At 69.0% G+C, this 55,905-nt stretch carries 55 protein-coding genes and 2 pseudogenes (1 of these 57 cut by a window edge); 22 read left to right on the forward strand and 35 right to left on the reverse strand.

All coding sequences use genetic code 11. The annotated features are described in order from the left end of the window. A protein-coding gene (locus tag ACFUO4_RS39240; protein WP_383494237.1) for a glycosyltransferase crosses the window boundary here: on the forward strand, positions 1-443 show its 3' end. It extends 895 nt beyond the left edge of the window; 443 of the gene's 1,338 nt are visible here — the last part of the coding sequence; the start codon falls outside the window, past its left edge; the stop codon is at positions 441-443. A 41-nt stretch (positions 444-484) separates the two neighbouring features. Here the strand turns inward: ACFUO4_RS39240 and ACFUO4_RS39245 are convergent, their stop codons facing one another. Further along, on the reverse strand, positions 485-1,273 hold the full coding sequence (locus ACFUO4_RS39245; protein WP_383494240.1) for a YqjF family protein: 789 nt from the start codon (positions 1,271-1,273) through the stop codon (positions 485-487). A 3-nt stretch (positions 1,274-1,276) separates the two neighbouring features. After that, the gene (locus tag ACFUO4_RS39250) at positions 1,277-1,978 is read right to left on the reverse strand and encodes an SDR family NAD(P)-dependent oxidoreductase (RefSeq protein WP_383494243.1); all 702 of its coding nucleotides are present in this window, start codon (positions 1,976-1,978) and stop codon (positions 1,277-1,279) included. Between the two features lie 247 nt (positions 1,979-2,225). Between ACFUO4_RS39250 and ACFUO4_RS39255 the strand changes: the two genes are divergently transcribed. Beyond that, entirely contained in the window at positions 2,226-2,693 is a 468-nt protein-coding gene (locus ACFUO4_RS39255; RefSeq protein ID WP_079309307.1) for an SRPBCC family protein, read from the forward strand. A 532-nt stretch (positions 2,694-3,225) separates the two neighbouring features. Beyond that, positions 3,226-3,915, forward strand: coding sequence for a GAF and ANTAR domain-containing protein (locus ACFUO4_RS39260; RefSeq protein WP_079309306.1), 690 nt, complete (start codon positions 3,226-3,228; stop codon positions 3,913-3,915). A 151-nt stretch (positions 3,916-4,066) separates the two neighbouring features. Here the strand turns inward: ACFUO4_RS39260 and ACFUO4_RS39265 are convergent, their stop codons facing one another. The 7 genes from ACFUO4_RS39265 to ACFUO4_RS39295 form a co-directional block, all read right to left on the reverse strand. Further along, the gene (locus ACFUO4_RS39265; protein ID WP_383494248.1) at positions 4,067-5,473 is read right to left on the reverse strand and encodes a protein kinase; all 1,407 of its coding nucleotides are present in this window, start codon (positions 5,471-5,473) and stop codon (positions 4,067-4,069) included. 204 nt (positions 5,474-5,677) lie between these two features. Beyond that, entirely contained in the window at positions 5,678-6,271 is a 594-nt protein-coding gene (locus ACFUO4_RS39270) for an RNA polymerase sigma factor (protein WP_383494250.1), read from the reverse strand. Between the two features lie 181 nt (positions 6,272-6,452). Next, entirely contained in the window at positions 6,453-7,229 is a 777-nt protein-coding gene (locus ACFUO4_RS39275; protein ID WP_383494252.1) for an anti-sigma factor domain-containing protein, read from the reverse strand. Further along, entirely contained in the window at positions 7,216-7,773 is a 558-nt protein-coding gene (locus tag ACFUO4_RS39280; protein WP_383494255.1) for a sigma-70 family RNA polymerase sigma factor, read from the reverse strand. Before ACFUO4_RS39280 ends, ACFUO4_RS39275 begins: the two co-directional genes overlap by 14 nt. Before the next feature lie 47 nt (positions 7,774-7,820). After that, a complete protein-coding gene (locus tag ACFUO4_RS39285; RefSeq protein ID WP_383494258.1) occupies positions 7,821-8,522 on the reverse strand; it encodes a sortase domain-bontaining protein in 702 nt (233 codons plus the stop codon). Positions 8,523-8,600: 78 nt separating this feature from the next. Beyond that, positions 8,601-9,431: a DUF4397 domain-containing protein gene (locus ACFUO4_RS39290; protein ID WP_079309302.1), complete on the reverse strand. Its 831-nt coding sequence runs from the start codon at positions 9,429-9,431 to the stop codon at positions 8,601-8,603. A gap of 280 nt (positions 9,432-9,711) precedes the next feature. Then, on the reverse strand, positions 9,712-10,755 hold the full coding sequence (locus tag ACFUO4_RS39295) for a hypothetical protein (RefSeq protein ID WP_383494262.1): 1,044 nt from the start codon (positions 10,753-10,755) through the stop codon (positions 9,712-9,714). A 1,474-nt stretch (positions 10,756-12,229) separates the two neighbouring features. Here ACFUO4_RS39295 and ACFUO4_RS39300 point away from each other — a divergent pair. Further along, complete coding sequence (locus ACFUO4_RS39300; protein WP_383494265.1) at positions 12,230-12,889, forward strand: SMI1/KNR4 family protein; 660 nt, start codon at positions 12,230-12,232, stop codon at positions 12,887-12,889. A gap of 79 nt (positions 12,890-12,968) precedes the next feature. On the opposite strand, the gene ACFUO4_RS39305 is transcribed toward ACFUO4_RS39300, so the two are convergent. Then, the gene (locus tag ACFUO4_RS39305; protein WP_383494268.1) at positions 12,969-13,694 is read right to left on the reverse strand and encodes a transposase; all 726 of its coding nucleotides are present in this window, start codon (positions 13,692-13,694) and stop codon (positions 12,969-12,971) included. Positions 13,695-13,767: 73 nt separating this feature from the next. Then, complete coding sequence (locus tag ACFUO4_RS39310; RefSeq protein WP_079309298.1) at positions 13,768-14,103, reverse strand: hypothetical protein; 336 nt, start codon at positions 14,101-14,103, stop codon at positions 13,768-13,770. Positions 14,104-14,269: 166 nt separating this feature from the next. Here ACFUO4_RS39310 and ACFUO4_RS39315 point away from each other — a divergent pair. After that, a protein-coding gene (locus ACFUO4_RS39315) for an IS5 family transposase (RefSeq protein WP_079309322.1) occupies positions 14,270-15,066 on the forward strand; the annotation gives its coding sequence in 2 pieces (ribosomal slippage) (positions 14,270-14,567 and positions 14,567-15,066; 798 coding nt in all). Between the two features lie 622 nt (positions 15,067-15,688). Here ACFUO4_RS39315 and ACFUO4_RS39320 read toward each other — a convergent pair. Further along, complete coding sequence (locus ACFUO4_RS39320) at positions 15,689-16,495, reverse strand: alpha/beta fold hydrolase (RefSeq protein WP_179143390.1); 807 nt, start codon at positions 16,493-16,495, stop codon at positions 15,689-15,691. A 160-nt stretch (positions 16,496-16,655) separates the two neighbouring features. On the opposite strand from ACFUO4_RS39320, the gene ACFUO4_RS39325 reads away from it, so the two are divergent. The 4 genes from ACFUO4_RS39325 to ACFUO4_RS39340 all read left to right on the forward strand — a co-directional run bounded on the left by ACFUO4_RS39325 (position 16,656) and on the right by ACFUO4_RS39340 (position 20,294). After that, positions 16,656-17,435 (forward strand): winged helix-turn-helix transcriptional regulator, encoded by a 780-nt coding sequence (locus tag ACFUO4_RS39325; RefSeq protein WP_383494271.1) that lies wholly within the window; start codon positions 16,656-16,658, stop codon positions 17,433-17,435. A gap of 317 nt (positions 17,436-17,752) precedes the next feature. Beyond that, positions 17,753-18,607: a YwqG family protein gene (locus ACFUO4_RS39330; protein WP_383494274.1), complete on the forward strand. Its 855-nt coding sequence runs from the start codon at positions 17,753-17,755 to the stop codon at positions 18,605-18,607. A 683-nt stretch (positions 18,608-19,290) separates the two neighbouring features. Beyond that, on the forward strand, positions 19,291-19,773 hold the full coding sequence (locus ACFUO4_RS39335) for an NADAR family protein (RefSeq protein WP_383494276.1): 483 nt from the start codon (positions 19,291-19,293) through the stop codon (positions 19,771-19,773). Between the two features lie 101 nt (positions 19,774-19,874). Then, on the forward strand, positions 19,875-20,294 hold the full coding sequence (locus ACFUO4_RS39340; protein WP_383494279.1) for a hypothetical protein: 420 nt from the start codon (positions 19,875-19,877) through the stop codon (positions 20,292-20,294). Positions 20,295-20,536: 242 nt separating this feature from the next. Here ACFUO4_RS39340 and ACFUO4_RS39345 read toward each other — a convergent pair whose 3' ends face one another. The 4 genes from ACFUO4_RS39345 to ACFUO4_RS39360 all read right to left on the reverse strand — a co-directional run bounded on the left by ACFUO4_RS39345 (position 20,537) and on the right by ACFUO4_RS39360 (position 23,287). Continuing rightward, entirely contained in the window at positions 20,537-20,773 is a 237-nt protein-coding gene (locus tag ACFUO4_RS39345; RefSeq protein WP_383494282.1) for a hypothetical protein, read from the reverse strand. 143 nt (positions 20,774-20,916) lie between these two features. Beyond that, entirely contained in the window at positions 20,917-21,327 is a 411-nt protein-coding gene (locus ACFUO4_RS39350) for a hypothetical protein (protein ID WP_383494285.1), read from the reverse strand. A gap of 240 nt (positions 21,328-21,567) precedes the next feature. Next, on the reverse strand, positions 21,568-22,137 hold the full coding sequence (locus ACFUO4_RS39355; protein WP_383494288.1) for a hypothetical protein: 570 nt from the start codon (positions 22,135-22,137) through the stop codon (positions 21,568-21,570). Positions 22,138-22,186: 49 nt separating this feature from the next. Continuing rightward, complete coding sequence (locus ACFUO4_RS39360; RefSeq protein WP_383494563.1) at positions 22,187-23,287, reverse strand: AraC family transcriptional regulator; 1,101 nt, start codon at positions 23,285-23,287, stop codon at positions 22,187-22,189. A 13-nt stretch (positions 23,288-23,300) separates the two neighbouring features. Between ACFUO4_RS39360 and ACFUO4_RS39365 the strand changes: the two genes are divergently transcribed. Continuing rightward, entirely contained in the window at positions 23,301-23,693 is a 393-nt protein-coding gene (locus tag ACFUO4_RS39365) for an ester cyclase (RefSeq protein WP_079309288.1), read from the forward strand. Positions 23,694-23,878: 185 nt separating this feature from the next. Here the strand turns inward: ACFUO4_RS39365 and ACFUO4_RS39370 are convergent, their stop codons facing one another. The 7 genes from ACFUO4_RS39370 to ACFUO4_RS39400 form a co-directional block, all read right to left on the reverse strand. After that, on the reverse strand, positions 23,879-24,718 hold the full coding sequence (locus ACFUO4_RS39370; RefSeq protein WP_383494291.1) for a helix-turn-helix transcriptional regulator: 840 nt from the start codon (positions 24,716-24,718) through the stop codon (positions 23,879-23,881). A 391-nt stretch (positions 24,719-25,109) separates the two neighbouring features. Next, on the reverse strand, positions 25,110-26,375 hold the full coding sequence (locus tag ACFUO4_RS39375; protein WP_383494294.1) for an amidohydrolase family protein: 1,266 nt from the start codon (positions 26,373-26,375) through the stop codon (positions 25,110-25,112). A 58-nt stretch (positions 26,376-26,433) separates the two neighbouring features. Further along, entirely contained in the window at positions 26,434-26,559 is a 126-nt protein-coding gene (locus tag ACFUO4_RS39380) for a hypothetical protein (RefSeq protein ID WP_383494297.1), read from the reverse strand. A gap of 131 nt (positions 26,560-26,690) precedes the next feature. Then, the gene (locus tag ACFUO4_RS39385; protein WP_383494300.1) at positions 26,691-28,943 is read right to left on the reverse strand and encodes a xanthine dehydrogenase family protein molybdopterin-binding subunit; all 2,253 of its coding nucleotides are present in this window, start codon (positions 28,941-28,943) and stop codon (positions 26,691-26,693) included. Then, the gene (locus tag ACFUO4_RS39390) at positions 28,940-30,088 is read right to left on the reverse strand and encodes an XdhC family protein (RefSeq protein WP_383494303.1); all 1,149 of its coding nucleotides are present in this window, start codon (positions 30,086-30,088) and stop codon (positions 28,940-28,942) included. Before ACFUO4_RS39390 ends, ACFUO4_RS39385 begins: the two co-directional genes overlap by 4 nt. Positions 30,089-30,139: 51 nt before the next feature. Further along, positions 30,140-31,117: an FAD binding domain-containing protein gene (locus tag ACFUO4_RS39395; protein WP_383494306.1), complete on the reverse strand. Its 978-nt coding sequence runs from the start codon at positions 31,115-31,117 to the stop codon at positions 30,140-30,142. Then, positions 31,117-31,563 carry a (2Fe-2S)-binding protein gene (locus ACFUO4_RS39400; RefSeq protein WP_383494566.1) on the reverse strand — a complete coding sequence of 149 codons (447 nt, stop codon included), beginning with the start codon at positions 31,561-31,563 and terminating at the stop codon, positions 31,117-31,119. Before ACFUO4_RS39400 ends, ACFUO4_RS39395 begins: the two co-directional genes overlap by 1 nt. A gap of 249 nt (positions 31,564-31,812) precedes the next feature. Here ACFUO4_RS39400 and ACFUO4_RS39405 point away from each other — a divergent pair, with 249 nt between their 5' ends. Further along, complete coding sequence (locus tag ACFUO4_RS39405) at positions 31,813-31,974, forward strand: hypothetical protein (protein ID WP_383494309.1); 162 nt, start codon at positions 31,813-31,815, stop codon at positions 31,972-31,974. A 194-nt stretch (positions 31,975-32,168) separates the two neighbouring features. On the opposite strand, the gene ACFUO4_RS39410 is transcribed toward ACFUO4_RS39405, so the two are convergent. Then, positions 32,169-33,086: a LysR family transcriptional regulator gene (locus ACFUO4_RS39410; protein WP_383494312.1), complete on the reverse strand. Its 918-nt coding sequence runs from the start codon at positions 33,084-33,086 to the stop codon at positions 32,169-32,171. 132 nt (positions 33,087-33,218) lie between these two features. Here ACFUO4_RS39410 and ACFUO4_RS39415 point away from each other — a divergent pair, with 132 nt between their 5' ends. From ACFUO4_RS39415 to ACFUO4_RS39430, 4 genes are read left to right on the forward strand one after another with little or no spacing between them, the layout of a single operon-like run. Next, positions 33,219-33,821: a (2Fe-2S)-binding protein gene (locus tag ACFUO4_RS39415; RefSeq protein ID WP_383494315.1), complete on the forward strand. Its 603-nt coding sequence runs from the start codon at positions 33,219-33,221 to the stop codon at positions 33,819-33,821. Further along, on the forward strand, positions 33,818-34,804 hold the full coding sequence (locus ACFUO4_RS39420; RefSeq protein WP_383494318.1) for an FAD binding domain-containing protein: 987 nt from the start codon (positions 33,818-33,820) through the stop codon (positions 34,802-34,804). The genes ACFUO4_RS39415 and ACFUO4_RS39420 overlap by 4 nt, the downstream gene beginning before the upstream one ends. Further along, positions 34,801-36,981: a xanthine dehydrogenase family protein molybdopterin-binding subunit gene (locus ACFUO4_RS39425; protein WP_383494321.1), complete on the forward strand. Its 2,181-nt coding sequence runs from the start codon at positions 34,801-34,803 to the stop codon at positions 36,979-36,981. The genes ACFUO4_RS39420 and ACFUO4_RS39425 overlap by 4 nt, the downstream gene beginning before the upstream one ends. Then, positions 36,978-37,511 carry an XdhC family protein gene (locus ACFUO4_RS39430; RefSeq protein WP_383494324.1) on the forward strand — a complete coding sequence of 178 codons (534 nt, stop codon included), beginning with the start codon at positions 36,978-36,980 and terminating at the stop codon, positions 37,509-37,511. Before ACFUO4_RS39425 ends, ACFUO4_RS39430 begins: the two co-directional genes overlap by 4 nt. Before the next feature lie 391 nt (positions 37,512-37,902). Here ACFUO4_RS39430 and ACFUO4_RS39435 read toward each other — a convergent pair whose 3' ends face one another. After that, the gene (locus ACFUO4_RS39435) at positions 37,903-38,781 is read right to left on the reverse strand and encodes a cyclase family protein (RefSeq protein WP_383494327.1); all 879 of its coding nucleotides are present in this window, start codon (positions 38,779-38,781) and stop codon (positions 37,903-37,905) included. Between the two features lie 665 nt (positions 38,782-39,446). Here ACFUO4_RS39435 and ACFUO4_RS39440 point away from each other — a divergent pair. Continuing rightward, complete coding sequence (locus tag ACFUO4_RS39440; RefSeq protein WP_383494330.1) at positions 39,447-39,782, forward strand: ankyrin repeat domain-containing protein; 336 nt, start codon at positions 39,447-39,449, stop codon at positions 39,780-39,782. Here the strand turns inward: ACFUO4_RS39440 and ACFUO4_RS39445 are convergent. Then, positions 39,754-39,912 (reverse strand): annotated as a pseudogene (locus tag ACFUO4_RS39445) (transposase); the annotation flags it as partial. The gene ACFUO4_RS39440 and the pseudogene ACFUO4_RS39445 overlap by 29 nt on opposite strands. 537 nt (positions 39,913-40,449) lie before the next feature. Between ACFUO4_RS39445 and ACFUO4_RS39450 the strand changes: the two are divergent. Both ACFUO4_RS39450 and ACFUO4_RS39455 read left to right on the forward strand, forming a co-directional pair. After that, the gene (locus tag ACFUO4_RS39450; protein ID WP_383494333.1) at positions 40,450-41,343 is read left to right on the forward strand and encodes a hypothetical protein; all 894 of its coding nucleotides are present in this window, start codon (positions 40,450-40,452) and stop codon (positions 41,341-41,343) included. Positions 41,344-41,640: 297 nt separating this feature from the next. Beyond that, positions 41,641-41,904, forward strand: a complete 264-nt coding sequence (locus ACFUO4_RS39455; protein ID WP_383494336.1) for a transposase — start codon at positions 41,641-41,643, stop codon at positions 41,902-41,904. Here ACFUO4_RS39455 and ACFUO4_RS39460 read toward each other — a convergent pair. The 4 genes from ACFUO4_RS39460 to ACFUO4_RS39475 form a co-directional block, all read right to left on the reverse strand. Beyond that, on the reverse strand, positions 41,888-42,229 hold the full coding sequence (locus ACFUO4_RS39460; RefSeq protein ID WP_383494339.1) for a hypothetical protein: 342 nt from the start codon (positions 42,227-42,229) through the stop codon (positions 41,888-41,890). The two genes, ACFUO4_RS39455 and ACFUO4_RS39460, sit on opposite strands and share 17 nt — an antisense overlap. Before the next feature lie 89 nt (positions 42,230-42,318). Continuing rightward, positions 42,319-42,444 (reverse strand): hypothetical protein, encoded by a 126-nt coding sequence (locus ACFUO4_RS39465; protein WP_383494342.1) that lies wholly within the window; start codon positions 42,442-42,444, stop codon positions 42,319-42,321. 96 nt (positions 42,445-42,540) lie between these two features. Beyond that, a complete protein-coding gene (locus ACFUO4_RS39470) occupies positions 42,541-42,690 on the reverse strand; it encodes a hypothetical protein (RefSeq protein ID WP_383494345.1) in 150 nt (49 codons plus the stop codon). A 226-nt stretch (positions 42,691-42,916) separates the two neighbouring features. Further along, complete coding sequence (locus tag ACFUO4_RS39475) at positions 42,917-43,870, reverse strand: 2-hydroxyacid dehydrogenase (RefSeq protein WP_383494348.1); 954 nt, start codon at positions 43,868-43,870, stop codon at positions 42,917-42,919. A gap of 182 nt (positions 43,871-44,052) precedes the next feature. Here ACFUO4_RS39475 and ACFUO4_RS39480 point away from each other — a divergent pair, with 182 nt between their 5' ends. The 4 genes and pseudogenes from ACFUO4_RS39480 to ACFUO4_RS39495 all read left to right on the forward strand — a co-directional run bounded on the left by ACFUO4_RS39480 (position 44,053) and on the right by ACFUO4_RS39495 (position 46,585). Further along, a complete protein-coding gene (locus ACFUO4_RS39480) occupies positions 44,053-44,817 on the forward strand; it encodes a class I SAM-dependent methyltransferase (protein ID WP_383494351.1) in 765 nt (254 codons plus the stop codon). Positions 44,818-45,005: 188 nt separating this feature from the next. Next, positions 45,006-45,440: a cupin domain-containing protein gene (locus tag ACFUO4_RS39485; RefSeq protein WP_383494354.1), complete on the forward strand. Its 435-nt coding sequence runs from the start codon at positions 45,006-45,008 to the stop codon at positions 45,438-45,440. Positions 45,441-45,639: 199 nt separating this feature from the next. Continuing rightward, a complete protein-coding gene (locus ACFUO4_RS39490) occupies positions 45,640-45,882 on the forward strand; it encodes a hypothetical protein (protein ID WP_383494357.1) in 243 nt (80 codons plus the stop codon). Positions 45,883-46,051: 169 nt separating this feature from the next. Next, positions 46,052-46,585: pseudogene (locus tag ACFUO4_RS39495) on the forward strand (hypothetical protein). Here the strand turns inward: ACFUO4_RS39495 and ACFUO4_RS39500 are convergent. From ACFUO4_RS39500 to ACFUO4_RS39520, 5 genes are all read right to left on the reverse strand, one after another. Further along, positions 46,575-47,933: an NAD(P)/FAD-dependent oxidoreductase gene (locus tag ACFUO4_RS39500; RefSeq protein WP_383494360.1), complete on the reverse strand. Its 1,359-nt coding sequence runs from the start codon at positions 47,931-47,933 to the stop codon at positions 46,575-46,577. The pseudogene ACFUO4_RS39495 and the gene ACFUO4_RS39500 sit on opposite strands and share 11 nt — an antisense overlap. A 165-nt stretch (positions 47,934-48,098) precedes the next feature. Further along, the gene (locus tag ACFUO4_RS39505; protein WP_383494363.1) at positions 48,099-48,932 is read right to left on the reverse strand and encodes a GNAT family N-acetyltransferase; all 834 of its coding nucleotides are present in this window, start codon (positions 48,930-48,932) and stop codon (positions 48,099-48,101) included. Positions 48,933-49,047: 115 nt separating this feature from the next. After that, the gene (locus ACFUO4_RS39510; protein WP_383494366.1) at positions 49,048-51,255 is read right to left on the reverse strand and encodes an FtsX-like permease family protein; all 2,208 of its coding nucleotides are present in this window, start codon (positions 51,253-51,255) and stop codon (positions 49,048-49,050) included. Between the two features lie 580 nt (positions 51,256-51,835). After that, positions 51,836-52,639 carry an SDR family oxidoreductase gene (locus ACFUO4_RS39515; RefSeq protein WP_383494369.1) on the reverse strand — a complete coding sequence of 268 codons (804 nt, stop codon included), beginning with the start codon at positions 52,637-52,639 and terminating at the stop codon, positions 51,836-51,838. Positions 52,640-52,915: 276 nt separating this feature from the next. Then, entirely contained in the window at positions 52,916-55,696 is a 2,781-nt protein-coding gene (locus ACFUO4_RS39520) for an AAA family ATPase (RefSeq protein WP_383494372.1), read from the reverse strand. Positions 55,697-55,905 lie beyond the last annotated feature (209 nt).

The raw sequence follows: 55,905 nt of genomic DNA on the forward strand, positions 1-55,905 counted from the left end.
GGGTGCTGGAGGGCCTGCGGGACACGGCGGTCGTGGTCGCGGCGGGTGAGCGCACGGCGTCCCTGGCCGATCTGGCGGGCGACCGGGCCGTGGTGGTCCCCTCGGTGCCGCAGCAGGCGCTGCTGGAGCACGTGGACGCCATGGTGCATCACGGGGGCGGCAATTCCTTCACCGAGTGCCTCCGGGCGGGTGTGCCCGCGCTGGTGCTGCCGTTCTCCAGCGACCAGTTCTCCGTGGCCTACGACGCACAGCGCTCGGGCGCGGGCGTGGTGCGCGACCCGAACACGCTGGCCTCCGATGACGTGCCCGCCGCCCTGGAGACCCTGTGGGCGGACGCGGACCCACGTCTTCCCTGGCTGTCCGGCGCGGTACGCGGACGCGGGCCGGGCTGGGCCGCCGAAGAGCTGCTCGCCGCAATGGACGGGCGCGGGGCGGGGAGCTGAGCCCGCCGCCGCGGACGCGGCCGCCGCTCGCACGGGGGTGCTCAGGGAGTCGGGAGACGCAGCGGCGTGCCGAAGCACACCGGAAGACCCGGGGCGTACAGGACGCTGACCGGCTCACCTTGCGGCTTGGGCAGTCCCGCCGCCGGGACCAGACCGTCCTCCCAGTCCAGCAGGGTGCAGGTACGGAAGGTCCAGGCGGGGTGGGCGTTCGGGAGGTAGTAGGTGCGTCCGCCGAGGCGTTCGTGCAGTCCCCAACGGCAGGTGAGGAACTCCTCCAGTGGTCCGGGGACCACGGGCGTGTCCTCGATGTGCAGCCACGCCCGTGCTCCGGGGCGACCGTCGCCCCGGCGGCTGGTGGTGTACAGCAGACGTTTGTCGAACCACCGGGTGCTGATGCGGGACCACTGGTAGGGCAGCCCGAATCCGGCGCGAGCCGTCAGGACCGGCAGCAGACTGTCGCAGTCGAGGGAGCGGAACACCACGCCGCGGCGGCCCAGGGCGTCGCGACTGTAGAGGCGCACGTTGACCTCTCCGAAGGAGCCCAGGTAAGGAAAGGGCGGCATCCCACCGAGGGCAAGGTTCTCCATGCGGAAGAAGACCAACCCGACATAGGTGCGCCCCTGGTGGAGGTCGGGCACGGTACCGGGAGGCAGCAGCCCGGCCACCCGGAACGGGTCGGCGGGCCAATGCAGAAACACCAGGTCACGCCAGTACTGACGGAACAGCACCCGTCGCAGTGGCCTGGGCGGCAGCGGGGTCAGGTCCTCGACCGGGCGCTGCCAGACTGCGCGGCGGGGCGCCGGGGTGGCGGGGTGGCGTCTTCCCGGCATGTCCTACCGGACCACTTCGAGCGGGGTTGCGGTGCCGGGCCGGACCAGGCGGGCGCCGTCGGACAGTGCTGTGACGACCGCCCGCACCGCTTCCTCGACGGGCAGTCCTGGCGCCAACCCCGGTGGTTCACCCCATACGGCCCGGTCGGCGAAGTGCGTGTCCATGTGCGGGAGGTTGATCTCGAGCACGTTCACGCCCCGGCGCCGCTGTTCCCGGCGGACCGCGGTGAGCCAGGCGGCCAGGGCGGCTTTGGCGGCGGCGTAGTCCGCCATCCGGGCCGGAGCCGCCTCGGCGACGACACCCGTGACGGCGGCGAGGACCCCGCCCGCGTCGACGCGCGGCGCGGCGGCCCGGAGGAACGCCATGGGGGCAAGCGCGTTGACCGTGGCCAGATGTTCGGCGACCGCGTCGCTCACCTCGGGGGCCGGACCGAACGCGGCGACGCCGACACACACCACGACGCCGTCCAGGCCGCCCAGCTCGCTCGATGCCCAGTCGACGGTCTGCGCGCAGGCGTCGAGGTCCCACGCGTCGAACGTCCTGGCGGGCGCGCCCGCGCAGGCCGCCGACACCTGAGCCAGCCGGTCGGCGTCGCGGCCTGCGAGTGCCGGGCGGGCGCCGAGCGCATGCAGGCGGGTGACCAGCGCTGCACCGATCTGCCCGGTGGCCCCGGGGACCAGGATCCGAGCACCACGCAACTCCATTGCGCACCTCCGCGACTCCGACTCGGACTCCCACGACGGTGATCGTTCGTCTCGTGACTGCTTCGGTGGCCGGTGGCCGACCGGATGCAGGTCACGAACTGCTCCGCTTCGGAGGGAGCAGCGAGCGCGGAAGTGGAGGGCTGAGAAATACGTACTGCGAAGCTCGCCTGGGCGTGCATCCATCGGGCGCGCCATCAGGGAAGTACGCGCTGGGAGAAGCGGTCGAACGACCGGAACGGAGGGCCTTGTGATCGAAGTCGAGCGTTTGATGGTGCTGGATCATCCAGTGACCGACGTCGTGGGTTTTCTCTCCGACTTCGCGAACACCGAAATGTGGGACCCGGGAACGGTCACGTGTGACCGCGTCGACAGCGGACCGGTGGCCGTGGGATCCGAGTGGCGCAACGTCTCCGTGTTCCGGGGGCGCCGCACCGAACTGCGGTACCGACTGGCCCTTTTCGACCCCGACCATCTGATCTTCGTCGGACAGAACAAGACAGCCACCTCCACAGACGACCTGCGCTTCGAGAACGACGGTGGGCGAACCCGGCTCACCTACCGGGCGCGGATCGAGTTCGGGGGCCTCGCCCGGCTGGCCACTCCCCTGCTGAAGCGGGAGTTCGAGCGGCTCGGCGACGAGGTGAGCGAGCGACTGCCCCTGGCTGTCGCCCACGCCCTCGGTGCCTCGCCGTCGGGAGGCACCCGCTCCTGGTGAACCCCAGCTGTGCGTTCGACGGGGTGGCCAGGAGCCACGCCCCGGACGACTGGAACTTGCGGGACGGCAAGCGGCACGTGAAGGCGACGCGCACTGCGGCGGCAGCGGTCGCCTTCACGTGCCGGCCCTGACGGCGGTGGGATGGCAGCATGGTGAGACGGATGCGGGTACCGCAGGCAGCGGCGTCACCGCGCCCGGAACCGTCAACACGGCAACGGCTTCGCTCCTCCCCGGCGCTGCGAACCCAGGTACCTCCACTCCCTGACATGCACCGCGGGCAGTCTGAACGCGACCGCCCGACAGACTGCCGTGCCACCGGCCGGCAGGGGAACCGGGGCAGCCGTCGTCCAGTTCACCAACGTGTCTGCGCAGGCATGCGTCCTCAACTCAGCTCCTTCGCCGACACGCCACGGCAGGCACGGTGGGGCAGCGCCGCGGATGACGGGCCCCCGCAACGGCCCCTCGTTACCCCGGCAGGTGCAGGGACGGGGCGATAGGGTGGCCGCACTGGTGATCGAGACGGGTGAGGGCGATGGAGTGGCGGGAATTCGCCGAGGCGATGGCCCAGCTCGCACGGAACCTGCTCGCGCAGGATTCGCTGCAGGGGACACTGGACGAGATCGCGGCGTCGGCGGTGCGGCTGGTGGAGGGCTGCGACGCGGCCGGCATCCTGGCCATCCGCAAGGGCCGGGCGGTCACCCTGTCCTCCTGCGGCGAGATGGTCGAGGCGTCCGACCGGCTCCAGGGCGAGCTGGCCGAAGGGCCGTGCTTCGACCTGGCCCGCCGCAAGAAGGGCGCGGACGGGGAGCGGGTGTTCCGCATCGCAGACCTCACCGCACCGCAGCCGACCTGGCCGCGGTTCGCCGCGGCGGCCCTCGATCTCGGCATCGGCAGCATGACCGGGGTCCTGCTCTACACCCATGACGACGACTTCGGTGCGCTGAACCTGTACGCCCGCCGCCCCGGCACCTTCGGCAAGGACATCGAGACCGCCGGCTGGCTGCTCGCTTCGCACGCCGCCGTGGCCCTGGCCGACGCCCACACCATCGACCAGCTCGAAGACGCCATGCAAACCCGGCACGCCATCGGCGAGGCCATGGGCATCCTCATGGAACGCCACAAACTGTCCGAGGACGACGCGTTCAACGTGCTGCGCCGCATCTCCCAGCAGCACAACATCAAACTCCGCGACGTAGCCCAACGGGTCCGCGGCCAGAAGTGATCGACCGGCCACCGCGCTTCCCGGGTGAGCGGAGGGCAGACCACACGGACCCCTCGGCTGTACTGCGGGAACACCGCACAAGCGCGTCTTCGCCTGGGTATCGATGATCACTGTGGTGCAGGGGGCCGTCGCCGCCGCCGACGACGCCCGGTCAAGGGTGTTCGCGCCGCTCGGCCTGCTGCGCCGCATCGCTCCGGTCCGACCCTCCGCCACCCTTGCGCGTGGTGTGTCCTGGCGCGTGGCCGGCCGCCTTCGTCTTACCCGGGGCGGCGGGTGTGTGGGCATGCTTGGGGGTGCGCCGGGATTGCGCGGATTCGGCGTCCGGCAGCCTGCCGGCGTCGGCCGCACCCTGCCCCGCCGCGGTGTCCGTGGGTGTTTGCGGCGCATCCGGCTGTTGCTCGGCGGACGGGGCGCCTGCCGCCGTGGGGGTGTCCTCGACCTGTGTGTGCGGCTTCACCGGGGCGCTCTGTTCACTCCCCGTGGTGAATCCGGCGGTGCCCTCGGTGACGGCGACCGCGCAGACTGCCGCGGCGAAGGCTACGGCCGCCCCCGCCATCTGCACACGGCGGCGCACGGGTGCGGCCGCCGGCCTCGCGGAAACGGCCGTCGGCCTGTTGTCCGACTGCGCAGCCTCCGGTGCCGGGACGAGGTCTGTGCCGCTCGCCGGCACGGGCGCCGCGACTCCTCGCAGCCCCGACACAGGCGAAGCTGCCTCTGTCGCGGGGCCCATGCTCGCGGCTATGAAGGCCAGCTGCCGGGCGCAGTGCTCGGCCGGGGGCCGCGCGTGCTCGTCCAGGTCGGTCATGTCCCTCAGCAGGGCCGCGAAGTCCGCGGGCACATCGGCGGGTATGGCGGGTGGGCGGTACAGCCGCGCGATGGCGGCCTCCAGCGGTCCACCGTCGTACTCGATTCTGCCGGTGAGGCATTCAAGGAGCACCAGACCCAGGGCGTAGACGTCCGCGGGCAGGCCGACCGGCCTGCCCGTCACCTGCTCGGGGGACAAGTAGGCAGCCGTGCCCGTCAGGGTTCCGGTGGCGGTGCAGGTGGTGGCGTCCAGCAGGCGGGAGATGCCGAAGTCGCTCAAGTGGGGACGCCCAGAGGCGTCCAGGAGGATGTTCGACGGCTTCACGTCCCGATGGAGGACCCCCGCACCGTGCGCGTGGGCGAGCGCGTCGGCCAACCCGGCGCCCAGCACCGCAACCGTCCGGCAAGGCAGGGGGCCTTCGGCGATGCGGGCCTTCAACGTCGGACCGTCGACCAGTTGCATGACGAGGTAGCCGTCGCCGCCGTGCCGCCCGGCGTCGTAGGCGCTGACCACTCCCGGATGCTCCAGCCGGGCCAGGATCTCGGCTTCACCGCGGAAGTCCTCCTCGGTGTCGAAGCCGGTTCCGGGCCGGAAGACCTTCACCGCGACCGGGCGGCGCAGTCGTAGGTCGAAGCCTCGGTGGACGTCGGCGGCGCCACCGGTTCCGATCACCGCGTCCAGACGGTAGCGGCCCGCCACCACTGGAGCGTTGCAGTGGGAGACCAGGGCAAGGCCCGACTCGACGAAACCCACTTGTATGTCCCCTGCCTCATCGGACCTGTCCGGCCGCCGCCGTCGCGACCACCCGCACCCGTGTACCCAGGGAGGCCTCTCCTATCTCCCACGTCCTGGTACGCCGACCCGGCGCTCGGGAGCCAATTGGTGATGACTTCTCCGTCACCCGGCCAACAGGCCCTCGACACACGGCCGGAAGGACCGGACGACGCAGGCGGTGCCTCACGTGGTGTCACCGCCCGGCACCACCTCCGCCAGTACGCGCAGGGCTCTCCTGCAGTGACTCTTGACCGTGCCGAGGGGCAGGCCGAGGAACCGCGCGATCTCGGGCTGGGTGAAGTCGAGGTAGTAGGCCAGGAAGAGGATCTCGCGTCGTCGGTCGGACAGGCACGAGAGGAAAGGCGTAAGGCACAGTCGCTCGCCGGTTCCGGCCCAGGCGTCGGGGCTGTGCCGGGTGGCCCGGGCGGCGAGCTTCCGGGATGCCTGGTTCCGGCGGATCGCGGCGTTCGTGGCGTCCGCCGCCTTGTGGGCGGTGATGCCGTAGAGCCATGGGCCGAGTCCGCCGCGTAGTTGGCAGTATCTGCGGGAGTGCAGCCAGACATCGGCAAAGACCTGTTGCGCGACGTCTTCGGCGTCCTCCGGGTCGCCGCACCGTCGCCGGGCCCAGCGCACCACGATCGGAAACCAATGACGGTAGAGGACGTCGAAGGTTTCACGGACGGTGTCGCCGTGGGGCGGGAAGTCGGCCGACGCGTCGGTTCTTCGGCTCTGGCACTGCGGGCATGCGCAGGCATGCGGGGGCGGTTGCTCGGGCACCGGTCGTCTCCAGAACGCACATGAAGATGGCGGGGGTCGCGATGCCGTCGGCCTATTGGCGTCCCTCGGGACGAAACCGCGGCAAACAGGTGCCCACGGACGCAGTCGACCACGCCGACGCCGGGTGTGCCACCCGGCCCGGGCCGTGCTCTACGACGTCATCCGGCTCTCGGGCCGTGCATCAACCGGCGTACGGGCCGCGGACGACGCTGTCCCCCGAATGATCGGGCTTGCCGTTGTAGGGCTGCACGGACACGTCGACGACGGAGTACTCACGCAGGTCGATGTTGGGCGGTACGGGCAGGGAGGCGCGACCGTCGGGGCCCAGGACGCCCATGGACACGAGCTTGCTGTGGGTGCGGTCCATGAGCCACACCTCGAAGTAGCCCGACGTGCGGGGCAGGCCCTCGACGGTGATGGTGAGCGTGCGATGGCCGCTGCCGCCGCTGAGCCGGGCATACCCGGCCGAGTTGGCCTGCAAGGAGTCCAGCCGCCGGCCGTCGGCCACCGACACGTTGGCGTTGTCCCTGGTGATCCACCAGGTGATGGTGCTGCCCGCCGCGGCCCCCAGGAGCGCGGCGCACGCGGCGAGAGCCACACTCAGCCGCCCCAGGCGTCGGTGCCCGCGGCGACCGGTCCGCACCGGTGTGTGAGGCCGCGGGCTGTGTCCCCCGCTGTCGGCCGCCTGCTCGACGGTGCTCGGCGCGGGAGCGGACTCCTGCTGCGCAGGCTCCGGAGTCAGGCGCAGCTCGCGCGAGATGGAGTCCCACAGATCGTCCGGAGGCGTGAGCATCTCGTCCTCGTCCGGCGGCTGGGCCTTCATGGTCAGCACGACGTGGCGCAGGGCATCAAGTTCACGCGCGCAGTGTGCACAGGTACGCACATGGTCGTCATCCGGAGAGGACGGGCTTTCGCCGAGCGCGATCTGCACCAGCGCTTCTTCGTCAGTGTGCTCCACCGTCCACCTCCAATCGCTTCTTCATTCGCATCAGCCCGCGCCGTGCGTAGCTCTTGACCGTGCCCAGTGGAAGCCCGGTGCGCTGGGCGATCTGTGCTTGGGTGAGATCCTCGTAGAAGGCCATCTCGAGTACGGTTCGCTGTTGTTCCGGGAGCCGGTCGAGTTCCTCGGCCAGCAGCAGGAAATCGTCTACGGAGTCCGTCGGAGTCTCGTGCCGGGGCTCTTCCGAGACGCCGGCGACGATGACCGCTTCCACGTCTCTTTGGTGCCGGGAGCGTCGGATGAGCGCATCGGCGACTTTCTTGTGCGTGATACCCATGAGCCATGTCTTGAGCGATCCACGCTGCGGATCGTAGCCCTTTCGACCGCGCCATGCGCCGACGAAGACCTGCTGAGCGACGTCCTTCGCTTCTTCGGGGTCTCCCAGCTTTCTGGCCGCCACGGTGAAGACGAGCGCGCCCCAGCGGCGGTACGCCTCATTGAGGCAGGACTCGTCGCCGTCGGCGAACCCCCGCCCGAGTTCTTCGTCCGAGTCGGTCCTCACGGCCGCAACAGTAGCCGCAAGAACCTGGGAGCCGCCCCACCCTGTCGTCACGTCGGTGCCTCCACGGCCGTGACGACCAGATTGTTCTGGTAGCCGCCCCGGTTCGCGAGATACGGCCCCGCGCACGTGATCAGCGTCAGGACCGCCGGCCCGTCCCGGCGGAACACTCCGGATGCCGCCAGGTCGCGTTTGCCGATGGTGCGGCGCGAGCTGACGCGGTACGTCACCACGCCGCCGTCCTTGTTCCGTACGAGCACCCGGTCGCCCTCGCGGAGGTCGCTGAGGGCGACGAGCACTCCCAGTCCGCGCCCCTTGGAATCGACGTGGCCCACGATCACCGTCGAGCCCTGCGCCGATCCTGGCTGCGGTGAGTATCGGTACCAGCCGACCTCGTTGGGGTCGTCGGGTATCCCGACCTGGCCGTCAGCCGCGACTCCCACCGGTTCGACGACCGCCCGGACGTCGAGGCGGGGCAGCGACAGCGAAGCGGGCTCGCCTGCCGTTGCCGGGGCTGGTGCCGCGTCGCCGGCCGACATGCCGGCGGACGGCGGCTGCGGCGAGGTGAGCGGCTCCTTCGGTGTCCGGGCGGAGGAGGCGGAGCGGGTACCCGGTGCCGCACCGAAATCCTCGGCACCGGCCTTCGCGCCTTCCCGTCGGGCATCGACGATCAGCAGGGCGGAGACGACGACCCCTATCAGCGCAACGGCCAGTCCCATGACCAGCAGACGCCGTGACCAGGGCGTGCTCATGCAGAGTTACCTCTCCAGCGAGAGAAGGGACGGGGCGCCGCCGGTCCGACGGTGACGGCGCCCCCGGGGATGTGGGCCTCAGCGCGCGGAGTGACGAAGCCGGAACAGCAGTCCCGCGGCGCCCAGAGCCGACACCGCGCCCAGCGACAGGGCGCCGAGCGGGAGACCTTCGTTGTGCCTGGCCGCCGCTCCGGTCTCGCCGGCCGGGACGCCGCCCGGCGCCGAGTGCATACCGGTGATGCTCTGAGTCTTGAGCTGCAGGTTCTTGTCGTCGGCGCTGCCCCAGGCGTAGACCACCGTGTTCGTGCCCTCGGCGAGGTCCAGCTTCGCGGGGCCGATCGCCACCGTGTCGGTGCCGGCCAGTACCACGTCGGCGGAGACCGTCCCCGCAGCGACCTCGCCCTTGGCCTCCTTGGGGTTCACGAGGCCTTCGAAGACAGGCTTCCCCTCGGCCCGTACGTCGACCGCGGGGGCCGCGGCCACGTGCCGGACGGTGAGCCTGGCCTTTCCTGCCGGGATCTTGGATGTGTCGTTCACGAACGCGTCGAGGGCCGGCTTGCCGTCGGCCGTCAGGTGGGCGACCAGCGTGGCGTTCGCGCCCGCAGGGACGTCCACCGTCTTCTCGATGGCCGGCGAGCCGTCCGGTCCCTCACCGTCCTTGAAGATCTTGATGTCGTAGGAGCCCGCGTCCAGCTTCATCGGGTCCGTCAACGTGCCCGGCTTGAAGTCGGGGATCAGCTCCTTGTCGCCGGCGTAGACGTCCACGGTCAGGCCGGGCACGCCGTGCAGCACCGACACCGTGGCCTGATCGTCGGCGGCCCGCTGCTGGGCCGACGCCGCCCCGGCGGTGACGGACAGGGTGACGGCGATGCCGACGGCTACGGAGGCGCTCGCAACGCGAGTGTTCATGGCTGTCGTCCCTTTCGATCGAGACCTGCTCGGGTCTGTGTGGGGACGCATTCCGCCGGCGGGCGGTACGTGGTTTCACTCGGCGCCCACTCTTTTCGGCTCTGCCGGCGCGGTCCTGCTTCAGGCGACGGGAATGACGTCCCAGACAATCTCGATGTCGCGCGTCGGCACTCCGCCGTGTGCTTCGAGCGCGTGGGCCCGGGCCTCGACGCGGACATCACCGCCACAGTCTTGTCGGGTTGCGTGCGATCGGACTGTTCCATGGTCAACCTCCCGTGCATCATTCGACGGTGCACACCGCTTCGGATGCGGGCGGTGACTCCGGCTGGTCACGGCGCGAATGCGGGCGTGCGGCGGCGTCACCCCAGCAGGACCCACGCCTGCCAGGCCGAATGAGCGCTGAGGTGCAGTCGGTGCCGAAGTCCCGCAGGGCAGCGAACCTTTCGTTGACCCAGCGCGCCAGGGTCACCCCGGGCACCATGGTCTCCACGAGGAAGGTGCGGTCCTCATGGTCGAAGAGCTCGACGAGGCCGGGGCCCAGCCCGGCCAGTCCGGCCAGCGCCGCCGCCTCCGCGCGCAGTCCGTCCCGTGCGTCAAGCCCCGTGTACCAGCTACCGACATGCGCGCGGGCCTCCTTGACGATGACCTCGTCACCGGTCTGCCGGTCCACCGCGCGGTAGACACCGCCGCGGGCGGAGTGCCGGATCGCGTCGTGGACGGCGTAGCGGTCCCGCAGCAGCACTTGACGGGGCGCCTTCGGTGCCTTCGCGGGCCTGCCCGGTGCGCCGGGGAACGGCAACTCCGCCCAGGGAGGCGGTGAGAACCAGGGATTGCGCAGATCCTCGACCGCGTTGCCGTCGGGGTCCTGGAGTCTTGCCTGGTGCACGCCCTCATTGCTCACGTGAGGGACCCCGCGGAACGCGCCGTAGCGGTAGTGGACCAGGCTGCCTGGGCGATAGGGACGATCGGACAGGATGCGAGGGCCCGGCAACCCGGCCGTGGCCTGGTCCAATTCCTCGGCCAGGGCCCGCAACTGGTCGTCGTCACGGGGGTAGGCGGTGATGAACTTGCCGCACTGGGCGCGGTCGTACCGTATGCCCGTCAGTTCCTCGGCATACTCGGCGCGCGCGGCGAACTTGAACGGACAGCGGTGACGTACCAGCACCCGCGTCGCCCGGACCAGTACCTCGGGCGCCGACAGCGGGGTCGCGGACACGTGCAGCTTCCAGCCCTGCACCCGGCGCTCCTGGGCCACCGGCCCGACCCGGCACCAGAAGCCGCTCTCGGCGGTCTCCCAGTCCGGCGTGCCCGCATCGTCGAGCACGCAGCGCACCAGTGCCTGCAGAGGAAAACCGGTCTCGCCGGTCACAGGGTTGCCCAGTGCCACAAGGACTCCAAGATCGAGCGTGCGGGGAAGGCCCGAGGGAAGGGCGGGAGAACCGTCTCCGGCCGCCCCTTCCTGCCAACACGATCGATTCTTCGTACTGCCGCCTCCCACAGCATTGGGGAGATCCCTATCCCCGAGTTGGAGGTCAGCCGTAGTGCGTCCACGTCCAGCCGGCGTGGCGGCTCCTACTGGTTCACCGGAAGGTCGTGCCCAAACGGTCGGCCCAAGTCATGGTGGGTGAGGGGAGTCCGTAACACCGCCCACCATGCACAAGGGCTCATCCGAACGCGATGCGGAGACCGTGCCAGGTTCCGGGGGCTTGGTCAGCTCCGTCGTCTTACGGAGACCGATCCTGGACTCCACGAGCGCGTGGTCCAAGGCGTCGCCCGGTACCGATCGCGGCGTAGACGCCTGCCGCCAGGGTGGTGCGCGGTGAACGCGAACGAGCGACGCGCACTCCCGCATCCGAGTGATGAACCGAACCCGACTCAGGGGGACTTCCGGCCCGGGCCAGGCGAATGAGCCTGGGGTTGCTCGGTTCGTCGGACTCGGGGCTCCGGCCGGGCCGCCGCGCCTTGCCGATCTGACGCCGGCGGTCGGACAGAATCGAGCCAGACCGAGGTGTCGGGGCTGCGGTGGACGCGGGGCAGATGTATCTCCACGGCGCAGGGACTGCGGAAGAGCCGCTCGGCGGACGGAACGCTGGACACGGCGGGTTCGGCAACGGCCAAGCGGCGGTATGGGAGCACCTTTTCATCGCGCTCGCGTCCGACCACGGCGGCGCTCTTCGACGACGACAGGGAGTAGCACCTCCACATCGGCGGCGGGTCTGATGCTGCAGGGTCGCTACGGTGAGGCAGGAAGGTCGCCGGCACGGGTATCGACAGCGATCATCGACCCAGACTGGGCACGACTGTCGGGTGTTGGGGCGTGACCGGTGGCGACCGGCTGCGGCAACGATGTTGGTCCAGCCCGACACAGACGACGTATACCATCCCACTCCAGTTGGGTGCAGACGCTGCAAGCCGGCACAGCGTCGGAAGAACTACGCAATCGTCTACGGACATGTGCGGCAGCATGCCTGCGATGGGCGGGCTGACGTTCGTGGAGCATCTAGCATTTCGATCATGTCCAAGTGGACAGTCATGGCTGGCCGGAGGAGGACAAGGTAATGGCGGGGGAAGTCACCGACTGGCCTGTCCGAGCGCTTCCGGTGCTGGGGACTGCTGCGCTGACCGTCACAACAAAGGTACTTGGCGCGCTGCCCATCACCGACATGTCCAGCCGGGAGCGCGACGCGGTCAGAGCCGAAGGACGAGGACAGGCAACGATCGCTCCACACCCACCGCACCCCACCGCCCGCTCTGGGAATCGACGGTGGGAGAGACGTGCATACGGATGGAGGCCTGCAGTGATCAAGGGGTTGCTCCAAGACCTCATGTCGACCACCTTCGGTGCCTGGACTCCACAGGACGGATGCGCTGATGACGAGATCACGGCTGCCGAGGACCGCTTGGGGATCAGTCTGCCGGACGCCTTGCGCGACTACTACGCCACGGCGGGCAGGCACCCGGAGCTGATGGGTACGGGGGGTCACGAGCACACTTTCCGGCTGAGCGCTCCCAGGCACCTGAGCCTTGAGGACGGACAACTGGTCTTCTGCGGGGAGAACCAGTGGCCCGCGCAGTGGAGCGTGCGCCCGGACGATGTCGGCTGGCCCGATCCCAGGGTCCACGGGCGGGCCGCGCCGGGCAAGAAGTGGTACAGCGAAGCCCGGAGACTGTCGGCCTTCCTGATCAATGTCGCCGGCAGGCAGGCGGTCGGGGTGCTCCCGTGCCAAGCCACGTGTCGGCTACGTGAGGATCAGTTGCAGGTTGTCGAGCCACTGCTGGGCTACATCGGATCTCGCGAGCTGCACCAGGGCGGTCACTGGCTGAGCTTTATCGACCGATCGAGCCGCGTAGTGGCCCACTATTCCTACAACTCCTCGATACTGCGTGTCGGGGCAGTTTCCCCCAGCGCACTCGAATCCCTGCGCGAGCGTTCAGGACTTCCACTCAAACCGGCGTGAGGCCAACGCAGCCGACGCGGTGACCCCACGCGAGTGGGACGCTGCTGCTGTCACGCAACGGAAGGCTTTTCAGGCGCATCTACGGCAGGCCGTCACCAGCCTCCTGGAGCGCGTCCCCGAGCAACTGAAGCCTGAACCATGCGTCCTGGCTTGCAGCGTCTGGCGCGTCGACGCCGACAGCCGTCACCCGTTTATGGACATCGGCTGCATCACGGAGAGCCAGTACGCGGATGAGATGCGCCGCCATTCCGATCCCTGGGAGGTGCGCTGGAACTGTGCCTTCTGGATCCTCAAGGGCTCGCGGGATGTACAGCTCACGGTCCACCGCCGCGTGCCCCCGGGAGCCCGCGTAGACGAGGTTGATGGCGACCTGCGTGTTCTCGATCCTCCCGGCGGTGCCGGTGTACTGGCGCTGGACCTCGACGGTGTGGATGCCCTTCTTCACGTCGCCTGTCTCGTCGACCGCCAGCACCGCATCCTCGTCGCGCAGATGCTCCAGTACATACTCACGCACCTGGTCGGCATCCCACCGGCCCGGGCCGAACAGGTGCTGCATGCCGCCCGGAGTGGCCTCCCCGGGCCCACTCGGCGATCCACCAGCAGTTCTTGCGTGGCAGGTCAACAGCAGCCCCCGCACCAAGTCCCTCACCCGGCGCCGGGGCTCAACCCGCGCGAACCGGCCCGCTATCCGGCCCATCAGGGCCTCGAACGCCTCCTGCCAACAGGCAGGTTCCACTCTGTGCCCCACGGCCACCGCATGATCTTCAGTCTTCACGGACCGATGATCAGCGGTGGCCGTACCCATGTCCGCACAAGAGCCACCAGCGCGATCGACTCGTCCAGCCCACGCCGGCAAGCGAACCCGAGGGTGCCCCTTGTCAACAGGAACGGGCAGGACCAAGCGATTCGATCCAGGACGCGAAGTCTGCGGACACGACGTCGAAGTCCGCAGGGTCCAGATCACCCAGCCCGGAGGAGAACACGGCGGAGTCCGAGTCGTCGGTACGCAGGAGGAATCCGCGGCCACCACTGTCATCGCCGACGAGAAGGAAACCCGGTGCATACTGCGCGACTTCGTACGTGGCGTTGCGTTCACCGATGTCCCCCGCCGCGTACACCGCGACACCGGACTCGGTGAGAAGGCCGTCCCTCACGCTCCACAGTGCCACCAGCTGAGCCGGAAGGTTCACCTCCGTCTCGGCCCGCGCCCGCATCACATCGGCCGACGTTGCCGCCGACGGCCTCGAAACCGACCCCGTCACCCTGCAACCCTCCGAACAGACTCCGTTGCCCCGACAAGCACCGGCACAGCCGCTCCCACCAAGACCGCTCCCCAGCAAACCACTACAACCGAACAGGCGGCGGGATCGGCTCTGGGAACTGGTAGAGCCACTGATCCCGGAATGGCCGCCACCAAAGGGTCCAGGAGGAAGGCCACGGATCGATGATCGTGCCGCGCTGGAAGGGATCGTGTTCGTGCTCAGCACCGGTTGCCGTTGGCGCGACCTGCCTCAGAAGTTGGGCTGCGGGTCCGGACACACCGCGTGGCGACGATTGCGGGAGTGGCAGGATGCCGGGGTTTGGGATCGGCTGCACCAGGTCATCTTGATCAAGCTCCGCGAGGCTGAGGTGCTGGATTGGACCCGCTGTTGCGTCGACGCGGTCGCCGTCCGGGCGAAAAGGGGGGCGAGCTTACCGGTCCGAGCCCTATCGATAGAGGCAAATCCGATTCGAAGTACCACATCTTGTGCGACCGCAACGGACTTCCCCTGCACGTACTTGCCTCGGCGGCCAATACCCACGACAGTCAACTGTTCGTCCCGCTGTTGGAGACCAACCCGGGCGTACCCCATGGTCGTGGCCGACCGCGCCGGCGCCCGGACAAGCTGCATCCCGACAAGGGCTACGACCACCGCCGCTGCCGCAGCTACCTGCACCGCCGCGGAATCGGTGTCCGCATCGCCCGACGCGGCGTGGAAGGCCCCGCCCGGCTCGGCCGGGTGCGCTGGGTAGTCGAGCGCGCGGTCTCGTGGCTGTTGCGGTTCAAACGCCTCGGGCTGCGCTACGACCGTACCGAGGCCACCCTACGCCCGCTGCTGACTCTCGCCGCCTCGATCATCAACCTCCGGCGCCTGCTGCAAACCGAATCCTCATCGCCCATCACCCCAGCCGCATGAGCAACGACGACACGGTTAGCCCCGGGTCACTGAGAATCAATGCGTACCAGGAATCCGAGACGACGCGGGTCAGCCTGGCGTACAGCTCGACGGGGTTGCCGCCCGGACTCAGCTTCTGTCCGATTGGGGTTCCTCAGCGGACGCCGTTCATGTTGCTGCTACCAGTGTCGTTCTCCGAACCTCGCTGGCAGCCGGATGCTCGGGCAAGAGCGGCTCGATCGCCGCATACACGGCGTCTACAACCTCGCGCTCGAGCGCGCGCAGGATGGTGGGGACCTCCCCGGTCGTCGGCTATGGATCGCACTCGGCACGAAAACCGAGCCAACCCGCCGACCGGCGGATGGTCACCTATCCGCGCGAGTCCTTAGTTCGCTGCTGGCGTCGTTGACGACTTCTCGAAGGTGAGTCCGTGCGCTGGCTGCCCAGTTGACGAGCCCGCGGCAAGATCCGCGTCATCGGACCCCCCGTCATGGGGAAGGGATCCCAGGCTGCAGATCGCGTTCGCGCCAACACGCGGCGAGACTCCGGAACTCAGGAGTCGCCGCTCACCGACCGATGCTGACGTGGCCGATGGGCCTGCGTTCCGAAGCGACCCACGGTCACGACCTGATCAGTCGACGGGTTACTGGTCGAAGAACGTCTTCAGTACACGGGCCATGAGTTCGGGGGCGACGACGTGTCCCTGCCCGTCGAGCGTGTGTCGTTCGGTCTGGGGGGTGGCAGCGGCTATCGCTTTGGCGGCGCGGTCGAAGAAGTCGGTCGGGAGGCCTGCCATCTGGGGCTCGGTGATCGGACCCTCGGTGGTCACCAGGACCGACTGAGTGATGCGGGCAAGTCGGTCCGTGGGGATCTTGTAGTCATTGAGGACCATGGCGTCCTTGACGAGCGTGTGGGCGAGCGCGACGGACAAGGCCCAGTACGGGTGCTGTTTGCCAGCCGCGATGTCCGCGTCGGGTCCGCCGGTAAGCCTCATGAACAGTTCCAGCATCTCCTCGTCCCGCCCGGCTTTGTATGCCTCGTGGGTGTCCGCGAGGTACTGGTTGAACCTCGGCCACAGGTCGTCCCCGATCACGTACGGCACATCCCACACCGCGATCTTGTCGATCGCCGAACCTGCCGCTGCTGCCTCCAGCGCGAGGGCGCCGCCAGATGAGGCGCCGTACAAGTGAGCTGAGCCGCCGGCTGTCGCAATCAGCGCGTCGAGGTCTTCCACCTCCCGCGCCACGGCGTACGGCGGCGTATTGCCGCTGTCGCCCCGGCCGCGTCGTGCGTAGTTGTAGACCGTGAAATGGTTGGCAAGGAGCCGGGCCAGCGGCGCGTTCTCAGCGCCGTCGTCCAGGGTGCCGCCGACGAGGATCACTGCCGGGCCAGTGCCTTTCCGGTCGTAGGCGATCCTCGTACCGTCGGCGGACGTCACACGAAGTGTCATCTCGTTCACTGCTTCTCTCCATATCTCGATGCGTGGTCGTCACCGTCGGAGCATGTTGACCCGCGCCGTGTGTAGCCGATGACGGTGCCATCGGCTCAGGTCACGATTCATACTCCTAATTTAGGAGTATTCACTCCTGTTGTCTAGTACACTCGGGTGCATGAGCAAGAAGCGGGTGTTCGACGACCCCTGCGGCATCGCGCGAGCGCTGAACGCGGTCGGCGAGCGGTGGGCGTTGCTCGTCGTGCGGGAGCTGGTCTTCGGCCCGAAGCGCTACTCCGACCTGCACCGCGGGCTGCCGCAGATGAGCCAGAACGTCCTCGCGCAGCGGTTGCGCGAGCTCGAAGCCGACGGCCTGGTGCGGCGAAGGCGCCTGGGACCGCCTGCGCCCGCCGCCGTGTATGAACTCACCGAGCGCGGGCAGGAACTGGAGCCCGTGCTCCGCGCGCTCGCCCACTGGGGCAGCCGCGCACCGCTGCCCGAGGACGGCGCGGCGGAACTGAGCGTCGACGCGCTGCTGTTCGCCCTGCGCGCGACCTTCGATCCGGCACTGGCGGGTGAGCTGTCGCTGCGCTGCCAGCTGGACGTCGCGGGCGACCGGTTCCGCGCCACCGTTGCGGGCGGACGCCTCGAGTTGGACCGCGGTGAGCACGCCGAACCCGATGCGTGGCTGACCGTGCCGGAGGCGGCGATATTGCGCGATCTGGTGTTCGCCGGTGCGGCGCTGCACGACGCCGTCGAGGGGGCAGACGCCGAAGTGGCGGGCGATACCGAGCGGCTCGCCGCGCTGCTGCGCTGCTTTCCCGCAGCCGTGCGGTATCCGGCGCCACAGGACCCCGGGCCGCCTCCCGTGTCGCCGGATCCCGTATCACCTGACCCCGGATCACCGAACGCCGAACTCTCGGATCCCGCCGTCAGCGCAGGAAGTCGTCGGGGGTGAGCGGCAGTCCGCGGACCCCGGACACCGGTGGCGAGGTTACGCCGGCCGACAGTTCAGACTCCGCGGGCTCGCGGAACTCATCGCCAAGACGACAACGCACCACTTGGATAGCGACCCGCAGCTCAACGCCAGGCGCTGGTCCACGACCGAGCATGATCGACTTGTTGCAGTAGCCCATCCCCATAAGAACCAGCCGAGCAGTTCTGAGACCAAGTCTTGATGAGGGCTCGGTGGAACCACGTATCTGCCTACGTAATCCTGTGGTGAGGCCCCCATGTTCGGGGGGTGTGTCGGTGGGGTCGGAAATGATGGAGCTCATGACTGATGAGCCATACTCCCGGCTTGCTGCCGAGCATCTTCCGGGCGATCTCGTTCAGCGCTGGACAGCGCTCCTGCGCCCGTGCGCGTGCCTGCGCCCGGCCGAAGCCGGCGAGCAGATCGTGGCTGTCCTCGGCGGGTCCCCGGAGCTTCCGGCCGGGGCCGCCTGGCCCGAGTGGCCCGGACACGGCCCCTTGTCCTTCGTCGCTTCAGTGCGGTGTGCCGCACTGCCCCGATACGGACTTGCCGAGGAGTTCCCCCAGGACGGAACTCTGCTCTTCTTCTACTTCGATGGCCAGGTGGACGAAGACGCCTTCGTGTCCGTCGACGATCCTGAGACCTGGGCCGGGGCCCGGGTGCTGCACATCCCGGTGAACACCCCGGTCTTGCCGGCAGACACGCCCCCTGTCCTGGAGGCGTTCCCGCGCGTGGAACTCACTGCGGACACCGGGCAAAGCGCCCCGGACTTGTGGCTGCCCCAAGCCCGGCGCGCCCTTCTCGGCGACACCCGACGCTGGCCCCACCCCCGCGACACCCCGGCCGAGATCAAACCGTTCGTCCGCGCCTTCGGGCAGCTGCGAACCCGGATCGACCACCACATCGGCGGCCACGCCGTGCCCGTCCAGGGCCCCGTGGAGTACGAGATCGCGAACGCGACACTCGGCGGCATGTACGCGTGGGGAGACCAACCGCTGGACCAGGAAGCCGAACGCTGGGTTCTCCTTGCCCAGTTCGGCAGCGACAGCGAGGCAAAGATGACCTGGGGCGACGAGGGCGCCCTCTACTGGCTCATCCGCCCCGAAGACCTCGCCGCCCACAAATTCGACGAGGCACGGCTCATCGTGCAGGGCTAGCACCCGTGCATGGGGAGCATGTTGGGGCCGCCACCTGCTCGGTTGCGGTGGCTTGCTTCGGAGCGGCCCTGGTGGCTGTGCCGCTGCTGGTCAGGGCGGCCGGGGTCTGTGGGGAGGGGTGCAGGGTGCCGGGGTCGGTTTCGAGGCCGTCGGCGGCAACGCCGGCCGATGTGATGCGGGCGCGGGCAGAGACGACGATGAGCCCTCCAGCTCCGTTGGCGGCATTGTGGAGGATGAGGGACGGCCTTCGCACGGAATCCGGTGTCGCGGTGTACTCGGCAGGCACATCGGTGGACCCAAACACCGACGAGCTCGTCTTCCCGGGCCCCGTCGACACGGTGGCCGTCGCCCCCGAGGACCGGCTCGTGATCGGCTTCGGCCGCGGCCACGCCGTACTGTCGCGCCGCTGACCTCAACGGCATCCGCCCCGTCAGAGGCCTCCAAGCCAGCATTCCACGAAGGACACAAATGGGTTCGGAGAATCACATGCAGGCTTTCGATACCGCAGTCCCGGACTCGCATGACCAGGAGGCATGGATCGACCGGCTCTCATCTCGTGTCCTGACCGGGCAGGTTCACCGGGTCGCTGGTGTGTTGAAGGGCCTGGCCGGCGAAAAAGCTGCGTGCGGGGGCTGGAACGCCCCTGACACCGCGCAAGTTTCCGTCACACCTGTGAGGTTCTCATGACGATCTACTTCTACGGCGCCGATGAAGTCCCCTATGGATGCTTCTCGAACTTCTCCGATCACGGCTTCGAAGTCGACGGGGTCTGGTGGCCGACCTCGGAGCACTACTTCCAGGCGCAGAAATTCAAGGGCACCCGCCACGCGGATCTCATCCGGCGCGCACGCACGCCGCTGCGAGCGGCAGAGTTGGGCCGTGACTCGTCCAAACCTCTGCGGAGGGACTGGGAGCGGGTCAAAGACGACGTGATGCGTCGTGCGGTGGCAACCAAGTTCCGCGCACATGCCGATATCCGTGACATTCTACTTTCCACCGGTGACGAAGAAATCGTCGAAGACACCACCACCGATCACTACTGGGGTCGGGGCAGGACCGGGAACGGAAAGAACATGCTCGGGCGGATCCTGGTGCGCACCCGTCACCAATTGCGTGCAGAACTCGCCGAAGGCCTCGACGCCGATAGCCGCCACCCAAGACCGTGAACCGGGACACCCGTGCGCTGGGCCAAATGCGCTCCATGGCGTCGCCGTGAGTCCCCGACAACCAAGGTGTGAGGCCAAAACCAAGAAAGGAAGCAACACTGGTGGACGAGGACGAAAGCCTACGCCGTTACGGTCTCCACCCAGTCGGCACCGACCTCCATGAAGTGCGCGAACTGCTGAGAGGTCAGACGGAGCGTGAGCGACGCTGTCAGGGCGCGGGCGACACCGAACTGATGAAGCTCTGCTGCGTCCAGTTGTTCAACGCCGGCGTCATCGAGGACGTACTCCTCATCTGGGGCGCGAAGACCGCGAGTATGGACGCCGCTTGCTCGATCGACGTGCAGCTGCTGTGCGGACGGGGACTCACCGAGACAAAGGCGTATCTCTCGCTCCTTCGTACGCGGGAAGCGGAGGCGGCCTGTCAGCGGCTGACTGAGTCCGAAGAGGCGGGCGATTTCGAGGGCTTCCGGGTCGAGGTGTACTCGGCCCAGTACGCCGACTACTACGAGCGAGACAGCTGATCATGATCCGGATGTCCTCGCCTCAGGTGGTTTGTCCGTGGCCGATACCGAAGCCACCCTCTCGCACAACGTCCGCGCCCACGGCCTGCGCTACTCCCGCTACCGCGGCCTGGCGAAGGCAGACGTCCAGCCCGTGGTCACCGCTCTGGCCTGCAACGTCACCCGCATCGCCGACTGGATGAACACAAGGCGCTGTGGGCGTGGTTCACCCCGCTGTTGCCGGTCCGGCAACAGCGGGGTGTTCAACTTGCGTGCCCGCGGACCGGCGCCTCGAGCCCGTTCAGGTCCCATACCCGCACTGTCTCGTCGTGGCCGCCGGTGGCTACGACGGACCGGCCGTCCAGCAAGGTCGTCGCCGCTCCCCAGACCATGCCCTTGTGGCCTTCCAGGGGTTCGTCGATTGGCTGTCCGGTGACCGGGCCCCAGATTCGCACCGTCCCGTCCCCACTGCCGACCAGGACGATGAGGCGGCTTCCCATCACCGCTGTCGTACCGCCCCCACCTCCGAGCGCGCTTCCAAGGGCTCGGCTGCGGGCCGACGCACGGCCAGGTCCCAGACTCGTACCGTCCCGTCGAAGTCGCCAGTGACGGCAAACGGGCCGCTCGCTTACCGCGGCCGTCGCTACGGCGCGTACCTCAGTGGTGTGGCCTGCCAGAAGCTCACCGATCTGTTCGCAGCCGACGAGGTCCCAGACCCGTACCGTCCCATCGTCATGACCGGGACGGCAACAGGGCGCCTGTCCAACACAGTCGTCGCCACCTCGCACATGCGGCGGATGCTGTGATCCAGTGGTGCCAGCGACCAAACTTCGCCGGTGCGGATGAGGCCGTTTGGGTCGACCAGGAGCCCACCCACGCGTCGGCCGTCGATGAAGTCCCAGATACGAACGGTCACGTCGCGGCTGCCGGTGACGGCGACGGCGACGGGACGGCCCTCCAGCACGGCCGTCGCCAGGAACCAGATGCTGTGTTCGGGGCCGGTCAAGGTGGATCGGAGTCGGGAAGTCATGGCAGCACGCGCGCTACCGGACATGAACGGCACGATAGAGCCGCCATCCTTGCAGCTGAACCTGCCCCAAGGCTGCCTTGTCTGTGCTGAGCAGCTAGTGCTCCCTTTGTCTTTCCTGGTTCGACCAGGACAGGAATTCCGCCCAGAACACCGTCGAGGCGTCAACGACCTGCCTTCCTCTTCGGTTCTGTCCTGCGGACCGCCGAACTCCTGATGCAGGTGATCGACAAGGCAATCGACGCGGCCGACAGCCGTGACGTGGCATCACGAGAGTGAGGCGAGGAGCCCGGTCCCTCCCGCCAGCACTCCAGGCTGCCCGAGGGCGCGGAAGTCGGCCTCGACCGCTGCCAGGTCGAGAGCGCCGGCGCGCACGGCCTGGCAGCGGATGACCGACCACAAGAAGACATCAAGATTGTCGAACTGCGTCTCGGCCTCAATGACCTCCTCCTCGTGGAACCACACCGCGACCCGGCCATTGGTCAGCATCACGTAGTAGTTGCCACCTCCATCGGCGCCGAGCGACCACACGTCGTCATCGGAAAGCTCCGTCTCATAGTCGGAGTCGAGGATCTGGCAGCCGTTGGCCGCGAAGTGGAAGCCGTACGACCAGTCGTATATGTCGAGAAACCCTGCGGGCATGGTTCCCGATCGAACCCTGCGGTCGAAGCCGGCCAAGGCCGTTGCGGCATCGCGTGGAAGCTTGGCGAGGAACGGTTCAACCGGGCGGATCGACGCCGGGATGTCGACCTGTGGCTCGTCGCGGAACCAGCGCGCCAGGTCAGCGTCCAGATCGCGCTCCACGTACCCGGCCAATTGATCAACGGTGAGAGGCATGCGGTGAGACTAGCCGCGCGAAGATGAGCACGGGCGCCCAGCTCACTAGTTAGGTATGCGATTGCGTGGTTTCACTGACACCTTCCGGGAATACGTCCGTGGGCCTCTGTTTGGAGGCGCTGGCAGCACCCCGTGCAGCGTGGCGGAACTCCCGCGGGGAGACGCCTACGACGCGGCGAAACGCCGTACTGAACGCGCTCTCCGACTCATACCCGGTCGCGAAGGCCAGTTCGGAGATGGAACGCGTGTCACGGCGAAGCGCGTCACGGGCGAGGCTCATCCTCCACTGGATCAGATATTCCAAGGGCGCAACCCCAACCTCCTTCTTGAACTTGGCTGCGAAAGCGGATCGAGAAAGACGGCTGATGGCCGCGAGCTCACGAAGGGTCCAGCGATGGGCGACGTCGGCATGCATGGCACGCAGCGCTGCGCCGATTCCGTCATCGCTGAGTGCTCCTAGCCATCCGGCGGGCTGGTCGGTTTGCGCGACGTGCGCCCTGAGCACCTGAACGAACATGATCTGTGCAAGATGGTCCAGGACGAGGGACCGTCCTACCGCTCTGCTCTCGACCTCGATCCCCAACAGTTCGGTTACGTAGGCGACTTGGCGCATCAGGGGATTCGTCGCCGGCAAGTGCACAAGCGGGGGAAGGATCTCCAGCAGAAGCGGAGCATTGACCTCGTCGAACCATAGCGACGCCATGCACACGTAGTTGGACTCGTCCGCCTCGGCGCCAAGCCGTGCGACGCCTTGCGAGGCACTCTCAAACAATGCTCGGCCAGGTCGGGGTGGCGCGGTCAGCGAACTGGCGAGGGTGTGGGGGCCGGGTGACTTCAGGAGGAAGAAATCGCCCTCCTCCAGATACAGCGGCTCACGCCCTTCCACTGCCAGCCAGCACGCGCCGCGAACCGCGCACCCGATCTTGACAAAGTCGAAGGCGTCAAAGTGCACCGCCCAAGGCGCTGCGGCATGCAGGCCGGGGTGGGCCTCGGTCCGAGGTCGCAAGAGACCGATCGTGTCGGCCACCGGGTCGGAAGGCGCTGCGATCGGCGCGCTGGACGATCGGTGAAGAATCTTGGACGACACGTTATGGATCGTAACATCGGGCTGGGTGAAGCTGGGGTGACCAGCAAGGTGCTGGATCACCACCAAGCGAGGAACCATGTCAGACACTGACCTGCGCACCTTCTACACGCGCTACATCGAGACCCTCAATGCTCACGACTTCGCCGGCATTCGTGAGTTCCTCAGCGACGACCTCACATACTTCGGCGACGCCGTTACAGCTGATCTGATCGTTTCGGCACTCACTGATCTTGGGACTACGGTTCCGGACCTGCACTGGGAGATTCAGGAGCTTTCCGTGAATGGCGACCACCTGGCCGCACGGCTACTCAATACCGGCACGCCCGCCAAGGAGTGGCTGGGTGTGGCGCCCTCCGGCGCCTCCTTCGAGATCGTTGAGTTCGCCGTCTACCACGTCCGTGACGGCCGGTTCGTGCACATGACGAACGTCCACGACGCGGAGGCCTTGCACCGGCAGCTGGCTGCCTGAGGTAGGACCGCAACCCGAAGAAGCCAGTACGAGCCCCACCTGATCGACGGCCGTCTAAACCGATCTGGTCGCCGAGCCCTGGTGATCGCACCAACAGGCTCTACGAGTTCAACCTCAGTAACGCCAGACAGGCGAAGATCGAGTCGCCATGACGGCATCCGGCCGAGTAGGTCTTCGGGCCGGTTTCAGGGCAGCGTCTGTGCGCCGATCACGGACAGGACCTGCAGCTTCTCGTAGCTCTCCGTGCCGGGGACGGCGGTGTAGACCATCAGGGAGTGAGCCTGGTCCGGGTCGATCAGGCGCTGGCAGGTCAGCTCCAGGGCACCGACCTCGGGGTGAACGAAGTGCTTGACCTCGCGCGGGCGGATCCCGATCTCGTGATCGTCCCACACCCGCCGGAACTCCTCGTTGGAGTCCAGGAGCAGATCCGCGAGATATGCGGCTCGGGAGGCGGGGCCCCTGAGGGTGACAATCCCGCGCAGGCCTGCGGCGTACATCCGGGTCATGAAGGCGTGCTGCTCCGGAGCGTACAGATCTCGGGCGCTCGGGTCGGTGAACCACCGGTAGCCAGAGCTTCGAGCAGGACCGGTGTACTGCGTCGTATCGCCGGTGAGGGCGACGCCCATCGGTGTCTGCCGCAACGTCTCGCCGAGTTCGGTGACGATCTCCGCGGGTGTGTCGTGCAGTCGGTCGAGAACGCGCAGCAGCCCGGGACTGATGTGCTCACTGGAGTTGCCACGCGGCGGTGGGTTGTGCCCGGCCAGCCGGAACAGATGGTCACGCTCGTCTATGGACAGGTGGAGCCCCTGGGCGATCGAGGCGAGCATCTGCGGTGACGGCTGCGGACCACGCTCGCGCTCTAGACGGGCGTAGTAGTCGGCCGACATGTTGCACAGCGCCGCGACCTCCTCGCGCCGTAGCCCACTGGTTCTGCGGCGCCGTCCCCGAGGCATGCCGACGTCCTCCGGCTGTAGTGCCTCGCGACGATTGCGGAGAAAGCCGGCCAGCCCTGTGCGATCGATCACGGCACTCCCCCCTTCTGAGAGTTGCTCTCTTCTCCGTGCTGCTTCACTTCTATCGCCCGTGCGTTCGCGGATCCACGGCCTGCCGATCCCCCCTTACGACACGCGTCGCCGCGTCAGGGCACCCCCGAGGGGCCTTCCCACGCGGGTCGAGTCGGTGTTGTCCGCTGCCTTGCGGGCCACCGGTCCACGTCAACTGTCGGGGAAGTGAACCTGTGTGACCTCTTGGGAGACATGCCGTGTCTGTTCAGCATTGTCGGTGCTGCACGGCGGACGGAACGACGCAGCAGACAATCAGGGGCGGGAGGCGGCTGCCCTGCGCCGCGGGCCGTCAGTGCACGAGGCGTTCGATCAGCGTTTGCCGAGCGTCACCGAGTAAGCCGTTGGTCTTCATTCAGATGAGGCGGCCGGAGCTGATGACGGCCTGGCGGTGCCGCGGATCGATCAGGTGGGAGATGTCCGCGAGCGGGTCGGCGTCCAGGAACAGGGCGTCGGCAACGGCACCCACCGTCACGGTGCCTACGATGTCCCGCTTCCCGATCTTTTCCGCGGCGCGGCCGGTGGCCGTGGCGATGATCTCGGACAGGGGCAGTCCGGCCTTGGCGAACAGTTGCAACTCACGCAGCAGGGCGCTGCCGGGCGAGGGCATGCCCATCGCGATGTCGCTTCCGGCGACGAGCTTGACCCCGGCTTCATGGAAGAGGGGCAGCGTGCGCATGCCATAGTCGAACCGGGTCTGTGATTCGTCGGCCGGGTGGTGTGGAAACGGCATGCCCCAGGTGGGCCGAGCCGCGATCGCGGCCGCGTCCTCGGCCGAGGAGATGTTGTCAGCGACGAGTTCGTCCAGGTAGGCGGGGTCACCGCTGCGGCCCAGCTGCTCCCAGGTCACAAGCGTTGGGCAGTAGAGCGTTCCCGTCTCGGCCAGCAGGGCGGCGCTCTGCTCTGCTTCGCTTCCATCGGCGGGATCCGCCGGGACGAAGCAGTGCTCGATGCAGTCGGCTCCGGCCGCGATCGCCTCCCGCAGGTCCGTGCCTGTCGCCACATGGACCAGGACCTTCTTGCCCGCGCCGTGTGCGCTCTGGATGATCGCCTCGAGCGTGGCCAGGGAAACCCGCTCGCCGCCCCTGGGTTTTCCGTCAAAGATGCATTTGACGAAGTCGACCTGATCGAGCAGTTTCTCGACCTGACGATGTGCCTCGTCGACACCCCACACTTCGACGGCCATGGAACGCTCGCCGTGGAACGACAGGGGCCAGCCTTGGACACTGGTGAAGACCGGTCCGGCGAAGTACAGCGATGCCGCGGTGCCGCCGGCCCGGCCGGCCTCACGGATCGTGCGGCTCTGCGTGACCGAGCCCCCGAGGTCGCACACCGATGTGATGCCGGAGTTCAGATAGTCGGCCATGGCCCTCTGGATGTGCGGCAGCCGCTCGGCTTCCGGCAGGGACATGGCGAACCCGGTCAGGTGGGTGTGGCTCTCCCACAGACCTGGCAGCAGGTAGCCGCCGCGTCCGTCCAGAACCACTTCGCCGTCGTCGCCGCTCGGCGCCGTGGCGGAGGGACGGATGTCCTCGAATCGCCCGTCGGCGATGCGGACGTCCATGGCGGGCAGGCCGGCACCGCCGGTGCCGTCGATGACGGTCACGTTCTTGATGATCACGGTCGGTTCCCTTCGATGGTGCTGATCATGGACTGTGCTCGTTGGCGGACAACAGAGGTCAGGTGAGCCGTGGGAAGAGGCACAGGGCGTTGCCGTGTTCGACGGCGTCGAGATCGCTGCCGTCGAGGTGGGCGATGCCGCGCTGGGCTGGCGCCGCGACCGTCCGTGCGGCTGCACGGGTCAACCGATCAACACTGGCTACCGCTCGTCCTGTCCGGGGTTGCCGAGGGGCCGCGACGCGCTTCGCCTCCTCGATCGCGGAAGCTCGGTCATGGTGGGGGCCCGGTGCGAGCGCCGAGGCCACCGCCCAGACCGCTACAGCAGTTTGTCGAGGGTGATGGGGAGCTTGCGTATCCGGATGCCGGTGGCGTTGAAGACGGCGTTGCCGACAGCGGCGGCCGAGCCGACGGTGCCGATCTCCCCGAGGCCGCGGGCGCCCAGGCTTCGGGTCCCGACCTCCCCGCCGTGCTCACCGAGCGGCCCGGTGAGGTGCGGGTCGGGCCGGTCGAGGAGGTGCACGTCGATGTCGGGGATGTCGGCGTTCACGGGTACCAGGTAGTCGGCGAGCGTGCTGGCGGCCAGCCTCCCCGTGTCGCGTTCGAGGTGGTTCTCCTCCAACAGGGCGCCCGAGATGCCGAAGATGACCCCGCCGACGATCTGACTCCGGGCGGCCCGGGCGTTGATGATGCGCCCGGCATCCACGACGGTGGTGAACCGGGTGACGCGGATCTCGCGGGTGAACCGGTTGACCCGCACCTCGCAGAAGTGGGCGCCGAAGGTATGGAACGTGTACCCGGAGGGAGCGCCTGCGGGCTCGGAGGCAGTGGCGTCAACGCCCCGCGACCCGAGGGCCCTGAGCAGCTTGCCGAAGGTCATCGAGCGACCGTTCCCGTGCAGTCGGCCCTGCTGGTAGCGCAGGTCCTTGGCGTTCGCCCCGTGCCACGGCGAGCCGGAATGGGTCACCGCGAGCTGCTTGAGCGCGTCGATGGTGTCGCGGGCGGCCGCCACGACCGCCGGGACCGTGCTGTGCGTGGCGCCGGAGCCCACGGCGGGTGCGCCCGGGGGCAGCGCCGAGTCACCGATCTCGGGGGTCACCCGCTCAAGCGGGAGTCCCAGGGCGTCGGCGCCGGCGACCGCCACCATCGTCCACGCGCCGGTGCCCAGGTCCGAGGTCCCGGTCGACACCACCGCGGTGTCATCGTCGAGCAGCCGGATCCTGACGCTCGCGGCCTGGCGGGCCGCCGGGTAGGCAGCGCTGGACATTCCCGTGCCGAACAGCCACTCCCCGTCGACGCGCGCGCGGGGCGTGGCGCTGCGGGCCGACCAGCCGAAGCGTCGTGCGCCGTCGCGGTAGCACTCGTCGAGGTGCTTGCTCGACCACGGCCGGCCCGTGGAGGGGCTGACGGTGGCGTAGTTGCGCAGTCGCAGCTCGACGGGATCGACACCGGTGGCGACGGCCAGTTCGTCCATCGCCGTCTCCAGGGCGAACGCCCCGGGGGCCTCGTCGGGCGCCCGCATCGCCCAGCTGCCCGGCATGTCGAGGATGACCCACTGCGGCTTGATGCGCAGGTTCGGCGTGTTGTAGAGGGTGTCCGAGGTGGACTCGCCCGGGAGCATGTTCCAGCCACCGGCAGCCGGCCTCTCGGCAACGCTCTCGTGGCTGATGGCGCTGAGGACTCCGTTGCGGGAGGCACCCAGCCTGACCTTCTGGGTGAGGTGCGGGCGGTGGCCGACCAGGGTGAACATCTGCTCCCTGGTGAGGGCGAGCTTGACGGGACGGCCGAGCTCCCGGGCCGCCGCTGCGGCGAGCGGGGCCTCGCTCCACACGATGACCCGGGCCCCGAAACCGCCGCCGACGTACCTCCCGATCAGCCGGACCTGCTGCGGGAGGACACCGAGCCGCTGGCCCAGCAGGATCGTGAACGGCGTCGGCATCTGTGCGCCGGCGTGGACGGTCACCCGGTCGCCGTCCCACTCGGCGAGGACGGTGTGGGGTTCCATCGCGGCGTGGTGCTGCACCGGCTGCTCGAAGTCGGCCTCCACGACGACTTCGCTGGCGGCGAGCGCCTCGTCGATCGACGCGACGCCGGGGACGAGGACCGTGACGCTGCTCGGTTCCCCGCTGGACGTGGGGCCGGACGGCTCGCGGGGTCCGTCAGCGAGGGAGGCACGCGGTGGCTGCGCGTCGTAGGCGACGGTGATCAGTGCCGCGGCGTCGCGCGCCTGCTCGACGCTCTCGGCGACGACCACGGCGATGATCTGGCCGTAGTAGCGAACGGTCGTGTCCTGCAGGGGGATGTAGTTCTCGCCGAAGAAACTGAACTCGGGTGCGAGGGGGTACAGCCTCAGGCGCCCGTCCCCCGCGGCGTACACGCGCAGGACTCCGGGAGCGGCCAGCGCGGCGGCGGTGTCGATGGAGCGGATCGTGCCTCGCGCGACCGTGCTGGTGACGACGTGAGCGTAGGACATGTTGGTGGCCGGGTAGTCACCGGAGTACCGTGCGGCTCCGGTGACCTTCAATCGGCCGTCGACGCGGGCGACTTCACGCCCGACTGGAGAGACGGTCATGCTGACTCCTGACTGCTGGGAACGGCGCCCGCCTGCGGGACGCCGGGGCGGTGGATGGGCACCCCGGTGCGCAGGGCTGCTCCGGTGCCGCCGTGCCGGTGGGCGACGATCTCGGCCGCGATCGACAGCGCGGTCTCCTGGGGGGTGCGAGCGCCGAGGTCGAGTCCGATCGGCGAACGCAACCGGTCGAGTTCGTGGTCGGTGAGGCCGGCCTCACGCAGCCGCGTGAGACGCTCCTCGTGGGTGCGGCGCGAGCCCATGGCCCCGACGTAGGCCACCGGCAGTCGCAGTGCGGCGGTGAGGAGCGGCACGTCGAACTTGGGGTCGTGGGTGAGCACGCAGACGACCGTCCGGCCGTCGAGGCGCTGTGACTCGAGGTAACGGTGCGGCCAGTCGACCACGACCTCGTCGGCGTGCGGGAACCTGGCCGGCGTGGCGAACGTGGCCCGCGCGTCGCAGACGGTCACCCGGTAGCCCAGGAAGGTGCCGAGTTGGGCCAGCGCCGCCGCGTGGTCGATGGCGCCGAAGACGAGCATCCGCGGTGCGGGGGCGTTGCTCTCCACCAGCAGGGTCATCGGCTCCCGGCAATAGCTGTCGGCCACGCCGAGCTCGAGGGTGCCGGTGTGCCCGGCATGCAGGGCGGCGCTCACGTGGGCGGCGGCCACCCGGTCGAGTCGTTCGTCGCCGAGTGTCCCCTCGTGGGGCTGCTCGGGGCGCACCACGATCGCCTTCCCGAGGTGGGCGTCCGGCCCACAGACAATCGTGGCCACGGCGACCGGGTTGTCCTGCGCCGCGTCGGTGAACGCCTGTCCGAGGTGCGGCTCGGCGTCGGGACCGTGGTGGCGCAGGATGAGCTCGATGGTGCCGCCGCAGGTGAGGCCGACGCCGAGCGCGTCGGCATCGGTGTAGCCGAACCGCACCAGCCTCGGCCGGTGGTCCCCGGCCAGCATTTCCTGGCAGGCCTCGTGGACGGCGGCGTCGACGCAGCCTCCGGACACGTTGCCGAGCACGGCGCCGCCCGCGTCCACGACGAGTGACGCACCGGGCTGGCGGGGGGCACTGCCGGCCACGGTTGTGACCGTGGCGGCCACGAACGGGGTGCGGCCGCGGACGCGTTTGAGGAGATCGGTAGCGAGTTCAAGCATGACCGCCCCCTCCCCCGGTCGTGAGGCGCACGACCGTGTCGGGCCGACCGGTCAACGCTGCTCCTCCAGGGCGGTGAGCGCCCGGACCAGGGTGCGTCGCAGCAGCGCGGGCTTGAACGCGTTGTGCTCCAACGTCTTGGAGCCGGACGCGGCGTGACGGACCGCCGCCTCGTAAGTGGCTTCGGTGGCGTGGTGGCCGGTCAGGGCTCGTTCGACGGCGGGCAGGCGCCACGGCCTGGTGCCCATTCCGCCGACGGCGATCCTGGCCTTCGTGATGGTGTCGCCGCGCATCTCGAGCGCGACGGCGGCCGAGGCGAGGGCGAACTCGTAGGACTGCCGGTCGCGGATCTTCAGGTAGGTCGAGTGCGCCGCCCACGCCGAGCGGGGGACGGTGATGCCGGTGATCAGCTCGCCGGGGCGCAGCACGTTCTCGACGTGCGGAGTAGTGCCGGGCAGGGTGTAGAACCCGTCGAGTGACACGGTCCGGGCGCCCCGCGCCGAGGCCAGGTGCACGTCGGTGCCGAGCGCGACCAGGGCGACGGCCAGATCGCTGGGGTGCGTGGCGGCGCAGTCGTCGCTGGTGCCGAGGATGGCGTGGCCACGGTTCCATCCGGTCAGTGCCGAGCAGCCGCTGCCGGGCTCCCGCTTGTTGCAGGCGGTCGCGACGTCGCGGAAGTAGCCGCACCGGGTGCGCTGCAGCAGGTTCCCCCCGATGCTCGCCATGTTGCGCAGCTGCGCCGAGGCACTGAGCTCAAGCGCCTGAGCGATCACCGGATAGTGCCGGCGTACGGTGGGGTCGGCTGCGACGTCGCTCATCCGCTCCAATGCGCCGACGTGCAGCCCCTGGCGGTCGAGGGTGACGCCGCGCAGCGGAAGCCTGTTGATGTCCACGACGTGGGCCGGGGCCATCACGTCGAGCTTCATCAGGTCGACCAGGGTGGTGCCGCCCGCGAGGAACGCGGTGTCCGCCCCGGCGCGCGAGTGGGCTTCGCGAACGGATCGCGCCTGGGTGAAGCTGTAGGCCCGCATCAGCGCATCGCCTCCTGGCCGTCCCGTACGGCGTCGACGATGAACGGATAGGCGCTGCACCGGCAGATGTTGCCGGACATGCGTTCGCGGATCTCGTCGTCGGTGCGCGCGGGGCCCTCGTCGACCATGGCGACGGCCGACATGATCTGCCCGGGAGTGCAGAAACCGCACTGGAAGCCGTCGTGGTCGATGAAGGCCTGCTGCATCGGGTGCAGTTGCTCCCCGTCGGCGAGGCCCTCGATCGTGGTGACCTCACGGCCGTTGGTCGTGGCCGCCAGCGTCAGGCACGACAGCACGCGCCGGCCGTCGACATGTACGGTGCACGCCCCGCACTGGCCGCGGTCGCAGCCCTTCTTCGTCCCGGTGAGCTCCAGCTTCTCGCGGAGCGTGTCGAGCAGCGTGCCCCGCGGGTCGACTCGCACCGCGTGCCGGTCACCGTTGACCATGACCTGCACCGTCACGAGTCCGTCGACCTCCGCTGCCGGCGAGGCGTGCGCCGCGGTCGCCACCAGCGGTGCCGCGGCTGCCGCGGCGACGGCACCGGCGCCCAGGAACCCTCGCCGGGACACGCCCGACCGACCCTGGCCCGCGTCATTGTCTGGACTCATACGTTTCTCCTGGTTGTGCGCCGAGGAAGGCACCTCGACGGTCGGCGAACTTCGACACGACCGAGCGCTTGAGGTGCTCCTCCCAGGTTGACCAAGCACGTCGACGGCAGCCAGGACCCGCCGATCCGAGGCTGGGCAATCCGAGGCTGGGCGATCCGGGCTTACCTCGACCAGGCCGGACGGAACTCCGACACCCACGACGCCGCGCTCACCGAGCCGCGTATCAGCGGAGTGACCGCGGCCCGATGACGGCCAGCCGTTGCAGTTTCTCGTAGCTCTCGCTGCCCGGGACGGCTGTGTGGAGGAGCAGGGATCGAGCTGGGCCCGGAACTATGCGTGCCTGGAACGGGAGTGTGACCCCGGCCGTCGAAGCGATGCCTCCCAGGCGTGAACGCCCGGAGCATCATGCTGAAGGACCCCCTCGCCCCGAGGGCGGGCATTCATCAGTCAGCCCGGTGCCCGGTCACCTGTGTTGTGGTCTCCCGCACGACCTGCCGCAGCCACCGGTGAGCAGGGTCACTGTCGACGCGGGGGTGCCAGGCGATGCCGTAGGGGAAGGACGGAAGCTCCTCCGGGGCCCCGGCGACGCGGTAGGCGGGGTCGTCGTCGTACGCAAGGGCGGCTCGCCGCGGGAGGGTGGCGATGAGCTCAGTGCCGGGCACGGCCGCCGCCGCCGCGGAGAAATACGGCACGCGCAGACCCGTGGTGCGGCGTAGCCCGTGCTCGTCCAGGCGGCGTTCGACCATGGTTTGGCCGCCGGCAAGGACGGTGATGACGACATGCGGGTACGCGGTGAAGTCCTCCAGGGACAGCCGCTCGGCGGTGACGGGGTGGTCGCGGGACAGCAGGCAGACGAAGTCCTCCTCGAACAACGTCGCCCAGTGCAGCGAACGGGGCGCCACGACGCCGGAGACGACCAGGTCCGCGCGGCCCTGCTCGACATCGGTGAAGGACTCATCTCCCAGGGGCGCCACGCTCAGTGAAATGCCGGGCGCCTCACGGAAGACGCGGCGGAAGAGCGTCGGGCCCAGCAGAGATGTGGCGTAGTCGGTGCAGTGGATGCGGAAATGACCGCTCGCCGTCGCGGGGTCGAAGGCATCGCCGCGCAGCAGCGTCTCCAGGCGGGGCAGGAGGTCGGCGAGCTCCGACTGGATCTGCTGCCCGCGCGGGGTCGGCTCGTATCCGCGTTGCGTGCGCACCAGGAGTTCGTCGCCGAACATCTCCCTGAGCCGCTGCACGACACGGCTCATCGCGGACTGGCTCAGACGGAAACGATCGGCGGCCCGAGTCACGTGTCTCTCTTCGAGCAGAACTGCCAGCGCTTCGAGCAGATTCAGGTCCGCGTTCCGCAGATGCGACATGGACATACCCTACGCGTCGTCATGCACCCAACGCATAAGAGGCATTCACACTTTGCGTTGGACGAATGGCCACGTCGACGTCAGGCTCATTCCCATCTCGCCGTATCGGGGTAGACGAGGAGTTGCTGACCCATGGCACAGCACAGGAGGCGCGACGTACTGAAGTCGGGGGGTGTCGCAGCGGCCGCCGTGATGGCCCCCTTCGCGGGAACGGAACCGGCCTCCGCGGCGCCGGGCACTCCGCAGGCGGCACAGCCCCGGACGGTCGCCGACCTCACGTTGTCGGTCAACGGGACCCGGCACCGGCTTCCGGGGGTCGAGGCCCGCGTCACCCTGCTCGACGCGCTGCGCGAGCGGGCCGGGCTCACCGGTACCAAGAAGGGCTGCGACCGGGGCGAGTGCGGCGCCTGTACGGTGCTCGTCGACGGTCGGCGCGTCAAGTCGTGCCTGACTCTGGCCGTGATGCAGGAGGGCCGCTCCATCACGACCATCGAAGGACTTGCCCGGAACGGGGAACTGCACCCCGTTCAGGAGGCGTTCGTCCGCCGGGACGCCTTCCAGTGCGGCATCTGCACACCGGGACAGATCATGTCGGCGGTGGCCTGCATCGAGGAGGGCCATACCGGCTCCGAGGACGAGATCCGGGAGTGGATGAGCGGCAACCTGTGTCGGTGCAGTTGTTACCCGAACATCGTCGATGCGGTGGCCGACGCGGCGAAGGCGGTGCGGCGATGAGGGACTTCGCCTACGCCCGCGCAGGCCGGGCGGCGGAAGCCGTACAGCTTGTCACCCGCAGCGCCGAGGCGGCTTTCGTCGCCGGCGGCACGGACCTGCTGAACCTGATGAAGGACGGCGCCGAGGACCACGACCTGGTCGTCGACATCAACCACCTGCCGCTTGCCGGCATCGAGGAGTCCGAGGGCAGGCTACGCATCGGCGCCTTGGCCAGGATGGCCGACGTAGCGGTGCACCCAGTGGTACGCAGGCGGCTGCCCGTGCTGTCCCAGGCGCTGCTCGCCAGCGCTTCCCCGCAGGTCCGCCACATGGCCTCGATCGGCGGCAACCTGCTTCAGCGCACGCGCTGCTGGTACTTCCGGGGCGAGGACTTCGCCTGCAACAAGCGCGAGCCGGGAACCGGCTGTGCCGCGCTGGAGGGCCGCAGCCGCTGGCACGCCGTTCTCGGCGGCAGCGACCACTGCATCGCCGTCCACCCCTCCGACCTCGCGGTCGCCCTGCGCGCCCTGGACGCCACGGTCCACACACTCGGTCCGGGCGGCGCCAGGACCATTGCCATGGCCGACTTCCACCGGGAACCCGGGGACACCCCGCACCTCGAGAACGCCCTGCGGCACGGCGAGCTGATCACCGCGGTCGAGGTGCCGCTTCCGGCACCGGACACCCGTCAGCGCTACCTGAAGCTGCGGGACCGCGCCACCTTCGAGTTCGCGGTCGTCTCTGCCGCCGCCGTGCTGCGCATGAACGGCCGAACCGTCGAAGAGGCCCGCCTCGCCTTCGGCGGCATCGCCACCCGCCCCTGGCGCTCGCTCGAGGCCGAAACCGCCTTGCGGGGCAAGCCATTGACGCAGCGGAACATCGCGGCGGCCGGACGCCTCCTGGTCCAGGACGCCCAGCCGCGCGAGGACAACGAGTTCAAGGTCGAGCTGGTACAGCGCGCGCTCCAGGACGTGCTCGGCCGTTTCACCGGAGGCTCCCGATGAGCACCGACGTCGTCGGCCGCCCCCTGTCCCGCGTCGAGTCCCGGCTGAAGGTGACAGGCGAGGCCGAGTACACCGCCGACGTACAACTTCCCCGCCTGGTCCATGCGTTCATGGCGATGAGCACCGTCTCCCGCGGCCGGATCACCCGGATCGACACGCGGGCCGCCGAAGCCGTGCGCGGCGTGATCGCCGTCTATACGCACGAGACCATGCCGCGGCTGCGGCAACCCGCCTACCGGCCGTTCTTCAAGCCGTACATCCCTGTACAGACCCCGGACATCCACCACGCGGGCCAGCCCATCGCCTTCGTCGTCGCCCAAACCGTGGAGCAGGCGCAGCGAGCGGCAGAACTGATCGAAGTCGACTACGAAGAAACGGGCGACCCCCGGGGCGAGTTGGACCTGGGTGAAGCGTTCCTGCCGCCCGACGGGCCGGACGGCCCCAACACCCTCACACGTGGTGACGTGGCGGCCGGCATGGTACAGGCGGACGTTCGGATCAAGGCCGAGTTCGCCATCCCCATGCACCACCACAACCCGATCGAGCCCCACGCCACCACGGCCGTGTGGGAGGGCTCGAAGGTGACGGTGTACGAGACCACGCAGGGTCTGGGCAACACCCAGCACGTCGTCAGCGAGGCCCTGGAGGTCCCGCTCGCCGACGTCCGCGTCGTCTGCCGCTACCTCGGCGGCGGTTTCGGCTCCAAGGGCCCGGTCTGGCCGCACACCGTGCTGGCCTGCGCCGCTGCCCGTGCGTTGGGCCGCCCCGTCAAGCTCGTGCTGTCCCGCGCGCACATGTACACCTCCAACGGCCACCGCGCGCAGACCCATCAGTCGATCGAGCTCGGCGCCCGCCGCGACGGCCGGATCACCGCCCTGGACCACGTCATCACCCAGCAGATCACCCGCGACGACGTCGTGCTGTTCAACAGCAGCGAGCCGATCCGCATGCTGTACGACATCCCCAACCTGTCCAACGAACAACATGCCGTGCGACTGGACCTGCCCACCCAGAGCTTCATGCGCTCCCCCGAAGCGTGCACCAGCCACGCCCAAGAAGGGGCGCTCGACGAACTCGCCCACGCCCTGACCATGGACCCGGTCGAGCTGCGAAAACGCAACTGGAGCAACCGGAACATGGAGAACGGTCAGGAATGGGGCAGCAACCACCTGCGCGAATGCTACGACCGCGCCGCGTCGATGTTCGGCTGGTCCCGTCGCGACCCGCGCCCCGGCTCCATGCGCGACGGCGATGAACTCGTCGGCTGGGGCATGGCCACGTCCGCCCACACCGCCGGCGGCCGGCCTGGTTCCGGCGCCCGTATGACCATCGGTACCGACGGCAAGGTGCTCGTCCAGGTCGGCACCCAGGACATCGGCACCGGCACGTACACGATCATGACGCAGATCGCCGGTGAGGTCCTCGGGAAGCCCCTCTCCGACATCACGTTCGAACTCGGGGACAGCACCTTCCCGCAGAGCTACACCTCAGGCGCCTCCACCACCGCACCCGGCGTCGGCAGCGCCGTCAATCGCGTGTGCACCGCCGCGCGCAAGGCCGTCATCGACATGGCCGTCACCCAGCCCGGCTCGCCCCTGCGCGGCGTTCCCGCCGACCGCGTGGACACCGCGGACGGCTACCTGTACGACACGGCCGACCGGCGCGCCCGAGTGAGCTACCGCTCGGTCGCCGGCCACGGCGGCAAGCCTCTCGTCTTCACGGTGGAACCCACCAACACACCGCTGGGCTACTCGGTCGGCGCTGTCTTCGTCGAAGTCCGCGTCGACCCGCTGCTCGGCCGGGTCCGGGTGACCCGCGTGGTCGGCTGCTACGACCCGGGCACCGTGCTCAACCGCAAGACCGCCCGCAGCCAGGTCCTCGGCGGTGTGATCTGGGGCATCGGCTTCACCCTCTTCGAGCACACCCTCGTCGACCCCGCGACGGCCAGGATCGTCAACCCGAACCTGTCCGGCTACCTGATGCCCGTCAACGCGGACGTCCCCGACATCCACGTGCAGTTCATCGACAGACCCGACCCGGCCAGCGACGCCCTCGGAGCCCGCGGCTTCGGCGAAACCCCGATGACCGGCGTCACCGCGGCCATCGCCAACGCGGTCTTCCACGCCACCGGCAAGCGCGTGCGCGACCTGCCCATTACCCAGGACAAGCTGCTGTGACCGGCCACAACAACGTCTGGAACGCCCTGTACGAGGCATGGTCGACCGGTGAGACCTCGGGGCTGGCCACCGTCGTGAGAACCTTCGGCTCGGCCCCGCGGCTCGCCGGCTCGCCGATGCTGCTCACCGCTGAGGGGCATGTGGTGGGCTCGGTGTCGGGCGGCTGTGTCGAGGGCGACGTCCTCGAGCGGGCCCTCGAGACGATCCTGAACGGCACGCCTCAGCGGGCGACGTACGGCGTCAGCGACAACGACGCCTTCGGCGTGGGCCTGACCTGCGGCGGCACCCTGGAGGTCTTCGTCGAACCCATCAACACCCGAACCTTCGGCGCATCCTCACCGGCCGCCGCCTCGATCTCGTCCACGACCGCACACGCCAGATCAAGCGACTGCGCGAACAACTCCTGGAAATCTTCTCGGCACTTGAAGGTGCCCTGCCCCCGGAAAGGCCGGGGGCCGATTGTGCTGCTGACCGGCTATCAGGCGCCAGGCGCGATTCGCCGCATTGGCATCCGCCGCCTTGAATCCTGACTGAAGAACCGTGGTGTCAAGAACCGTGACGTCAAGAACGCCACCGCGCTCGCCCAACCGCCGTCGAAGCGGCAGCAGCCCAGTCCACCGCGCTGCCGGGTGAGAAGCCGGCTGCTGCCATGGTGGCCCGGCTCGCGAAGGGCGTGCTGACCCCGGACGCGGTCGCATCCGCACCGACGAGCGGCGCAACCAGAGGCTCCCGACTGCTGCTCCTGCCCCGGGGGCTCGAAAGGGTGCCGGGGCAGGGTGCGAGACAAGCGCTGTCAGAACCGCTGATCCATGCCGTTCCACAACGGACCGCTGATGCGTATCGAGGGGAAGTCATCGAGACTCGCCCCGGCCGCACGGCGGAAGTACCCAAGGATCTCCAAGGGCGCTGATGATCGTTCGGTCAGAACATCGCGATGGGGTTGACTGGTACGCCGGTCAGGCCGTGGATGCGGGGCGGGGCGACGGTGAGCAGGAAGCTGTAGCGCTTCAGCCGCGCGCACAACGCCGCGAGGTCGTCCAGTTGAGGCACGTCGATCAGAGGCATCGCCATCCGGCCGAGCGCTACCCCGTGCAGCGGGGAGGGTTCGTCCGGGTTCAGGGGTGGATGCGCGTCACCCATGTCCGGGGCGACGATGGCAACCCCTCGGCGATGCATCCACCGGACCGCGTCCATGCTGATCCCCGGGCTCGGCGTGTCGTGAGGCGCGCGTCCAGTCCAGCCGAGTCTGACCACCAGTGCGTCCCCAGAACCCACGTGGGCTCCCTGCCGCTTCTCGGCCTGTTCGAAGTCGTGTGACGTCACCGCATAGCCAGGGGGAAGAGGTCCTTCGACGGCCAGATCGAGCAAGACCCCACGTGTCACTATCCCGGCGGCGAAAGCAGCCGTCGAAGCGTGCGTAATCCCGACGGGGGTGACGACCTGGTCCCTCGGCCGGCCCGGATAGACCTGGCCAGCAGTCGACCAGTGTGCGAACGCGTCAAGGTGCGTCGATTTCCAGTGGTGGTTGTAGACCACCGACAGATCAGCTGCCACTGGTCCACCGGTGTGGGACACCATCTGCTGCACCGGCGATGCGTCGACCGTCTCGGGCGAGAATGGGCTGAAGAACATCGCGCTCGGTGTGATCGGCTGTGCCAGTGACACCCACTGGCCGGTCCGCGCCTCCGAGGCGGCCCTGGCGCGTACCTCGTCGGTAATCAGGTTGAGGGTGCCGAGTTCGTCGTCCGCTCCCCATCGGCCCCAGTTGTCCGGCAGGTCCGTCTCACTCGTATCGGCCATGTCAGTGGCCCCTTTCGTCATGAATTGCTCAGACCCGCAAGGCAAGGGCGGATGGTCAACTCCTCCGCTGTCATCCTTGCCCCGGGCACGGCTGGTAGCTGGTGGCGCTCGGCTTCACGCGATCAACCGGTCGCCGATCGGGCAGCAGCGCAGTCCGCTACGCTCGGCCGACGGCGACACGTACGCCTGGTCAAAAGTGCCGACGCCGACTCCGGGTGGGACCAACTGGTCGATCTGGTCCAGAACGCCGTCGGACAGACAGTGTTCAGTCCCGTGAGAAGGCCGTCGAACTGCTCCATGGTGCGAGGGTCGAGCAGCGCACTAGTGATCCGGTCTGCGTGATCGCGCACACCATGGCGAAGCGGGGCGCCGACAACCCTGCCTGGTTGACCGCGCGTCCAACGCTTGGTGGCAGCTATCCCCAGACCCATGGCGTCGCTGGCGCCGGTTACGACGGCGAACTCTCACGACAGGTCGGGGATGGTGATGTCGATGGGGGTGTGACATGGGTGCGCTCCTGGAGGTCAGGTCGTCGGTTCAACTGTCGCGGAAGTGGACTGGCTTATTCAGGGCCTGGCGATCCCCCCTTAGACGTCAGCTCAATTGGTGGCGGATGGCGTAGATAGTCGCTGGCAGGCGCCCTGTGTGGACGGCTGAATGCCTGGGTGAGCGACTACTGGACACCCGCGCATCAAGCAGTCGAGCAGGAGGATGCTGAGACCCTGGCCCGGTTGCTGGCCGCTGGTTCCGATCCTGACGAGGTCTTCGGCAACATGACGCTGCTGACGCACGCGATCGACGTCGAGGGCGACGGCTCCCTGCAGAGCGGGGAGCCATCGACTGTGCACAGCACGGCCGTGTTGCCGGCCTTCGGGGCTGATCCGGAGCTCGCAGACCCAGACGGCCGCACCCCCATGGACATGGCCAATCGCTACGGCCACGACCTGGCGATGAGTCTGCGGCAGGCCCACATCAGCAGACGAGCCGCCGATAGCAGATGAGGGTGCAGGCGATGCTGGCGAAGGCGAGGAAGTGCCCGGGCTTGCGCTCATAGCGGCGGTGGAGGCAGCGGCAACCGGCGAGCCAGGACATGGTTCGCTCAATGATCCAGTGGTGGCGGCCCAGCCGCTGCGGCCGTACAGCATGCCCTGGCCGAGCAGCTGCAAGCACCGGACACCGGCCACCCGTGGACGGGGCGCACCTTCAGTGGTGGGGACAACGCGAGCACCGGTCGGTGCGCCTGGTCGTGCCCGACGTCGTAGCCGAGGTCACCGTCGACGTCGCAAGGGACCAGGCGGGCCAGCGGCGCCATCCGGTACGGGCGACCCGTCTCCGCACCGACATGGAACCGGGCGACGTACCACCGTTCGGGACAGCGTGACGCCAGCCATCGGTCATTCGTTGGACCGGCTGTTCAACGAAGTGCACCACCAGACCCCGACCGGCGTGTCATGGCAACGGCCGGGGTCTCGTGCCACCACAGCCGTACGGATCACATCGACAGGCGGCGCAGGTCCAGGTCGGGGCCTCGATCGTGGACGGATCGTTCCTGCGCTGCCCTTCGTCGGCTGTCGGGGTGAACGGACGCATCGGTGGTGACCGGGGCGTCGTTGTGTCCCGGGCGGGCCTGTTGAGGGGCCTTGCCACGTCGACGACGGAGGATGCATCGTGCACGCGAAGAAGACCTGGGGGGCGAGTGTCACCGCTCTTGCGGTCCTGGCCCTGCTGACCGGCGCTGCGGAGACTTCGGCGCTGCCCTCACGGGCCGTCCATGACGACGTTCTCGCGGATTTCGACGAGGATGGCTCCTTCACCGTTCCCGACGATGTCACGGGCTTCACCGTGTCGTTGTGGGGGGCGGGCGGCGGCGGGGCTGCGGGAGGCGGCATCGGCCGCTCAGGCAACGTGGAGTGGGGAGGCGGTGGCGGAGGCGGCGCCGGCGGGGGCGGCGGAGGCGGCGGCTACTACGTCGAGTGCCAGCTGACGGGAGTCACACCGGGCACCCCAATCGAGGTCCACATCGGCGAAGGCGGCAAGTCCTTCACTTCCGTCGACGGCGACGGCGTTCCCACCGCTGGCGGGGATTCGTGGGTCACCGCCGACGGCCACACCATCGTCTTGGCCAAGGGCGGTCACGGCGCCGCCGGTCCCGCCGCCAAAGGCGAAGACGGCGAAGGCCGACGGCACGGCGCCGGAGGCAAGGGAGCAGCAGGCGGGTACCTCGGGCCCGGCGCGATCTGCACGCCCACAGCCGGCATCGACACCGACCGCCTCGCCTCACGAGATGGGGGAAGCGGCACCGCGGGCGGCGACGGCCATGACGGAAGCGACGGTTCCTTCGCCCGCGCCGGCCGGGGTGGTGACGGCGGCCGGGGAGGCGACGGCGGAGCAGGCTTCAACGACCACGGCGGAGGAGGCGCGGGCGCGGGCGGAGCCTTCGGTGAAGGCGGCACTTCCGTGTTCAGCGGCAGGCAGAACGGGACGGACGGAGCCAACGGCACCCCCGGAGCCGGGGCGGTCGTGGGCAACGGAGCCGACGGCTACGCCGTGATCTCCCTGTAGAAGAGGCAACGAAGCCGGCCCTGAGATGCCGCAGGGCCGGCGTTGCGGCCGCAGCGGAGCCGTGCCGCTCGGCGTTTCCTCGCGACCTTTCAGTCGTTGACGGGCGTACGACGGCACGGGACGAGCACGCACCCGCGGATGCCTGTGCACAGCACACCGGCGCGTACGGGCTGGAGGGCGAGGTGTGCACCTGGTGCGCCACACTGTTCAGCACACGCAGCGCATCGACAGCCGCACGACCTGCTACGCGACAAGACCCGCCGATTCCATGGCCGCCGGGCCGAGCCAACCGCGGCCGTGGTCGACGCGCGACGCGTGAAGCCCTCGGCAAACGTCGCCGAAAGCAGTCAGGGCATCGACGGCGGCAAGAAGATCAAAGGACGCGAACGGCACCTGATCACGGACACCCTCGGCCTGGTGCTGGCCGTCCTCGTCACCGCCGCGAACGTCCACGACACCACCGGCGGCACGCTCCTGCTCGACGACCTGGCCGCTGGCTCGAACGTTCCGTTTCTCCTCGTTCTGCTTGGGGCCACGGCCAGGGTCAGGGACGGGTGCTGACGAGGAGTACGGTGCCCACGCAGTTCAGCAGGGTCAGAGCGGTCACGGCAATGAGCAGCCACCGCATCCACCGGAAGAAGCTGCGGTGCCGGGCCGAGTCGGCCTGGGCGATGCTGTCGGCGATGTGCTGTGTCACCGCCCCTGCCACGTGCTTCTGCTCGTCGAGGTACCACTCCTCGATTTCCCTTTTCTGTCGGTGGCTCAGCCCGGCCGACTGCGCGAGGAAGGTGGCCACGCGCAGCCGGGCGGCGCTGAGGTGGGCCTCCTGGTACAGGTAGGCCTCCAGGTCGGCCAGCCCGCGAGTGGCCTGCTCATCCGTGCTCATGAATGCGCTCCTGAAGTAGGCGGCCCAGTGTCCTTGGCGGAGCCGGGCCGCGAGGACGGCGCGGTGCGACGGGCATCGCGCCTCGATATTCAGGCGGTTCGGCCGGTGGCCTGTACCGCCTCGTCGATCAGTTGGGCGACATCGCCCGGGCGGGAGACGGCGAGCGTGTGGGAGGCATCGACCGTCACGATCGTGGCTTTCGTGCGCTCAGCCATGAAGCTCTGCCCCGGCGGGACCGGGAGACGGTCCTTGGTCGCCACCAGGACCGAATGTCCCGCCAGGCGAGGGCGGAGGCGTTCTCGGCCGCCGCGTCAGCCACTGGCCACTGGGTGGCGGCCGCAGGCCCGAACTGGATGTCGACCAGGAGTTGGGCGGGCGCCCTTGACGCCCAGTTCGTACAGCAGCGGCGGCGTCGGGTTGCGTTGGCAATCTTGCGGTGCGTTCAGAATGATGTCGTTCATGGCACGGTCCTTTACCGGCGGTGGGGTCGGAGGCCCTTCCCCTCCACAGACCGGGCCGCGGGGCCATGTGTGACGCGCTGGGCCAACCGGCACGGAACGCGCCGCCAGACTCTTGTCGGCTGAGCTGGCGGTCAGAATTCGCCGACTTCGGCAGCACATCAGGGCGTCGATCAGGGCTGGTGCCAGTAGTCCAGCTTCAGAAGCGGTGACGCCGCAGAGAGTGACACTAGGTGGCCTGGTGTCGGAGTGTGACCATGTTCTCCAGTTCCCCGCCCGTGGCGAACCGGGCCAGCTGCCGTCGCACGAGCGCTTCGAGGCGGGGCCACAGGCCGGGGGTGAAAGCGCCGACGTGCGGAGTGACCAGGACGCCGGGCGCGGTCCAGAGCGGGTGGCCCGGCGGGAGCGGTTCGGGGTCAGTCACGTCGAGCGCGGCCCGCAGCCGACCGCCGTCCACCTCCTTCAGCAGGGCGTCGGTGTCAACGACCGCACCCCGGGACACGTTGACGAGCAGGGCGCCATCCTTGACACGGGACAGCAGTGCGGCATCGAAGAGTCCGCGGGTCGCGGCGGTCAGCGGAGTGCACAGTACGATCACGTCGGCGTCCTCGACGAGCCGGGGCAGCAGCGACACGGAGTGCACCGGCCCCTGGGGCGTGTCCCTGTCCACGCGTCCGACGCGGGTGACGGCGCAGTCGAAGGGCGTGAGGAGCTCCTCGAAGGCGGAGCCGACGGCGCCGTGGCCGACGATGAGCACAGACCGTTCGTGGAGGGTGGAGAAGGTCCGAGGGTCCCAGCGCTCCCGGTCCTGGGCACGCAGCGACTCCGGTATGCCGCGCAGGCTGGCGAGGATCAGCGTCAGGGCCAGCTCGGCCGTGCCGGCAGCTGACACCCCCTTCGCGTTGCACAAGGTCACTACACGGGGCAATCGTTCCAGGACCGCCCGCAGCTCGTCGGTTCCGGCGCTGAGCGCCTGCACAGCCCGCAGCCGGGTCATCCGGGCCAGCGGGCGGGCAATGACGCTGATGTCTTTGGTCAGCGGGGGCACGTAGAACTCGACCTCCGCCGGGTCCGTGGGAAAGGCCGAACGGCCGTCCCAGCGGGCGTAGTCGAGGCCCGGGGGTAGATCAGCGAGGTGCCCGAACTCTGCGGGCAGCCATACCCGGGGGGATCGCGCGGTCATGACGACGTACTCCGCTCTCACGACGTTTTCCGGGGCTCCTGTCCGGTCCCGGAAAGTTCCGAAAGGCCGCGGACGGAGCCGGATAATTGACTGCGCACCGCGTGCTTCTGTGACAGCAGCCCGCGTGAAGTTCGCCTGCCCCTCGCTGTCACACACGCTGCCCACACGTTGTCATGTCGGGCATGCTCACCATCCTCAGCGGACCGTCGGACCTCCGACGGGAGTCCGACTCCTATGCGGTCACCGCGGAGTTCTACGACATCTTGCAGGCCGACGCGGACGAAGTGCGGGTCCGCCGGCTCTACGCACGCCATATCGCCGACGCCCGCACCGGCGTCCTGGACGTCGGCGCCGGTACCGGACGGGTAACGGTGCTGGCCCTCGCTCACTCCGGCGTCGACGTGCATGCCGTCGAACCGGCCCGAGCTATGCGTACGTCGTTGCTGACACGGCTCGCCGCCCTGCCGACCGAGCAGCGGAACCGGGTCACCGTGCACCCGCGCCCCCTTGACGAGCTCGCCCTGGACTCGGTCGCGGACGTGGCCATCGGCCACAACATGGTCGGCTGCCTGCCACCCGGCATACGCGAGAAGTTGTGGCCCGCGCTCGGCAAGGCCCTCACCCCCGGCGGCTCGCTGTTCGTGCAGTTGCCGCCAGCCCGGCTTCCGACCCGTACCATCGTGCGCCTGCTCGCGGACAAGCGGGTAGGCGAGCACGTATACGGCGGGCGCATAACGATGTCGGCCGTCGGCAACCGCATCCGGACACGCGCCGACTACTGGGTGAGGGACGCCGAGGACGTGCTGAGGGAACAAACCGAAACGTTTTGGATGTGGCCCGCGACCCGCGCCCAGCTGACTCGCGAATTGGCAGCGCACGGGTTCGCCCAGCTCCCAGGGTACGAGGAGTCTGAGCTGCTGGCCGTGACGCTGCCGGGCCGCCGGTGAGACGCCGCGCCGCAAGAGCCCCCGGGTACCGCACGGCAACCCGGCCCGTCACACGGTCATCCGCACGTCCCCACCGCTTAGTTCACAGTGCGTGCCACATCAAACGAGACACATCCTCTGAACGGGCCGCCCCTAAGGGCCGCTTGCCCCGGGCTGCTGTCCGCCCTCACGTACCGAAGGGATTCATCATGCCTACTTCAGCACGCGCCGCCGTGGCCGGAGCCTGTCTCATAGGGCTCTCGCTCGCCTCGACAACCGCCCAGGCCACCCCCGGCGGCCCCGGCGTCAGCGGCCGGGTTCTGGCCCAGCGGACTGTCGGCGACACCGACTACGTCCTCCGAGAGATCACCATTCCGCCCGGCCAGGCGACCGGGTGGCACTACCACGACGGCACTCTGTACGCCTTCGTCAAGCAGGGCACGCTGAGCCACTTCGACGCTTCCTGCGCCTCCGACGGCGTGTACAAAGAGGGTGGCTTCCTGAAGGAGCCGTCGGGCGCGGACCACGTACATATGGGCGAGAACCGTGGGGCCACGGATGTCGTCCTGGAGGTCCTCTACGTCCTGCCGCATGGCGCCCCTTTCTCCCGGGACGCGGCTTCCCCGGGGTGCGAACTGCCATGACGCGGCGGCCCGCACGGCAGCTGTCACAGCCTCCTCCGCTACCCGGTCAATGCGGTACCGACGGCTCGGTCCGTGTCCGGGCCCTGCGGCGACGAAGGAGGAGCATGTCAGGGACATTCATCAGTCGCACCTGGGCGGCCGCTGGTCCCCCGGAGCCCGTCCACCGAACTTCCGACGGGGACGGAGGCGGGACACGAGGATGACTCGAGACGCCGACCGCCGGACCGGCCCAGCCGATGCCACTGTTTTACTCGCCGCGGAGGCCGCCGTCCTGGAGGGACGCCTCGAGGTGCTCCGGGAGGCGATCGACGAGGTGGACGCCCAGATCCAATCGGTGTCCGAGAAGATCAGACGGCTGCCCGCAGCCGGCTCCCGCGAGGCGTCGCCGGCGGCTGAAGAGAGCGCAACGGGGCTCGCTCCGTCCCCGGCCCGCCGGTCTTGACGGCCCGATCAACGGTGTCCCCTGGGACCGCCCACTCTGGTCTCACCTGACGGGGCCGCTGCCTATGATGTTCGCCAGCGTCCCCTCGGTGCCGCGATGGGGCGGGCTGGCACGTCGCGCGGTCCCGTCAGGACAGCAGGGTCGAGGACGAGGGGAACCCACGGCCTCCGTGATCCAGGCGGCTCGTGTCATCGAGAGCGCTGCCGAGAGTGTCCAGGAGACCTGGCACGGCTGGAGATCCAAAGGCAGGGCGCTGGAGAGGTAACTGGCCGCGGTCACAGCCCATCTCGCTTCCGCGCAGCGGGTGCTCGATGCCCTTCAGGCTCTCACGCCCGGCAACGGCCCGGCGACCGCCCCAACTCCGTGGGATATCGCGCTCGTGAGTGTCGCTCCGCCGACGAAGCGGGAGGCCGCGCGCGCCGCGGCAACCGCCGAAGCCGCCGCAGAGTCCTCGGCTACGGCAGGCCGGGGCGACGAGGCGGGCGACGGCAGCGTGACATTTGGCGGGCTCACGGAACAGATCCTGGCCTACTTCGCGCAGGCTGGGGACACTGAGGCCCGCGCTCGCGACGTTGCATCGGCGCTGGGACGCGACACCGACAGCCGCAGCGTCAACGCCGTCCGCAGCACGCTGGACCGTCTCGTCGGCGCCTCGCGCGTCCAGCGGGCTGGCCGCGGACTGTACCGCGCCGTCATGCCGTGAGCCGGCCTCCGGGCTGTGCGGGTTCCTCTCCCCGGCGCAGTTCGCCGCGGGAGAGGAATGCATCCCTCGGGTGCTGCACCGACTCCAGTGACACGATGTCGCGGCCGTAGAGAAGGGCCGTGACCCACACGGCGAACACACGCGTCTTGCGTTCCCAACTCGGTATGGCCAGAACGTGGTAGCCACGGTGCATCAGCCAGGCAGGGAACCCCTTGATGACCAGACCCCGGTACTGGAAGATGCCGCGGCCGAGTCCAAGTGTGGCCACCACACCGAGACTGTGGTGCACGTAGTCCTTGGTCGGACGACCGCGCAGCGACGCCAGGATGTTCTTCGCCAGCAGCTTGCCCTGGCGGACGGCGTGCTGGGCGTTGGGCACGGTGTGCGCGCCCGGGCTCCCGGCCGCGAGATCGGGCACCGAGGCGTCGTCCCCCGCCGCCCATACGTCGGGCACCACCTCGGTGCCCATGGTGACCCGCAGATCCGCCTGTACGGTGAGCAGGCCGCGCTTGTCGACGGGCAGGTCGCTGTGGTTGTGCACGATCGGGTTGGCGGCGTTGCCGGCCGTCCACACCAGCAAGCCCGAGTCGTACTCGGTGCCGTCCGACAGCCGCACCCGGCCGTCCTGGGCGGAGATCAGCTGGGTGTTCAGATGCACTCGCGCCCCCCGTTCCTCCAGTGAACGCACCACCCAGGCGCCCGGCCGATCCGCGACCTCGGGCAGGATGCGGTCCCGTGCCTCGACCAGGTGGAAGGCCGGTTCGTCCGTGCCGATCTCCGGGTACTGCTTGAGCAACGCGGTCGCCAGGGCCAGCAGCTCACTAAATCCCTCCACTCCGGAGAATCCGCCACCGACGACGGTGACGGTGAGCAATTTCGTACGTTCGGGCCCGCGCGGCAGAACGGCCGCACGGTCGAACGAGGTGAGGAGGCGGTCGCGGATCGCCACCGCCTCCTCGACGTGTTTGAGTCCATACGCCTGATCGCTCAGCCCCGGGATCGGGAAGGTCCGGGTGACCGCCCCCGCTGTCACCACCAGCACGTCGTAGGGCAGGTCGAGGGATGGCCCGGACTCCGGGCGGACCGTGACCGTGCGCGCGCTGTGGCGGATCTCCGTCACCGAGCCCGCCACCAGACGCGTGGAGTGGAGGTGCCGGCGGAGAGAGACCGCCGCGTGCCGAGCCTCCACGGAACCGGCCACGACCTCGGGCAGGAAGGGCTGGTACGTCATGTACGGGCGAGGGTCGACGACGGTGACTCGCGCCTCGCCGGGCCGCAACCTCTTCTCCAGGCCCCGCGCGGTGTAGAAGCCCGCGTACCCGCCGCCCACGATCAAGATCTCACGCACGGTGTCCTCTGTTTCTCTCGGTCCTGACCCTCTAGACCGGTCGTCAGCACTCGGTGTGACACGGTGGTCAGATCACCTGCCGGGCGCCGTGCGCCCCCGGCACCCGCGGCGCCGGCGTACGGGCCTGAGAGGCAGCGCGTGCTCCGCGTCCGGACCGGCTGCGGTTCAGGAGGGGAAGGCGAACAGCCGGTACTCGGATATCGTCGTGAAGCCGAAACGTCGGTACAACGCTTCGCCCGCGGGACTGGCCACCAGCGCGGCGCAGCGCATCCCGCGTTTCCGCCCCACCTGGAGCGCGGCGGCCGTCAGGGCCGCGCCGACGCCCCGCCGGCGATGGGCCCGGGTCACGTGGACGAGGAAGATGCCGGCCACCCCGTGGGCGGCGATCACCACGGTCGTCCCGACCACTCGCCCGTCCAGCACGGCGGCCAGCCGGATGATGTCGGCGTTGTCCTCGCGCCCCGACTCAACGCGCACCATCTCGGCCTCCAGCCCGGGCTCGACACCCATCGACACCCGGTACGTCCGGACGAACTCGGCCAGCCGTTCATCGTCCCGGACCGGCTCCACCCGCAAACCGGTGGGAGCGGTGTGCGGGATTGTGCCCGGGTGGGCCGGTTCGTCGAGCGGGAGCGCCATGACGGGGAGGGCGGTGAGCTCTCGTCCACCGCGGCGCCGCAGGACGTCGGCGGTGTCCTCGGGGCTGTCGGGTCCGACCCACCACCACCAGGGAACGTTCGCGAACTCCCCGCGGACGGCCGTCACGTCCGCCCCGTCCGCGGACACCGACCGTACGCGTACGACGCCGTTGAACTGCGGGGTGGCAAGCCCGCTGCGGAACTGGTCGACGGTGTGGCCCGCTCGGCTGTGTGTGCCCCATCCCATGAGGTACTGACGGAAGTTGGCGAACACCGAGGCCGTGGCACCGAGTTCCCGCGGAGCCTCCGTACATGGTGTTCCGTCGTTCCACGTGCTGATCGGGCTTGCCGGGTCCACCATTGCCACTGTCTCCCTCGTGCGGTGGTTCTGGACATCACCGTGTGCGTTGTCGTTGCGGCCAGGGCTGTCCTCCGGAGGGAGGATCAGCGCCGTCTTCTGAGGTCCGGGGAACGATCTACTCGTGGCGTAGTCCCTGCGGTCGCGTCGAACGCCACAATGCCGGCAGGGTCAACAGGGTGACGCCGAGGGAGACGGCTGCCCCGATGCCGGCTATGGCCAGTAGGGTGCTCCAGTCGTGTGTCACAGGCCTCCCCGCGAGTTCGAGCAGCGTGCTGCCGAGGGCCGTCCCGATCGACTCCGCCACGAGCAAACCAAGTCCGATGGGGAGAACGGACTGTAAGAGGACGGACGTGGCGAGCGTACGACGGGGCGTGCCGAACGCGACGAGTACGGACAGGACTCGTGCACGCTCGCGGACCTGTTCCACCGCACCGAGCAGCATGCTCGCCGCGATCAGTACCAGCACGGCGGTCACCCCAGCCAACAGGGCCCGCTTGACTGCGTCGAGGGCAGGGTCGCCCTGGGACCTTTCATCAAAGTCGACGCTGAACGCCGGGTCGAGCCGTGCTGCTGCGGTCCGGATGTGATCCTGCACGTCCTTGAACCCGGTCGCATAGGTAAGGCCGACCGCGCTGACGGCGTGTGCGATGGCAGTGTGCCCGGCCGCTGCGGGAGTGGCCAGCAGGGTCCGTTCAGAGGACACCGCTGCCGGACAGGCGGGGGTCGCACGGACGGTTGCGGTGATGTGCGGCACTGTCCAGCGGGGGCCGTACGTGTCCACGCGCAGTTTCAATCCGGCCGCCCACGTGGTCATGTCGGGCATGGTGTCCTTGGCCGGAGGGACGGTGAGGAAGGCGTCGCCGTCCGAACAGGCGGGCAGCTGTGCCAGCAGGCGCAATTGATCGCAGTCCGCGATCAGGACGGTCTGAGGGAACCCGCCGTCCAGGGGGCTCACCGACACCTCCTGGAACCCGATTGCCCGCTGCACGCCCGGAGTCGTGGCGAGCGGCGGGGCGTACTGCGCCCCTCGCGTGTGGCCGCCGTCGAGGTGGGCGACAGCGATGCGTGTGGAGGCGGAGAGGCCGCGCGCCCCTCCGGCGGTATCGTCCACCGGGTTCTGGGAGAGTCCGGTGAGGAGGGTCTGGAGGGCTACGGCCCCGGCGACGGCAACCGCGATTCCGTTGACCGAGCGGGTGGCAGATTCGCCGTTCAACTGCAGCCCGCGCAGGGCTAGTTGCCAAGGCAGCGGGCCGAATCCGCCGAACAGTCGGGTGAGGCGTTCCACGGCCCAGGGCAGCACCGCTGTGACTCCGACGAGCAACGAGAGGATGCCGGTGAGCACCAGGACGACACCCGAGGTGCCGTACAGGTCGGCAGGGTTGCGTACGGAGATCCGAAGCAGGATCAGTCCGAGCAGGGGAAGTGCTGCTCGCCACCACAGGCGCCGCGCGGTGCTGCCGGACTTCCGGACGACTCCTAGGGGCTCGACGGCCACCTTGTGCATCGACAGTTGCGTGATGCCGAGGGAGAGCGTGAGTACGGCGACGACCACGAGGGCCGCCAGCTGGGGCTGTGGCGTGAGGTCTTCGGTGAAGACACCGAGCCCCTGTATCTGCACCGTGCCTGCGAATTGACGTCCCGTGACGAAGAGCAGCACACCTAGGGCGATGCCTGCCAGTGTGCTGAGCGCGACTTCGCCCGCCGCGATGGTGGCGGTCATCCCACGGTTCGCGCCGACCAGGCGTAGGGCGGCCATCCGCCGGTCCCTTCGCTCACCACCGAACCGTACTGCCGCGGCGATGAAGGCACCGATGGGGAGTAGCAGTACGACGATTCCCACGACGCAGAGGAGGACGAGTTCGGGTGGAAGGGGCTTCTTCGCATAGGTCTTGCCGAAGTGGTCGATCCGCCGCGTTTGCGCTGCATCGGCCGTCATGTGGTCCGCGACCAGATAGAAGACGTGCTCGCCCGGGTCGAGCAGACCTGCGTCGCCTATCTCGCCCGCGACGGGATGGGCCAGCCGCTCGCGCAGCAGTCCGTTTCCCGGTGCGGCCAGCAGGCGGCGCAGTGCAGGAGATACGAGCATCTCCCCGGAGTGTGGGTAGCGCTGGACGCCGGGCGGCAGCGGTGCCGCAGCCCCTTCCGGCTCCACCATGCGCCCTCTGATCTTTTCGCCCCGGAAAACGGTGTCAATATCTCTGACAAGCACAGTGTGATCCGACCGCGCGACGGCACGGTCGCTGAGGTTGACATCGATGCGGTCGTGGATCCGCTGGTCCCTGTGGTGTCTGACGGTCGGCACCGACGCGGCGAACAGCAACATTGCCACCCCCAGGCCCACTCCGACAGCTGTCAAAGACGTGCGGATCGCGCCGTTTCGGCCGCCGAAGAGTGCCAGTCGAGCGCCGAGGGCGAGCGCGCGGAGACCTCCGAGGCCCCGACGTGCAGGTGGGATCACAATATTCCTCTCATACGACCGGGGTGGGGTGTCGTCTCGCGACGCTGGGTGGGCAGCGGAAGGGCGTGAAGGCCGTCTGCGATGCCGAGGCGACTATACTGTGCGCGTATAGTCGAGTACACGTTACCAATGCATCGTCGTACAACGTGTCACACTCTCGCTGACGAAGCACGCAACTCCTGTCCGCCGACAACTTCTCACGCCTGGCCGCTCGGCAGACTCAGGAGCCTTGCCATCTGGCCGGGGCGACCGGTGTTCGTCAGCGCGGCGGCGGGGATGTGTCCGTGCCGGATCTGCGTCGAACGGAGAGCCTCATCCCCTGCCGGTGTTGCGCGATCACCAGCTGGTCGGCTTCGCCGACCCGAGCAACGTGCACGGCACCCCGCCTGATTGCCGACGGAGCAAGGCTCAAAGGCGCGGAACACGGAGGCCATGGCCTGGTCCGTCACTCCGAGGTCTCGGCGGCTGCGTGGTACGCACGCCACTCCGCATAGCGCTGCCGCGCAATGTGAGCACCCGGTGACGGCAGGAGATCCGTGCGTCGGACCCTGGCGCCGAAGAAGGTGCTACGAGAGTCGGTGAAGACCCGGCGATGCTCCGTGTCCGCTGACAGAGCACGGCGGACGACGACGTCGAGCCGGAACTGGTCGGGTCCGGCAATCTCGCCTACACCTTGCAGGGGCTTGGAAACCGCTGTGTGGGCCAGAAGGGCGGCCACTTCGGCGCGGGCGACCGGGCGCACCTCGACTGGCGGCACCCACACGATCCAGTCCTCGGTAGCCGCATCCGCGATGTCTTCAACAGATTCGAACAACTGCGTTGTACGGATGATCGAGAAAGGGGTTCCGGAACCGCGCACCAAGCTCTCCCGCGCCTGCAGCGCCCGGAAGACCCCTTCTGCCCTGATCCGGTCTGTGCCCACCACTGACAGACCGACGTGGTGTGCAACTCCTGCCGCAGTCTCAGCGGCGAGAAGATGCGCCGCGGACCGACTGGCCCGGTCAAGGACGGCATCCTCATCGATCACTAGGCCGAAGTCCTCGGTCAGCGTGCCGTCGTCGAGGCTTGGCAAGCCGGAAAGGTCGACGACGGCGCCACAACCGGCGAGCGTTTCCACCAGGCCCGCCCCTGTCAGAGGGTCGACACCGGACGTCCTGGAGACCACCACGGCCTCGTGCCCGTGACTTTTCACTTGCTGTGCAATCTCCGCCCCGAAAGGACCGGTGTCACCGAAGACCACCACTCGCATACGAGCTCCGTCTCATTCAAAGCAACCTGGCGCGCCACGGGCATGAGACCGAACAGGCCCGTACAGCGCGGCCGTTGCATGGGGCAATGCCCCGGTCACCGCAGCAGACCTTCTGATCCCGGTCAGGAAATTGACAGGGCCGGTGGCCTGGATGTGACACCTAGTGCAATAGATGCGGGTGACTCTCCGCGCACGGCCACGTCACAGGGCCTCATTGCCGCCAAGGCACACTGTTGCGGTATCGATCTGCAACGGTGCCCGCCAGGTGGCGGCGTCTCACCGTGCCCGTGCGCTGTCGAGGACCTGCGGCAGGGCTCGGCGGGAGCTGATGCCGAGCTTCGTGTACACCTTCCGCAGATGCCATTCCACGGTGTGGGGGCTGATGAACAATTCGGCGCCGATCTGTGCGTTGGTCATGCCGTCGGCGGCGAGGGCGGCGACCTGGGACTCCTGCGGAGTCAGGGCACTCGTCGGCGTGGTCTCCCGGACGGCCACTTGCTCACCGGTGGCGAGCAGCTCGCGGCGGGCCCGTTCAGCGAACGCGTGGGCCGGCATCGCGGCGAACATGTCGTGGGCCGTACGAAGATGCTCGCGGGCCTTGGACCGGCGCTGGGCGCGCCGCAGCCACTCGCCGTAGAGCAGGTGGGAGCGCGCCACCTCCACGGCGACCCCGCCACGGCCGAATTCCTCGATCGCCGTGCGGTACAGGCGGTCGGCCGCCTCGCCGTCGGCCAGCAGCGCCGCACTGCGAGCGCTCGCGCCTCGCGCCCATCCGGAGTCGGCGGCGCGGGTGAGTTCGGTCAGGCGGGCCAACGAGGCGCGGGCCTGGTCGAGTTCACCACACCGTGTCGCGGCCTCGACGTGTTCGACCAGGGACAGACCGGTGAAGTTGAACCCGTCGTGCTCGATGCCGGTGCGGGCGGCCTCCATCGCCTCTTCGTAGCGAGCCAGTCCGTTGAAGAGCACCCCCTGGATGTAGCCCATGGCGCCGAGCAGGGACACCTCCCCCCGCTGCACGGCACGCTCTCTGGCCTCTTCGATGATGCTGGCGGCGACGTCCGCCTCGCCCCGCCACGCGGCCAGGACGAGCGTGGCGTACTTGTGCGGGGCGTGGCCGGTCGCGGTGGCGATCGCGTCGGCCTCGTCGATCATCCGGTCCGCCTCGGCGAAGTCGCCGTAGTGGATGTGCACCCCTCCCGCGTAGATCAGCGCCGGCGGCAGGGTGCCGAGCGCTCCGATGTCGCGGGCCAGACGCACCGCGCGGCTCGACAGTGTGTCCCAGGCGTGCAGGTCCCAGGCCCAGTGGATAAACGACTCGAGCGCAACCGGGGCCAGCAGCAGCCACCGTACGGTCGCCTCTCGCGTGCGCAGCTCTTCGTGTTGGAGCAGGTCGAGTGCCTCGCGCAGGGCCGGGACGCCCGTCTGTGCACCGTCGGCGAGCAGGGCCGCCACACCGTCCAGGAGAGCGTCGGCTGCTTTGGAACCCGAGGACGGCGCCCCGGACGCCCGAGCGGCTATCGCCGCGGCGCGGGCGCCGGTCGGGCCGTGGACCCGGCCGGCGAAGATGGTCGCGCTGATCGCCTCCAGATACGTCTCCCTCGCCAGAGGAGATCCGGCCGCGGTGAACTGAGCGGCCGCGTTCAGGAGAAGTGGTGCGGCCTCGTCACTGCGGCTGCGGGCGAACAGGATTCTCGCCCGCAGCCTCGCCAGACGGGCCCGGTCAAGGACACTGAGCGGATACAGGTCGGCGACCGCCGCGAGATCTGTGGCCCGTTCGGGTGCGGCGGCCGAGAAGTGCGCTTCGGCCGCCGCAAGGGCCCGGCGCCCTCGCGGCCAGGGGTCGGGTGTCACCTCGACCGCGCGTTCCAGCAGCACCGCCTCGGCCGCGATGCCACCACGCTGACGGGCGCGGTCGGCGGCCTGCTCCAGCCCTGCGGCGACCTCTTCGTCCGGACCGTCGGCCGCCTGCGCGGCATGCCAGGCGCGCCGGTCCGGGTCCAGGAGGGGGTCCGTGGCCTCGGCCAAGGCCCGGTGCACCGCACGCCGATCCTCCGGCTCGGCTCCGTGGTAGACCGCAGAACGGACCAAGGGGTGCCGGAACCGTACGGGCTCGCCGAATTCGATCAGGCCGGCCGCCTTGGCAGGTGCGGCGTCCGGAGTGATGCCAAGGGAAGTGGCCGCACGGGTCAACAGACGTACGTCGCCGACCGGTTCCGCCGCGGCGATCAGCAGCAGGGTGCGGGTCGCGGCCGGCAGCGCACCGAGCCGACCGGCGAAGTCACGCTCGACACGGCTGGCCACTGGAACCTGGACGACCGGGGCGCTCGACGCGTCGACGCCGTAGGCCAGTTCGGCGGCGCTGCGGCCGCGGGAGAACTCCAGCAGCGCGAGCGGGTTGCCGTGCGTCTCGGCTACGAACCGGTCCCGGACCCGTTCCTCCAACCGTCCCCCCACAGCGCTCTCCAGAAGTTCGCCGGCCGCCGCGGCGTCAAGACCGCTGAGTTGCAGCGCCGGCAGACCTGCGAGCGCGGACTGCCCCTCGGGGTCGCGGACCGCGAACGCCATGGCGACCGGCTCCGCGAGCAGTCGCCGGGCCACGAACTCAAGTGTCTGCAACGACACTTGGTCCAGCCACTGAGCGTCGTCGACCAGCGCCAGCACCGGCCGCGTCTCCGAGGCCCGGGTGAGCAGGGTCAGCACGGCGAGGCCGACCAGGAAGCGGTCGGGCGGATCGCCGACCGCCGTCCCGAACGCCACCCGCAGCGCGTCACGTTGGGGTTGCGGCAGGTCCTCGACGCCGTCCAGGAACGGCGCGCACACCTGGTGCAGGCTCGCGTAGGGCAGCTCCATGTCGGCCTCGACACCGCGCCCCCAGGTCACCTTCACCCGGGATGCATGCGCGGCCGCGTATTCCAGCAGCACCGACTTGCCGATGCCCGCTTCACCTCGTACGACCAGGACACGGGAGGTGCCCTCCCGCAGGCCGGCCAGTAGATCGTCCAGCGCCGCGCACTCGCGCTGCCGGCCGACCAGGTCGGGAAGCGGGCTGGCGATCATGCGGCTCGGCTCCTCGGCGGGATCCGGGGGAACAGGGCTCCCACAGGGGTGTTCGAAAGGATGCTCGCCACGATACCCGCGGCTTCTCCCGCACCGACCGAACAGACACTGTGACTACTTCCACGCCTGAAAACACTCCGAGGTTGTCACAAATCGCGGTCCTGTCCGGTCGTTCCCCACCCAATGATCGTGTCCGTTCGCTGTCGCAG

The organism is Streptomyces sp. NPDC057280 (genome assembly GCF_042668605.1).
Lineage (GTDB): Bacteria > Actinomycetota > Actinomycetes > Streptomycetales > Streptomycetaceae > Streptomyces.

Bases quoted from the DNA above. Each gene is read 5' to 3' on its own strand.
- ACFUO4_RS39330 (WP_383494274.1), top strand. From the start codon at position 17,753: ATGACTGATGAGCCATACTCCCGGCTTGCTGCCGAGCATCTTCCGGGC.
- ACFUO4_RS39365 (WP_079309288.1), top strand. From the start codon at position 23,301: ATGTCAGACACTGACCTGCGCACCTTCTACACGCGCTACATCGAGACC.
- ACFUO4_RS39245 (WP_383494240.1), bottom strand. From the start codon at position 1,273: ATGCCGGGAAGACGCCACCCCGCCACCCCGGCGCCCCGCCGCGCAGTC.
- ACFUO4_RS39290 (WP_079309302.1), bottom strand. From the start codon at position 9,431: ATGAACACTCGCGTTGCGAGCGCCTCCGTAGCCGTCGGCATCGCCGTC.
- ACFUO4_RS39355 (WP_383494288.1), bottom strand. From the start codon at position 22,137: ATGCCTCTCACCGTTGATCAATTGGCCGGGTACGTGGAGCGCGATCTG.
- ACFUO4_RS39470 (WP_383494345.1), bottom strand. From the start codon at position 42,690: ATGAACGACATCATTCTGAACGCACCGCAAGATTGCCAACGCAACCCG.
- ACFUO4_RS39395 (WP_383494306.1), bottom strand. From the start codon at position 31,117: ATGCGGGCCTACAGCTTCACCCAGGCGCGATCCGTTCGCGAAGCCCAC.
- ACFUO4_RS39460 (WP_383494339.1), bottom strand. From the start codon at position 42,229: ATGAGCACGGATGAGCAGGCCACTCGCGGGCTGGCCGACCTGGAGGCC.
- ACFUO4_RS39350 (WP_383494285.1), bottom strand. From the start codon at position 21,327: ATGTCCGGTAGCGCGCGTGCTGCCATGACTTCCCGACTCCGATCCACC.
- ACFUO4_RS39515 (WP_383494369.1), bottom strand. From the start codon at position 52,639: ATGCGAGTGGTGGTCTTCGGTGACACCGGTCCTTTCGGGGCGGAGATT.
- ACFUO4_RS39475 (WP_383494348.1), bottom strand. From the start codon at position 43,870: ATGACCGCGCGATCCCCCCGGGTATGGCTGCCCGCAGAGTTCGGGCAC.
- ACFUO4_RS39285 (WP_383494258.1), bottom strand. From the start codon at position 8,522: ATGAGCACGCCCTGGTCACGGCGTCTGCTGGTCATGGGACTGGCCGTT.
- ACFUO4_RS39250 (WP_383494243.1), bottom strand. From the start codon at position 1,978: ATGGAGTTGCGTGGTGCTCGGATCCTGGTCCCCGGGGCCACCGGGCAG.
- ACFUO4_RS39415 (WP_383494315.1), top strand. From the start codon at position 33,219: ATGGCACAGCACAGGAGGCGCGACGTACTGAAGTCGGGGGGTGTCGCA.
- ACFUO4_RS39310 (WP_079309298.1), bottom strand. From the start codon at position 14,103: ATGCGGGCGCGGGCCGAGACGGAGGTGAACCTTCCGGCTCAGCTGGTG.
- ACFUO4_RS39325 (WP_383494271.1), top strand. From the start codon at position 16,656: ATGAGCAAGAAGCGGGTGTTCGACGACCCCTGCGGCATCGCGCGAGCG.
- ACFUO4_RS39480 (WP_383494351.1), top strand. From the start codon at position 44,053: ATGCTCACCATCCTCAGCGGACCGTCGGACCTCCGACGGGAGTCCGAC.
- ACFUO4_RS39260 (WP_079309306.1), top strand. From the start codon at position 3,226: ATGGAGTGGCGGGAATTCGCCGAGGCGATGGCCCAGCTCGCACGGAAC.
- ACFUO4_RS39490 (WP_383494357.1), top strand. From the start codon at position 45,640: ATGACTCGAGACGCCGACCGCCGGACCGGCCCAGCCGATGCCACTGTT.
- ACFUO4_RS39505 (WP_383494363.1), bottom strand. From the start codon at position 48,932: ATGGTGGACCCGGCAAGCCCGATCAGCACGTGGAACGACGGAACACCA.
- ACFUO4_RS39410 (WP_383494312.1), bottom strand. From the start codon at position 33,086: ATGTCGCATCTGCGGAACGCGGACCTGAATCTGCTCGAAGCGCTGGCA.
- ACFUO4_RS39335 (WP_383494276.1), top strand. From the start codon at position 19,291: ATGACGATCTACTTCTACGGCGCCGATGAAGTCCCCTATGGATGCTTC.
- ACFUO4_RS39400 (WP_383494566.1), bottom strand. From the start codon at position 31,563: ATGGTCAACGGTGACCGGCACGCGGTGCGAGTCGACCCGCGGGGCACG.
- ACFUO4_RS39305 (WP_383494268.1), bottom strand. From the start codon at position 13,694: ATGGGTACGGCCACCGCTGATCATCGGTCCGTGAAGACTGAAGATCAT.
- ACFUO4_RS39390 (WP_383494303.1), bottom strand. From the start codon at position 30,088: ATGCTTGAACTCGCTACCGATCTCCTCAAACGCGTCCGCGGCCGCACC.
- ACFUO4_RS39425 (WP_383494321.1), top strand. From the start codon at position 34,801: ATGAGCACCGACGTCGTCGGCCGCCCCCTGTCCCGCGTCGAGTCCCGG.
- ACFUO4_RS39465 (WP_383494342.1), bottom strand. From the start codon at position 42,444: ATGGCTGAGCGCACGAAAGCCACGATCGTGACGGTCGATGCCTCCCAC.
- ACFUO4_RS39510 (WP_383494366.1), bottom strand. From the start codon at position 51,255: ATGTTGCTGTTCGCCGCGTCGGTGCCGACCGTCAGACACCACAGGGAC.
- ACFUO4_RS39345 (WP_383494282.1), bottom strand. From the start codon at position 20,773: ATGGGAAGCCGCCTCATCGTCCTGGTCGGCAGTGGGGACGGGACGGTG.
- ACFUO4_RS39520 (WP_383494372.1), bottom strand. From the start codon at position 55,696: ATGATCGCCAGCCCGCTTCCCGACCTGGTCGGCCGGCAGCGCGAGTGC.
- ACFUO4_RS39435 (WP_383494327.1), bottom strand. From the start codon at position 38,781: ATGGCCGATACGAGTGAGACGGACCTGCCGGACAACTGGGGCCGATGG.
- ACFUO4_RS39485 (WP_383494354.1), top strand. From the start codon at position 45,006: ATGCCTACTTCAGCACGCGCCGCCGTGGCCGGAGCCTGTCTCATAGGG.
- ACFUO4_RS39385 (WP_383494300.1), bottom strand. From the start codon at position 28,943: ATGACCGTCTCTCCAGTCGGGCGTGAAGTCGCCCGCGTCGACGGCCGA.
- ACFUO4_RS39420 (WP_383494318.1), top strand. From the start codon at position 33,818: ATGAGGGACTTCGCCTACGCCCGCGCAGGCCGGGCGGCGGAAGCCGTA.
- ACFUO4_RS39320 (WP_179143390.1), bottom strand. From the start codon at position 16,495: ATGACACTTCGTGTGACGTCCGCCGACGGTACGAGGATCGCCTACGAC.